Raw genomic sequence first — 55561 nt, forward strand, 5'->3', positions numbered from 1 at the left:
ATAGGCTGTCACTTCTCGACTGGTATAGGCGTTGATGTAGCCCCCAACATCCTCGATCGACTCGGCGATTTGCAAGGCCGACCGCGTGGTTGTTCCTTTGAACGCCATATGCTCCAGGAAATGGGCAATACCATTTTGCTCAAGCCGCTCATGACGACCGCCTGCCGTTACCCAGATGCCTATGGACGCAGATTGCAGCCCCGGCATATTTTCAGAAACGATACGAAAGCCGTTAGCCAGCTGGTCTTGTTGAACAGTCAATTCGGTATGTTCTTTCTGATGTGCTCTTCGAGAGTCGTTAGGTCGTTGGCGATCCGGGTCACCCGTTCTGATCTGTCATACAGATCCGCCATGTGTGTGGGAAGAGGTGGATGTATACCACAGGCATCTTTCACCGCAGCCGGGAACTTGGCCGGGTGCGCTGTCGCCAGAGTAATCATAGGAACCTCTGAAACGCGATGTTCTTCGGCCACCTTGACCCCAACAGCACCATGCGGACACAGCAGATCGCCACTGGCCGACAACTGGCTCTTGATAGTGGCCAGAGTTTCATCTTCGGAACACCGGCCTGACTTGTAAGTATCGGCCAGTGCCTGCATCGCGCCCTGCGACACGTCAAAACCACCGGTCTTCAGCTCGTCCATCAACTGCGACACAGCCCCGGCATCGCGCCCATAGGCAAAATACAGCGCGCGCTCAAAGTTGGACGAGACCTGAATATCCATAGAAGGAGAAATCGACGGGATGGTTTCGCCTTTGTAGTAGCCCTTCCCGTCCAGACAGCGGTGCAGAATGTCGTTCTGGTTTGTCGCCACAACAAGGTCCTCGATCGGCAGACCCATCTGCTGGGCGATGTAGCCTGCAAAGATGTCCCCAAAGTTGCCGGTTGGCACGGTAAAGCTCACTTTGCGGTGCGGCGCGCCCAGCGACACAGCGGACGAGAAGTAATAGACCACCTGCGCCAACACACGTGCGATATTGATCGAGTTGACCCCGGCCAGCTTTACGCCATCACGGAACTCAAAGTCGTTGAACATGTCTTTGACACGAGCCTGACAGTCGTCAAAATCCCCGTCCAGCGCCAGCGCATGCACATTGGCATCCTGCGGGGTGCTCATCTGGCGACGCTGCACTTCGGACACCCGGCCATGTGGATACAGGATGAACACATCCACATTGCTCAGACCCTTGAAAGCTTCGATCGCGGCGGATCCGGTATCGCCGGACGTGGCACCAACAATCGTTACCCGTTCATCCCGCTTGGCCAGCGCTGCCTGGAACAGTTGACCGATCAGCTGCATGGCAAAGTCTTTGAACGCCAGTGTGGGGCCGTGGAACAGCTCCAGCAGGAAATGGTTCGGTGCCAGTTGTTTCAGTGGAGCCTGCGCAGCGTGGTCGAAATTGGCATAAGCCTTGGCGATGATGTCGCGAAATTCCTCGTCGGTGAAGCTGTCACCCAAGAACGGCCGCATCACCCGAAACGTGGTTTCTTCATAGCTCAGGCCAGACAGCGCCGCGATGTCGTCCTGGCTCATCTGCGGGATCTCAGCCGGGACATACAGCCCGCCATCGCGTGCCAGGCCGCTTAGCATGGCGTCTTCAAAACTCAGCTCAGGCGCTTGGCCACGGGTAGAGATGTATTTCATCACGTTAGCTCTCGGTTTTGGCGCGAACGCCACAGGAAGTAAGCAGTCATCGCAGCCCAGAGGAAGGCCAGCGAAAACCAGGTGATCGCATATTGCAAGTGGTTGTTGGGAATTGATGCGGTGTCGATCGGCATCGGTATGACGGAGCTCCCATTGATCGGGTGGTCACTCAGCACCACCATGATCGGCAAGGTTTTCAGAGCTGCGGCCATGGCTTCCACATCGCGGGCATACCAGATGTTTTTGACGGTATCAGCAGGGGGCGTGTAACCGTCGGTTTCATCCGGCCAATGCAAATTCCCCAGAAACTCAACCTGGCCAGCGTAGCGTGCAGATTCTTTATCAACGGTTCGGATAAAGCCCCGGTCCACCAGAATCCGACGACCATCGTCAGTCACAAATGGGACAATCATCCTGTAGCCAGGCCCCAGCATGGGCATTGAAACCAGCACGTGTAACTCGCCACTCGCCATTTCGCCGATCAAACGAACCGGCCTGTATTTATCGGCGACAGGATCAGGATGAATGGGCAAGGCCACCGGTTCGGCTGCGACACGCGATTCAATGGTATCCAAAATATTCTGTTTCCAAGCCATCCGTTGCATCTGCCACGCGCCAAGGCTCAGCAGAACTGCCAACCCAGCAACGCCAACGATCAGAACGAATATCAGACGCCGCATAACAGCCCCTCACCAACAGAAAAGCGCGCGGAGCATCCCCCGCGCGCTGTGCTTGATACGCTGTGCTCGCAGTTTTTCAACTGCAAACATGTATCCCTTACATTCCGGCGGTACCCCAGAGGTACACTGCGAAGAACAGGAACAGCCACACTACATCAACAAAGTGCCAGTACCATGCTGCTGTTTCAAACCCAACGTGCTGTTCCGGAGTGAAGGCCCCCTTCATCGCACGGATCAAACAAACGATCAGGAAGATGGTCCCCAACAGCACGTGGAAACCGTGAAAGCCAGTGGCCATGAAGAAGTTGGAGTAGAAGATATCGCCACCGAATTCCCAGCCTTCATGGGCCAGAACTTCATAGTATTCAAACGCTTGCAGGCCGGTAAAGGCAACACCGAAGGCGATACCGATGGCCAAACCCTGCACCAGTGCTTTGCGGTCATTGCTGTGCACCAGCGCGTGGTGCGCCCAGGTCACGGCACAGCCGGACAGCAGCAGAATCAAGGTGTTGATCAGCGGCAGATGGAACGGATCCACGATATGGATCGCAGGCTGCACATACTCGGTGCCGATATAGTCCTGCATCGGGTAGATCGCATGTTTGAAGAACGACCAGAACCAGGCAAAGAAGAACATGACTTCGGACATCACAAACAGGATAAACCCGTAGCGCAGACCGATCCGTACCACGTTGGTGTGATCGCCTGTGTTGCCTTCGTGGGCGACTTCGGACCACCAGGCAAAGCTGGTGTATAGAACAGCCAGCAAGCCGCCCCAGAACAGCCAAGCCGTGATACCGTGCATCCACAGCACAGCGCCAAACAGCATGGCAAAGCCACCCAACGCGCCCAGCAGCGGCCAGATCGATGGTGGTAGAATATGATAGTCGTGATTTTTAGCGTGCGCCATTTAAGTGTCCCTCACCTGCCGGCCTAGTTCATATTTGATACTGCCCCGGTGTTTTCACCGGTTTCAAGGGTGGCATAACCCTCGGGCAGATCGATTTCGTAAAAAGTGTACGACAGCGTGATCGTATGTACGTACTTGCCGTCCCGGTCATCAACGATTTCCGGATCGACAAAGAAGGTTACGGGCATCTGAACCCGCTCCCCTGGTTGCAAAACTTGCTCCTCAAAGCAGAAACAAGCGATTTTCTCAAAGAAAGCGCCCGCAGCATAAGGTGTCACGTTATAGGACGCCTGCCCTGCGATCGGCCTGTCTGTTGGATTATAGGCTTCATAGAACGCAAGACCGGTCTCGCCAATCCTGATTTCCATCTCACGAACCATGGGCTTGAACTCCCACGGCATCCCCCGGTCCTTAGAGCCATCAAAGCGCACTTTGATCGTCTTCTCCAGGATTTCGTCCGAGCCCGCTGTAGCGACCCCTGTGGTGCCGCCAAACCCGGTGACACGACAGAACCAATCGTAGAAAGGAACTGAAGCCCAGGCGAGAGCGCCCATGACAACGACAACCCCAACCAGTTGGGCCGCAGTTTTCTGTGGAGCATTCAGCGCCATCAGTTTTGGTCTGCCGCTTGGTTTTGTGGGAACTTAAAGTCAGTAGATGTGACTTTGACCAAGGTCAGGGCCAGCACCAGAACCACAAAAGCTCCCAGTGAAAGGCCCACGCCCAGATTGCGACCAAAGCGGCGCTGGTGAATTTCGTGCTGCGGTTTGAAGCTCATCTTACCAGCCTCCCAATCCAAATGGTTTCAGCATGGCTTCGACCAGGATCGCGCCAAAATGCAGGAACAGATACAACAGAGACAGCTTGAAGAAGCTGCGCTCGGCTTTGAAGTTATCTTTTTCGGAGTCGTCCTCATCACGGCGCCAGATTTTCCAGGCCCCATGCAGGAACAGCGCGTTCAACACCAACGACACCGCTAGATAGACTGGCCCACCGACACCCGAAAACGCGGTTCCAACTGCCAGTACCGCCAACAGGATAGTATAGACCAGAATATGTACACGTGTTGCGCGACGACCATGGGTCACGGTCAGCATCGGTACGCCTGCATCGTCGTAATCTGAGCGCATAAATAGGGCCAGGGCCCAGAAATGCGGTGGCGTCCACATGAACGTCAGGGCGAACATCAACCAGGGCTCAACAGACATCGAGCCGGTGGCAGCAATCCAGCCGATCACCGGCGGAAAGGCTCCAGCGGCACCGCCGATGACGATGTTCTGCGGCGTCGCCCGCTTCAGCCACATGGTGTAGACGACAACATAAAAGAAGATGGTGAACGCCAAGAACGCACCGGCCAGCAGATTGGTTGCCAAGGCCAGCATGATCACCGACATACCTGACAACGCCAAGCCCAGGCTCAGCGCTTCGCCTTCCTCAACTTTACCAGCAGGGATGGGGCGGCCCTTGGTCCGCTTCATCACCTTATCAATATCTGCATCCCACCACATATTCAGCGCGCCAGAAGCACCGCCACCGATGGCAATAAACAGAATGGCACAAAAGCCTATGACCGGATGCACCGACACCGGCGCAGCAAGCAGGCCAACAAAAGCGGTGAAAACCACTAGTGACATCACCCGTGGCTTTAGCAGGGCAAAATAATCGCCAAAGCTTGCCTCATCCTCGCGGAGTATGCTTGCGTTGATGCTTGCGTCGCTCATCTTTGGTCCATTGGTTTTCTGGCTGCGTATCATACACGTAGCGTAGGGCAGTTTAGAAATCAGGCAAGGTGCGTATTACTGCGCACCCTGCCGTGACTAAGGAGTGTGGGCAAAGTGCCCTTCAGATCAGATCAGTTTGAAGCAACCTGAAAATTCTGGGGCAGACCGGCGTATTCCTCGATCGCGCCTTTCAGCCATGCATCATAGACCTCTTGGCTGACCACTTTGACGGTGATCGGCATATAGGTATGGTCCTTACCGCAGAGCTCGGAACACTGACCAAAGTAAACGCCTTCTTTGTCGGCTTTGAACCACAGTTCCGCCAGACGACCCGGTACGCCATCCTGCTTAACAGCAAAGGCAGGCATCGCCCAGGAGTGGATCACGTCAGCCGCAGTCACCTGCATCACAACGGTTTTGCCAACGGGCACCACAACTGCAGTGTCAGTGGCCAGCAGGTACTCGTCTTCAGCATAGCCATTTTCAGCCAGCTCATCTTTGGCCAGCATGAAGCTTTCAAAGCCGAATTCGTGATCGACATACTCATAACCCCAGTACCACTGGTAGCCTGTAACCTTAATGGTAAGGTCAGCTTCCGGAATTTCCTGCTGATTAAACAGAGCTGGTAACGAGAATGAGCCGATGAACACCAGGATCACAATCGGGATCAGCGTCCAGGCAATTTCAATTGGTGTGTGGTGGGTAAAGCTTGACGGATTCGGGTTCGCCTTACGGTTAAAACGCAGGATTGCGTACAGCAACAAGCCAGCAACAAACAAACTAACAGCAGTAATGATCACTAGGATCATAAAGTCCAGATCTTGCGTTTGTTGGGCCAGCTCGCTTGCTGCGGGCTGGAAATTAAGTCCACCTGGAATAGGCTTACCAATGGACTCAAGTCCATCCTGAGCCATGGCAGGCAGGCTCGACAGGCCCGCAAAAAGGCCCGAAAGCTTCAAAGCATTCTTCATTTTATATCCTGATCGTTTGATCGCGTTGTTCCTCGCGTCGCTGTATCCTGCGGGGAATCACTGATTCCACAAAACACATCGACCCCGTTGTCTTTGCTGACGGTAGAAATCATATTCCAAGGATCAGATAAAGAGCTATGCTTGCGTCAAATGGGCGCTTTCTTGATTTAGATCAAAAAAAATGAGGTCCACACGATGGAAGACGCAGCCTTTCGCCCCTTTGAAACCAACCTGCCCGCGGATGATGCGTTGCAGGTCCTGAAATCGGCTCTCTCAGGAGCCGACGATGGCGAGATATTTGCCGAACGCCGAAAATCCGAGTCACTGGTTTTTGATGACGGCCGATTGCGCAGTGCCAGTTACGATGCCTCCGAAGGCTTCGGATTGCGCGCCGTCAACGGTGAGGTGGCCGGATATGCCCACTCGACCGACGTTTCGATGGCTGCGCTCAATCGCGCATCTGAAACCGCGCGGCTGGCAGTTGGCGATGGTGGCGGCACTCTGGCGGATGCCCCATCCGCGACGAATCGCAAACTGTACACAGACGCCGACCCAATTGGCGCCATGCCGTTTGCGGTGAAAATAGAAACACTGCGCGAGATTGATGCCTTTGCGCGTGATCTGGATCAACGTGTGGTGCAGGTTTCGGCAGTTCTGGCCGCATCTTTGCAAGAAGTCGAAATTCTGCGCGCTGACGGTGTTCTGGTGCGCGATGTGCGCCCTATGACACGCCTGAATGTATCGGTAATTGTCGAAAAGGATGGCCGCCGTGAAAGTGGGTCTGCAGGTGGCGGAGGTCGCATCGGTCTGGACGGGCTTGTTGATCCCCGTGACTGGCAGGCCAAAGCCCGCGAAGCCCTGCGTATTGCAGTGGTCAATCTTGACGCCGTCCCTGCCCCCGCAGGTGTGATGGAGGTGGCATTGGGGCCAGGCTGGCCCGGGATTTTACTGCATGAAGCCATCGGCCACGGGTTAGAGGGCGACTTTAATCGCAAAGGCAGCTCAGCCTTTGCAGGGCTGATGGGCCAACGTGTTGCTGCCAAAGGTGTGACGGTACTGGATGATGGCACTTTGCCAGACCGCCGAGGCTCAATCACGATTGACGACGAAGGCACCCCTTCGCAGGCGACGACCCTGATCGAAGACGGAATTCTGGTTGGCTATATGCAAGACCGGCAAAACGCCCGCCTGATGGGGGTCACCCCCACAGGTAACGGTCGCCGACAAAGCTATGCCCACGCACCGATGCCACGCATGACTAATACTTATATGCTGGGCGGAGAGGCCAACCCGTCGGATCTGATCGCCGATATCAAAGATGGCATTTGGGCGGTTGGGTTTGGTGGCGGTCAAGTCGACATTACCAATGGCAAGTTTGTGTTCTCCTGTACCGAGGCCTACCGGGTCATCAATGGCAAGGTTGGGGCTCCAGTTAAAGGCGCCACTCTGATTGGCGACGGCGCCACTGCGCTGCACCGTATTCGCGCCCTGGGAAATGACATGGCACTGGACCCAGGTATGGGGAACTGCGGCAAAGCCGGACAGTGGGTACCAGTGGGCGTTGGCCAGCCAACTGTCCTGATGGATGGGCTGACAGTGGGCGGCGCCGCGGCCTAGTTACCAGTGTTAACTTAAAACCAGAAAACCCGCGTAAAAACCGCATTGCGACGCCGATCTTTCGCAATGCGGTTTCAAAATTTCCCTTACGTCACCTGCATTTGGTAAGTTTTCGGAAAATCTTCTGAAAATCCTTACTTGTTCACTCCCTGTTAACCGTCTTAGCGTTAAACCTGTACATGCAAACAGGCGGAGCAACGGATGACCGAAGAATTCACTTCTTCCACTCACCCCCCACTCCCACCCACCACGGAAGATATTCGTTATTCCTGGCTCCGTCTGTTGCGTTCTCGCAGGGTTGGTCCGGTGACATTTCACCGCCTGATCGCCGAGTATAATTCAGCGCAGAACGCGCTGGATGCGTTGCCCGAAGTGGCGCGCGAAGCAGGCGTAAAGGGGTATAAAATATGCCCTTCACCTGTGATTGACGCCGAAATCAAGGCCGCAAAAGCCGCCAAAGCGCGGCTTTTGTGCCTTGGCGACGTCCACTACCCTTCACAGCTTGCCCAGCTCAAAGATGCGCCGCCCCTCCTCTGGGTAAAAGGGGACACCGCACGACTGCAATCTCCAATTATTGCTCTGGTAGGGGCGCGCAATGCCTCGTCACTGGGCACCCGTATGGCCCGCGCACTGGCCCACGACCTTGGCTCGCAGGGGTACATAATAGTGTCAGGTTTGGCCCGCGGCATCGATACCGCCGCCCATCTGGCATCTCTGGACAGCGGCACAATCGCTGTCATGGCTGGCGGTGTTGACGTCATCTACCCCACACAGAACACCGGTTTGGCCCAGGATATAGCGCAAAGGGGCCTGCTGTTGTCGGAACAGCCTATGGGGCTCACCCCACAGGCGCGCCATTTCCCCAGCCGCAATCGCATCATTTCCGGCCTGGCCCGCGCCGTGGTTGTCGTCGAAGCCGCTGCCAAATCCGGTAGCCTTATCACCGCCCGGGATGCACTAGATCAGGGCCGCGAGGTGCTGGCGGTGCCTGGACATCCCTTCGATGCCCGCGCCAGCGGCTGCAATATGCTGATCCGCGACGGTGCCCAACTGGTTCGCAACAGTGACGATGTCATCGCTGCGCTCCCACCTGTTCAGGCTCCGGCGCAAGCGCCCACTCCACAACAAAAGCTCCCCCTTGATAGGCCACCACCACGACGAAGCTTGCAGGAAACAGCAGCGCTGCACCAACAGATCCTGTCACGCCTAGGGCCCTCTCCCACGGCTGAGGATCAACTGATCCGAGACATGGCAGCGCCAGCGCGTGACGTCTCACCTGCGCTGACCGATCTTGAACTGGACGGTAAGATCACCCGGCTCGCAGGTGGATTGGTGTCGCGTAAACTCCGTTAGTAGCAGAACTCGGCAATCACCGGTCCCCAGCTGCTACAAAACGGCTCACCAGCGAACCACACGTCAGTGGCCCCAATCGCATGTTCCACCGCAACCCAGGTGTTGCCCTTTTTGATATACAGCGCCTGCATATGGGTTCCGTCCATAAAATCTGGGCTAAACTCACCCCGGGCAAACCCCGGTGTTGAGGTGATATCTATGGGCCTGCCGCCGGGCCGTTGCGGTTGCACTGACGCAAAGGCCCGGCGGCCAGAGACCCGCAAATCATGGACAACAAATTCAACGGGCGTCCCCAGGTCGACCTCGGCCAATGGCCGCAACGCATTCATCAGCGCCTTCCGCTCAGCAGTGCCGCGTTTTGGCTCGTACCAGTCCTGTGCCGCCAATGGGCTGGCAATCAATACAGCCACCACTAGCCATCCAAGCTTCATGCCACTCTCCAATTTGCCGCCAAATTCACCATCAAATTTGCCTGTAAAACTCTACGATTGACAATACCCTCTTGCGCCCCACATCTTGCCCGGCCATAGAACGTGCCGTATCCGCCCCAAGAGGTTTAACCTAAATGCCCGTAGTTGTTGTAGAATCGCCAGCCAAAGCCAAGACGATCAATAAGTATCTCGGCTCTGACTATACAGTTCTGGCATCTTACGGCCACGTGCGCGATCTTCCGCCGAAGAATGGTTCGGTTGATCCGGACAGCGATTTTGACATGACCTGGGAGATCGGAAACGACAGCCGGAAACATGTCAAAGCCATCGCAGACGCCCTGAAAGAAGACAACGCACTGATCCTCGCGACCGACCCCGACCGCGAGGGAGAGGCAATCAGCTGGCACTTACAACAGGCGCTGACCAAACGCCGGTCCATTAAGAAGGACACACCGGTCAGCCGCGTCACCTTTAACGCCATCACCAAAGTTGCGGTGCTCGAAGCCATGGCAAACCCGCGTCAGGTCGACATGCCGCTGGTCGAGGCCTATCTGGCCCGCCGTGCGCTGGACTACCTTGTGGGCTTTAACCTGTCGCCCGTTCTGTGGCGTAAATTGCCCGGTGCCAGATCCGCCGGTAGGGTCCAATCGGTCTGCCTGCGTCTGATCGTCGAGCGCGAAACCGAAATCGAAGCGTTCAATCCGCAAGAATACTGGTCCGTACGCGCCCTTCTGACCACGCCGCGTGGCCAGGAATTTGAAACTCGTCTGACCGTTTTGGGCGGCGACAAGCTGGACAAATTCAGCCTCGCCAATTCGACCGCTGCCGAAATGGCGGTACAGGCCGTCGCCAGTCGCGATTTGTCGGTGCAATCGGTTGAGGCAAAACCAGCCTCCCGCAATCCCTCTGCTCCCTTCATGACCTCGACCCTGCAGCAAGAGGCCAGCCGCAAATTTGGCATGGGCGCCAAACAAACCATGAGCACCGCCCAGCGTTTGTACGAGGCAGGCTACATTACTTATATGCGAACCGATGGTATCGACATGGCCCCCGAGGCCGTGACCGAGGCCCGGGCCGAAATCGACAAGCGGTATGGCGGCACCTACGTCCCAGAAAAACCGCGGGTCTACAAAAACAAAGCCAAGAACGCACAAGAAGCGCACGAATGTATTCGCCCCACCGATATGAGCCGCGATGCCGCCAGCCTCAAGGTCACCGAAGCAGATCAGCGCAAGCTCTATGACCTGATCTGGAAACGCACACTGGCCTGCCAGATGGCCAGCTCCAAGATGGAACGCACCACCGTTGACGTTGGCTCCGCTGACAAACAGGTGATGTTACGTGCGACCGGTCAGGTGATGCTGTTTGACGGGTTCATGCGGGTCTACGAAGAAGGCCGCGATGACGTTGTGCAGGACGACGACGACAAGCGCCTGCCGCAGATCATGATGGGTGAGACCGCGAAATTCGCAGACAGCTCGCTTGTCGGCCAGTTCACCAAGGCTGGCAAAGACACTGCCAAAACGGAACAAAGCGGTGATCTGCGCAGCAATGGCTCGGCTTTGTTGTCCAAAAATGAATCAGTACTGGCGCTGCAGCACCACACCATGCCGCCGCCCCGCTACACAGAGGCCACGCTGGTCAAACGGATGGAAGAGCTCGGCATTGGCCGTCCGTCGACCTACGCCAGCGTCATCACCACGATTCAAGACCGCGAATATGTCCGCAAGGAACAAAACCGTCTGTTCCCCGAAGACAAAGGCCGCATCGTTACCATCTTCCTGCTGAACTTCTTCCGTCAATACGTCGGGTATGAATTCACCGCCAATCTGGAAGGGCAGCTGGATGATGTCAGCGCCGGCAATGGCGATTATAAGGACCTGCTGGCCAAGTTCTGGCGTGATTTCTCGGCGGCGATTTCCGAAACCTCTGACCTGCGTATTTCCGAAGTTCTGGACGTTCTCGACGATGCTCTGGCTCCACAGCTCTATCCACCTCGCGAAGATGGCACAGACGCACGGGCCTGCCCGAAATGTGGCCTGGGCCAATTGCACCTGAAGTCTTCGCGCACCGGTGGCTTTGTCGGCTGCGGCAATTACCCGGAATGTAATTATACCCGGCCAATTTCTGGCGAAGGCGCCGAAGGCTATGAAAAGGTTTTGGGCGAAGACGCAGGCGACGAGATCCACCTGAAGTCTGGTCGCTTTGGCCCCTACGTTCAGCGCGGCGAGCCAACCCCGGAAAACAAAAAACCTCCACGTTCTTCGCTGCCAAAACAGAACAAAGACTATCTGCCCGGCTGGGGACCAAACGAGGTCACATTGGAACAGGCGGTTACTCTGCTGACCCTGCCCCGTGAAATCGGCCAGCACCCCGAAGGTGGCACCGTGGCCGCTAACTTGGGTCGATTTGGCCCTTACGTCATGCACCAGATGCCGGACGAGGAAAAACCAGTCTACGTAAACCTCAAGAATACTCTGGACGTGTTTGAAATTGGCATGAACCACGCGATGGAAATGCTAGCCGAAAAACGCGCCAACCCGGGCCGCGGTGGTCGTGCTGCCGCCAAAGCGCTCAAAGAACTGGGTGAACATCCAGATGGTGGTGGTGCTGTCAAAATCATGGACGGTAAATATGGCGCCTACATCAAATGGGAGAAGGTGAACGCCACCCTACCCAAAGATGTCGAAGTCAAAGACGTCACCATGGACATGGCTGTGCAGCTGATCACCGAAAAAGCCGGCAAAAAGCCAAAGAAGAAAGCGGCGGCGAAGAAAAAGCCCGCAGCCAAAAAGAAAACAGCTGCCAAAAAGGCGCCAGCCAAGAAAAAGGCCGCGCCTAAGAAATCAACAGAGGACAGCGCCTCTTAAGAGATCGTTGCCCGAACAAGGGCGGCCATTGCCTGTTCGTATGGTTTGGCCGCCTCACCCTGTGCAATCGCCAGGGCTGCCCGGTCATAACCGGCAGACAGGACTTTGGTCACAGCTTCCAGTCCTTCATCTGACAAATCCGGGTTTGCAGTGATCAGCCCCGTACGAAGAGCTGCCCGCCCTCCTCCTGCATCAATCTGATCCATCTCTTGAACCCCCAACACAGCCGGCCCATCAATCAGCAGCAACTGCGCCCGGCCCTGTATAGACATGGCTTCGAAATAGCCCTTGCTCCCAGTCCCGAGTGGATCATCAATCGTGCCCTTGGTCGCGACCTCAATTGCCTGCCTCAGCTCCTTCGCTTCGGCGACAACAACCGCCCTAAACAGGTCCTCTTTGTCTTCAAAGTGATGGTACAGCGCGCCGCGGGTCACCTGTGCCGACTTTACGATTTCGGGTGTCGACGTTGCGGCAAACCCCTTCTCCACAAACAGTGAACGTGCGGCGTCCATGAGTTTCTTCCGCATCATCGCGCGTCTGTCCGCGTTTGGTGTCCGCGTGGATTTCTCTTGCATGCATACAGCCTGTATGTTTATGGATTATCTACATACAGATTGTATGTTTATTTCAGGAGATGCAAGATGAAACCCACTCAGTTCTATCCCGTCATACAAACCGAAAACGTGGAAACGACCGCAACATTCTACATCGAGCACTTTGGCTTCAGGGCTGTGTTCACCTCCGATTGGTATATCCACCTCCAATCTGAAAGCGACCCTGCCGTGAACATTGCTGTACTGGATGGGCATCACGAGACCATTCCACCAGAAGGTCGCGGGCTATCAAAGGGGGTTATCCTCAACTTTGAAGTGGCCGATGCAAAAGCAGACTATCAGCGCCTTACCTCCAAAGGGCTGCCGGTTCTGAAAGATCTCTGCGACGAAGACTTTGGCCAGCGTCATTTCATCACCGCCGATCCAAACGGGGTTTTGATTGATGTCATCACTCCCATCGCCCCCTCTGGCAGCTATATCGAGCAATATACAGAAGACGCTCTGCCGACCTGATCGTCTGCGCGTGAAAACGCTCGGTAGAAATACGCAATCTTCTACGTATTCTTGACTCACACCTACCGCCACGTCAGAACCACTCCCAACAGGTTGTTGTTGGGAGACTTCCATGAAAAAAGTTTATTCAAACGCCGCAGAAGCGCTCGACGGGCTGCTTCACGACGGCATGTTCATTGCGGCGGGCGGCTTTGGCCTCTGTGGCATTCCAGAATTGCTTCTGGACGCCATCAAGGATGCAGGCACCAAGAATCTGACCTTTGCGTCGAACAACGCAGGCGTTGATGATTTTGGTATCGGTATCTTGCTGCAAACCAAGCAGGTCAAAAAGATGATCTCGTCCTACGTGGGCGAAAACGCAGAATTCATGCGTCAGTATCTAAGCAAAGAGCTAGAGCTGGAATTCAACCCACAGGGCACCTTGGCCGAGCGTATGCGCGCTGGCGGCGCTGGCATCCCCGGTTTCTTTACGAAAACCGGTGTGGGCACCGTGATTGCCGAAGGCAAGTTTGAAAAGCAGTTCCCAACTGGCCCGGATGGCGCCATGGAAGATTACATCATGGAAGAAGGCATGTTTGCCGATCTCGCCATTGTCAAAGCCTGGAAGGCCGACGAGACCGGCAATCTGGTATTCCGCAAAACCGCCCGTAACTTCAACGCGCCTGCTGCGACCTGCGGCAAGGTCTGTGTGGTCGAGGTCGAAGAGATCGTGCCAACTGGCTCTCTGGACCCTGACGCGATCCACCTGCCCGGCATCTATGTGCACCGTATCATTCAGGGCACCCACGAAAAGCGCATCGAACAGCGCACCACCCGGCCAGCGGCGTAAAGGAGAGCGAACATGTGGGATCGTAATCAAATGGCCGCACGCGCGGCACAAGAACTGCAAGACGGTTGGTATGTGAACCTCGGCATCGGCATCCCGACGCTGGTGTCCAACTATATCCCTGAAGGTGTCGAAGTGACCCTGCAGTCGGAAAACGGCATGTTGGGCATGGGCCCCTTCCCGGTTGAGGGCACCGAAGACGCCGACCTGATCAACGCAGGCAAGCAGACCATCACCGAACTGCCCCAGACCGCCTATTTCGACTCAGCGCAGAGCTTTGCGATGATCCGCGGCGGCAAAATCGCCATGGCCATCCTCGGCGCGATGGAAGTGGCTGAAAACGGTGATCTGGCCAACTGGATGATTCCGAACAAGTTGGTCAAAGGTATGGGCGGCGCAATGGATCTGGTCGCCGGTGTGGGCCGTGTTGTTGTGGTCATGGACCATGCCAACAAACACGGTGTGTCCAAGGTGCTAAAGGAATGCACCCTGCCGCTGACCGGTAAAGCTGTTGTAGACCGTATCATCACCAACCTCGGCGTTCTGGACGTTGTCGAAGGCGGTTTGAAGATTGTCGAAACTGCTGACGGCGTCACCGAAGACGAGCTGCGCGCAGCAACCGAGGCGACAATTGTCGGCTAAACTGCGACTGCATCGTTCAACAAAAGGCCTGCTTTATCAGCGGGCCTTTTTTCATTCCAGCACGCCAAACCGATCACGCTACCGACAGACCTAATGCCTCAACGGCAAGTTTGGCTACACGGTGCAGATCCTCGTTACCTGCGCCATCGCGTGCCTGTGTTGAAAACCCTTGCATCACCGTCGCCACCAGTTTGGCAGCCATTGGCGCAGAAACATCCTTTGGGACATCTCCCTCTTCCTGACCGCGCACAATTCGCGTTGTAATGGCAGCCTCAGTGGCTTTGCGGTATTGCTCCAGCACCAGTCTTGGCCCCTCATCCATATCCGGGCAGTGAATGGCGCCACTCACAACCAAACACCCGCGCGGTTGGGTGTCGTGGACATAGGCATCAACCGTGTCTGAAAGCAGTCGCATCACGGCCTCTGCCGCAGTTGGCTCTTTGGTCAACGCCTCCACAACATAGCCGCTATAGCGCTCCACATACCGATCAGCGCAGGTCTTGAACAAGGTCTCCTTGTTGCCAAAGGCAGCATAGATGCTGGGCGGACGCAGCCCCATCACCCGTTCAAGGTCCGAGATCGACGTGGCTTCATAGCCCCGCTCCCAGAACAGCCGCAGGGCTTTTTCCAGCACATCATCAACATCAAAGGATTTAGGGCGTCCCATCGGCTCTCCTTTTTTATCGATCACTAAAGAAAAAGCGTTGACGCTGCAATTCAAGTTTGTTTTGTAGTGATCACTAATAAACCCCTTCCTCCGGGACTACCCAAAACCAAGCAAGGAACAGACTATGAAAGCCGCAGTGATCGAAACTTTTGGTGATGCCGATACCTTCCAGCTGAAGGATATTGCCCGCCCTGCCATCGAGGCAGGGCAAGTGCTGGTTCGCATTCTTGCCTCTAGCGTCAATCCGGTAGATCTGGGCGTACGTTCGGGTGCGATTGTCCCCCCAGATGCCGCCCAGTTCCCGATGGTTCTGGGTTGGGACGCAGCAGGTGTGATCGAAGAAGTCGGTGCAGAGGTCACCCGCTTTCAGCCCGGCGACCGGGTCATGGCCATCACCCAGCAGCCAGCTTCAGGTGTCGGAACCCACGCCGAATTCGCCGCCTTTCCTGCCGACCATGTCACTCACATCGCCGACAACGTGCCTTTTGACATCGCCGCAGCAACACCATTGGCCGCGACAACCGCTCTGACCGCGCTCAAGGCGCTGAATTTGCCTAAGGGGGCGTCGGTCCTGATCAACAACACCGAAGGCGCCGTTGGGCAGATTGCTGCTGCGATGGCAAAAGCCTTGCAATTGACCGTCGTGTCGTCACCCGACCACACCGTAGACGGCGCGCTGGATGTACGCGGCCGCGACCATGCCATCCGGGCATTTAACCGGGTCAAGGATGGGGGAACCTATGTCACAACGGTTCCGGAATGGTGGAAACCTGGCGGACAGTTTAGCCCTGACCGCGGCATTACCCCCGTGGTCTTGGAACATCAGATAAATCAGCCTGATCTACAACAGATCGCCGCATGGCTGGCTGAGGGCGTGGTGGCCCCGCGAATCGAGACAACATTCCCCTTGGAAGATATTGCTAAAGCACACCGCCTGATGGAACGGCCCGGCCTGACCCAGAAAATCGTATTGTCCCACGGCTAACAACTGTCGCGGTGATCCGGCCGTCAAATGTCGGATCACCAGGTCTCTAGTCATCGCGGCTTGGCCCTGCTTTATTGCATCGTCCGAAATACGCAGCCATCGGAAATCAGTTCGGGCGGTGTCAGGCACAGCCCCTTTGCCACCTGAAACGCAGCCAGGACCTTGGGCACATAATCACGGGTTTCCGGATACGGTGGCACCCCCTGATGATCTCGAATGGACCCTTCGCCGGCGTTGTATCCCGCCAGGACCAAAACCGGGTCGCCGCTAAACTTCTCCATCAACCAATCCAGATACTTGATGCCACCCTGAATATTCTGCTGCGCCACCAATGCGTCGTCCACTCCAAACCGCGCAGCCGTGTCGGGCATCAATTGCATCAACCCCTGTGCGCCGGCCGAACTGACCGCATCAGTTTGCCCTGCGGATTCCACAGCAATGACCGCCAGGATCAACGCTGGTGATACCTCCGTGCCAATGCTGGCAGTCAGGATCGGGATCCCCTGAGCCGCGGCGATGTCCTGCATCAATTGCAATCGCGGTGCCGACACGCCCTCGCCGCCTGCCAGCACCATCAGCGCACTGTCCAACCGGCCAGGCCCCGTCGCCGTCAACTCGGGCGAGATTTGCTCCCAGAACCATCCATACCGGCCAACTGATGGATCCAGCGTTCCGTCAGTTGGATTTGACGCATCATCTGTTGCTACCGTTGATGGGGTCTGCTCCGGGTCAATCTGAATAGTAATCCGCTGACGCGTGCCAGCCTGTGGAGGGCGCACCCTCTTTGACTCAAAGCTGGGAAAAGGCGCTGGTGTGTCCCCCTGTACCCACAATGGAACAACAGAAGTTAACACTGCCAGTGTCACAACACGGAGAAACATAGGTCTGCCCTGATTTTTACTTAACGATTTCCCAACATATGGGGCAGAAACACCCGCAAAGGGGTCTGAAATTTGACGATTTCGCCACATTTCCGCTCTCTGCCGCTCTTTGGCCACGGGTATTTACAAAAATACAAAATGTATTTCTGTTTACTTTCAACCCCCTAACCTAGTTCTTTCCAAAAAGTTAAACTAAGGCGCCAATTTCCGGATTTTGGCCCAAATCCTGCCACGCTCCAAAGGCTATATATGTTCATACCAGGTCGGACATGAGCTTCGCAGGAGAGAGCAGGCTCAAACTGGACGGCAAGGTCGAAACACTTTTAGATCCTTTGGAGGGACAAACTATGATCAAATTCTTCAAAAACTTCCGCAAAGACGAAGCTGGCGCCGTGACTGTTGACTGGGTTGTTCTGACCGCTGCTGTTGCTGCTCTGGCTGGTGTTGTTTACACCTCCATCGCCGATGGCGCTGCCGATCTGACTGCAAGCACCGCAACCTACATGGGCGGCCAAGACTCTGCAACAATCGCAGCTGCTGGCGCTGGCACACCTTAAGCCGGTCGCACTATAGCGATTTGAACTCGGGGCCGCGTCTTTCATTTAAAAGGCGCGGCCTCTTGCCTAGGAACCCTCTCCTAACGAGGTTCGTAATGAAGAAACTAAAATCATTTATTGTCAGTGATGAAGGTGCAGTAACAGTAGATTGGGTGGTCCTGACCGCTGCGATCGTTGGTCTATGCGTAATCATCGCAGGAGCCATGCAAGATGGCGCACTCGGACTCGCAGATATGGTAGCGTCTTACATGTCAAACTGGACATTCAGCTAACCGGCTTGCACCCAAAGGTGCAACCGCAGGGATGCGACTACCGGGCTTTGGCATGATTCCATTTTTTGCACAGGATTTCACAGATCAGAAACCTGGTTGCGCCATTTACGTAGCGCGTAGCCAAAGCGAGGTAACACAATGCGTGCAGTTTTCGGATTGGTATTGATTGTCGGGATCGCCTTGGCAGGCGGTGCTGTAATGATGGCCAAAAACTACATTTCCACCTATCAAAACGCGCTGGCTCAGGCCAATGCAAACCAGGTTGAAACGATCCCTACGGCAAACGTCTATGTGGCCAACCAAACCCTGAAGTACGGTGAGCGGCTGACCGAAGACGCTGTGCGTTTAGTCCGCTGGCCGTTAGAAAGCCTCCCAGAAGGGGCATTTTCCACCCTGGAAGAACTCTTCCCGCCAGAGTTTAACGGTGAGCAGCGCGTTGTCCTGCGTACTGTCGAGAAAAACGAAGCTATTCTGCCCGGAAAAGTCACCAAGCCCGGCGAAGACGCTGGTATCACGTCTCGGCTGCAACGAGGGATGCGGGCTTTTGCCATCAAGGTTGATGTGGCCTCTGGCGTTTCGGGCTTCCTACGCCCCGGCGACAATGTAGATATCTACTGGACTGGCAGCCTACGTGATGCGGACGACGGTCGCCGTGGCGAAATCACCCGGTTAATACAAGCAAACATCGAACTGATCGCGATCGACCAGAGTGCAGGTGGCGACATCAATGGCGCTATCATTGCGCGCACCGTCACGGTTACAGCGTTGCCCAAACAGGTTGCCGCACTGGCTCAGGCACAAACCACCGGGCGATTGTCGCTGTCATTGGTTGGCGCTGGTGATGATACTGTTGCCTCTTTTGTCGAGGTAGACCAGCGTTCCCTGCTTGGACTAGGAGAGCGTGTTTCCGCACCAGAACGAGAAGCCGAAAAAATATGCACGATCCGTACGCGTCGCGGTGCCGAAGTGGTAGAAATCCCGATCCCCTGTACCAACTAAGGTCATGGGTCCGCCAAGCTGCACCCCTTCAGATCACAAGAACGTCCTCTGGAAAGCCGCCCAATTCGGGCGGCTCTCTGGCCTTTCTGTTGCCCGGGCCACACAGCATCAGAGGCACCAGACCCATTGAATCTTGCAAAAAGTCGTAAACTATCCCAAGGTAGCGCAAAAGACGGGCAACAGACCCGACAACGAGGCGTGATCCGAGAGGCAGGTCACATGGCATTTAGAACTATGATAGCAGCAGCCCTAACCGGCTTTGCTTTAACGTGCACTCCTGTGGCGGACCCCGCTTGGGCCGAAGGATTGCGCGTTGTCAAAAAGGGAACTGAGAAACAGCTGAGTGTTCCAATGAACCGGGCTGTGGTGGTCGAAAGCGATGTTCCGTTCTCTGAACTCAGTATCGCCAACCCCGGCATCGCAGATATTTCATCACTGTCTGACCGCACCATATACGTACTGGGTAAATCACCTGGGCTGACAACGCTGACGCTGCTGGATGCGACCGGCAGGCTGATCACCAATGTCGACGTACGCGTCGCCGCTGACGTGAGCGAGTTCAAGCAACGGCTGCGGCAGATCCTGCCCAACGAAAAAATTGAAGTCCGCACAGCAAATGACGGCATCGTCCTGTCCGGCACCGTATCCAGCGCAGCCCGATTGCAACGCGCCATGGATCTGGCTGAGCGCTACGCGCCTGAACGGGTATCAAACCTGATGTCAGTCGGTGGCGTACAGCAGGTCATGCTCAAAGTACGGTTCGCCGAAATGCAGCGCTCGGTGTCGAAATCACTTAGCTCTTCTGTTGCACTGGGCGGCTCTAATCTTGCCGCTGAAACAGGGACATGGCTGCTGGGTGACAATGGTCTGGCCAATTCAACCATAACGCCAAAATCTGGCTCTCTAGGCGCCGTGTTTTTTGGATTTGACATCGGATCAACTCAGGTTGGTCTGCTGATCGAAGCGCTGGAACAAAAAGGAATGGTTCGTACACTTGCCGAACCAAATCTGTCAGCCCTATCTGGTCAGGAGGCGAAATTCTTAGCCGGTGGTGAATACCCCGTTCCTGTTCCGCAAGACGACGGCATCGTTACGGTCGAGTTTAAACCCTTTGGCATCGAAATGAGTTTCATTCCTCGGGTTATCGATGGCGACTTGATCAATCTAGAGCTCAATACAGCAGTCTCTGCAATCGACCCGACCAATTCTATCACTTTGAATGGCGCTGAAGTGGCCGCCTTTTCACGTCGAGAAGCGTCAACCACGGTTGAAATGCGAGACGGTGAAAGCTTTGCTATTGCCGGCCTGATCCAGGATGATTTCCTCGACAACAACGCTCAACTGCCTTGGTTGGGTGATGTCCCTATCTTGGGTGCCCTGTTCCGTAGTGCGGATTATCAGCGCAGCCAAACGGAGCTGGTGATCATCATCAGCGCCCATCTGGTCAGCCCAACCCGAGGTGAGGCATTGAGCCTGCCAACAGACCGTGTCAAACCGCCCAGTGAAAATGATCTGTTTCTGTTTGGTCGGGTCGCGAGAACCCAGAAAGGCCCCGCCGCAGAAGTTGCCAGACAAGACTTCAGTGGCTCCTACGGCTATGTGATGGACTAATAAGGATGGCGCAGATGATCAAACATGCAGCGTTTTTGGGGCTCAGCCTGACCGTCGCAGCCTGCAGCATTGAAGCGGGGCATGAACTGGACCGAGGCACCTTCGGCAATGCCACGTTGAACAATTCTCAGGTGATGAGTGGTGAGCAAAACTATGCAATCCAGCTCGCCAAACGGTTTGCAGAAGAAGTTCCGTCGACCATCAACTTTGAATTTGACAGCGCCCGTCTCGACGCCAATGCCCGCGCAGTCCTGGACCAGCAGGCCGCTTGGATTAAACAGTTCCCTGAAGTCCGTTTCCGGGTCTTTGGTCACACCGATGCTGTTGGATCGGCACATTACAATAAGTCACTTGGTCTGCGCCGCGCGCGCGCTGCCGTCTCATATTTGTCGACCCGCGGCATCAGTCGTTCTCGCCTGGAAGCCGTTGTTTCTTATGGGGAAACACAACCCCTTATTGCAACTCAGGGCCGCGAACGCCAAAACCGGCGGACACTGACCGAAGTTTCAGGGTTCCTCAAGAGGCACCCGTCACTGTTGGATGGAAAATACGCACAGGTGGTCTATCGCGAGTATATCGCCAGCGCAGTTCCAGCCACAACCATGACCACAGAACAGTCACTCCCCGCTTCGTCTCAATAGGTCGAATAGGCCGACAATCGGCTGTTGTTTAGACTTTCCCAACTATTGGGGCTTTTTGGCCCCAATATCGCCAGAATTGCCCCCGACATTACTTACAAGAGGTGACGTGCGCCGACCGAGTCGCACGCAGGGACGAACAGGTTAAACCTGTCGTCGCCCGTAATGAGGATAATGGCAATGAGCAGCGAAACGCCGCACACAGATACCAACGCAATTGTTGCCTGCACCGTCAGCCGCGATGTGCAGAACTTTGATCTGTTGATCGAAGATATGGAATCCGCGATGGGTGAAAACTGGGGCGATCTAGGCTTTGCCGAAGCTCTGGCCTTTTTCAACCAACCCGAAGCCGAATCTCTGAGTTTCATAGCGCTGGCCATAGATGGGAATGACGAGGACAACTTGGTTCTGATGGGTGAAATCATCACTCAGGCAAAGACCCGTGACATCAAGGTGATCCTGATTGCGGAAGATGTCACCCCTGCGTCCCTGCATCAGCTCTTGCGCCAGGGTGCCGATGAATTTGTCCCCTACCCGCTTCCCGAACAAGAACTTCAAGCGGCGATAGAACGGGTGACCACTCCGGAACCCGAACCGGAAGAGGCCATCGCCAACCCGCACCAGTTGCAGTCAGGCAGTGCCCGAGAAGGCGCAGTCATTGTGTGTCAGGGGCTGGCCGGCGGGTCAGGGTCTACCACTCTTGCGGTCAACTTGGCTTGGGAACTGGCGCTGTTGAGCGATCACGAGCAACCCAGCGTTTGTTTACTGGATCTCGACATGCAGCACGGCTCTGTTGCAACCTATCTCGACCTTCCTCGCCGCGAGATCGTCATGGAGATGTTGGGACAAATTGATGAAATGGACGCCGAGATGTTCGGTCAGGCACTGCTTTCCTTTCAGGACAAGTTGCAAGTCCTAACCGCTCCGTCGGAAATGGTGCCGCTTGAGTTCTTTTCCTCCGACGACATCGAGCGGTTGATCGCCATGGCGCGCAGCCACTTTGATTTTGTAGTCATCGATCTGCCGCGCACCCTCGTGCAATGGTCAGAATGCGTGCTCAATAGGGCACATGTCTATTTCTCCCTTATCGAACTCGATATGCGGTCGGCCCAAAACGCCCTGCGCATGAAGCGGGCGTTGCAATCCGAAGACCTGCCTTTCGAAAAGCTGCGTTTCACATTGAACCGTGCACCCAAGTTCACCGATCTAAGCGGAAAAAGCCGGGTAAAGCGGATGGCTGAATCCCTGGGCATCTCAATCGATTTGCAGTTGCCAGACGGTGGCAAACCCGTTGTCCAAAGTTGTGACCACGGCCTACCGCTTGCGGTTTCAGCGGCCAAAAACCCGCTACGCAAAGAAATCGCCAAGCTGGCGCTGTCGCTCCACGAACTCGGACAGCAAGACGTCGCTGCCTAACATAAAGTCATCCCTTGGGGGGGGTATAAGATGTTTTCCAAGTACAAAAAGCAAGCCGCAGCTGGGTCTCCTGCCAAAGCATCCAAGCTGAAGGCCGTCACACCAGACGCCCCCATTGCCCCCAAACCCGCCGCCAACCAAAGCGCGTCGCTGCGTCGGCCCATGCCAAAAACGTCAGCCGAAGCCGCTCCTCAGGACAAAGAGCGCAAGCGCAAGGAACGATTGAGCGACATCAAGATCCAACTTCACAAAGAACTGTTGGAACAGCTGAACCTTGCCGCCCTGGAAACCGCCAACGAGGCAGAACTGCGCGCGGAAATCACCACGATCACCACCGAAATTTTGGAAGAGAAAGGTATCGTTCTCAACCGCGATGACCGCCAGACCCTGACCAAAGAACTGTACGACGAGGTCACCGGCCTCGGTCCTTTGGAAACGCTGCTACAGGACGAAACCGTCAACGATATTCTGGTCAATGGTCCGCAACAGGTTTTTGTCGAACGCGAAGGCAAGCTCATGTTGAGCGATGTGACCTTCAAAGATGAAAAGCACCTTCTCAGGATCATCGACAAAATTGTTTCGGCAGTTGGACGTCGTGTTGATGAATCCAACCCCTATGTGGATGCGCGTCTCGCAGATGGCTCGCGCTTCAACGCAATGGTGCCGCCCATTGCGGTGGATGGATCTTTGGTATCGATCCGGAAGTTTAAAAAGGACAAGCTGGGTATTGATGATCTGGTGAATTTCGGCGCCTTCAACGAGGAAATGGCAGCCTACCTACAAGCCGCTGTTGCCACTCGACTGAATATTATCGTGTCGGGCGGTACTGGTTCCGGTAAAACGACCACACTGAACGCCCTGTCCAGTTTCATCGACAATGCCGAACGCATCCTGACGATCGAAGACACCGCAGAACTTCAGTTGCAGCAGACCCACGTCGGCCGGATGGAAAGCCGCCCGCCCAACGTCGAAGGCAAAGGTGAGGTTTCCCCGCGCGATTGTCTGAAGAACGCCCTGCGTATGCGCCCCGACCGTATCATTGTCGGCGAAACGCGCGGCGAAGAAGTTATCGACATGTTGCAGGCGATGAACACTGGCCACGACGGGTCAATGACCACCATCCACGCCAACTCGGCCCGTGATGGGGTCAGCCGTCTGGAAAACATGATCGCCATGGCTGGCATCGAAATGCCGCTCAAGGCGGTTCGCAGTCAGATCTCGTCTGCGGTGAACTTGATCGTACAGGCCTCGCGTCTGCAGGATGGTTCGCGCCGCATGACATCAATCACCGAAATCACTGGCATGGAGGGCGACGTGATCTCGATGCAGGAAATTTTCCGGTACCAGCGGGTCGGCTTGACCCCTGAGAACAAAATCATCGGTCACTTCACAGCCACAGGGGTGCGCAGTCACTTCTCCGAACGGTTCCGTATGTGGGGGTATGACCTGCCCGCTTCGGTCTATGAACCCACTAAGATGGAGTCACACTGATGCAACTGAGCGCAGAACCAATCATCTACGGCCTTATTTTCATTGGTGTTCTGGTGCTGGTCGAAGGCCTGTATCTGGTGGCCTTTGGTAAATCCATCAGCCTGAACAGCCGGGTTAATCGCCGTCTGGAGATGCTGGACAAAAGCGGAAATCGCGAACAGGTGCTGGATCAGCTGCGTAAGGAAATGCAGCAACACATGCAGTCCCAGTCGATCCCGCTGTATTCCTTGCTGGCGGAAAAGGCTCAAAAGGCCGCAATTGCCTTCACTCCGCGACAGTTGATCATGATCATGGGCGGGCTGGCAGCTTTGGCTTTTGTCGGGCTCAGCATAGGCACCGAAACTGAATTGCCAATACGTATCATGGCCTCGGTTATCATTGGTGTTGGGGCCGTGTTCATGTGGGTCAACAAGAAAGCAAAGACACGTATGGGCATGATCGAGGAACAACTCCCCGATGCGGTTGAACTGATTGTGCGAAGCCTGCGGGTGGGCCACCCATTTTCCTCTGCTATCCAGATTGTCGCAAAAGAAGTCGACGATCCGCTCGCCACCGAATTTGGCATGATCGCAGACGAGAGCGCCTATGGCCGCGACGTTGGCGAGGCCCTGAAAGAAATGGCTGAACGGCTGGATATGCAGGATATGCGTTTCCTTGCGGTAGCCGTGACCATTCAGCAGCAATCCGGGGGTAACCTGGCCGAGGTTCTGGCTGGTTTGGCCAAGGTCATCCGCGCCCGATTCCGCCTGTTTCGCCGCGTCAAAGCGATCACAGCTGAAGCACAATGGTCGGGCAAATTCCTATCCGCTTTTCCTCTGCTGGCGCTGGGGGGCATTCTGGCCAAGGACCCGAACTACTACGACACAGTGTTGGATCACCCCTATTTTATTCCCTGCTGTTTCATCGTGGGCGTGTTGTTGACCGTCAATCTGTTTGTCATGCGCGCGCTGACCAATATTAAGGTATAAGGGGCAAACACTGTGGAATTTCTCACAAGTATCAACGCGCTGATTACCAATCAGCTGGGTGACTTTGGACCTCTTCTAGTGGTGGGACTGCTGGGTCTGTTCATGATCCTGCTGACTATCCCACTGTTGTTGAACCAGCGCGAAGATCCGCTGAAAAAACTGAAAAAGCGCAACAATCCGGACGCTGGCACAAAACCCAAGAAAGAACGGCTCCGTCAGGGCAACCGCAACGAGCAATTGCAGAAATTTGCGAACTTTCTGGAACCGCAAGACGCCGAAGAGCTATCCGCGATGGAGCTCAAACTCCGTCAGGCGGGCTATCAATCCAAGGATTCAGTTCGCTTTTTCCACTTTGCCCAGTTTGCATTGGGCATTATCGGACTAATTGCGGGCCTGTTTTTTGTTTATGTTCTGAACGCCGATATCGAATTTGACGGGCAACAGATGATGATCCGTATCATCGGTCCCGGTGGTGCTGGCTATATGTTGCCAAAGTACTGGGTCACCCGCCGGATCGCCGAGCGCAAAGAAAAGATCACAGCCGGTTTCCCTGACGCACTTGACCTGATGCTGGTCTGCGTCGAGGCCGGGCAGTCTCTGGATCAGGCCATTGTGCGCGTTGCCAAAGAACTGCACGCCTCTTACCCGGATCTGGCCGACGAATTTGATGTCGTCGCCTATGAGATGAAAGCGGGCAAAGATAAGGATAAGGTGTTGCGCGATATGGCGACCCGCTGTGGGGTGCAGGATCTGTCCTCTTTTGTTACCGTGATGATCCAATCGGCGACCTTCGGGACCTCGATCGCTGACGCGCTGCGGGTCTATGCAGCGGAAATGCGTGACAAACGCGTTATGCGGGCAGAAGAGGCCGCAAATAAGTTGCCAACAAAAATGACCCTTGCCACAATGGGCCTGACATTGCCGCCGCTGCTGATCATTCTGGTTGGCCCATCGATTAAGGCGATCGGCAACCTGGGCAATATGAGCAACTAATACATGACTTCAAAAGATGGGGCTTGGCCCGCATCGCTTCGCAAGACCTTGATTGCCATCACCGCCTGTGCGGTGGTGGCCTCTTGCGGTTCAACCACTTCGGATCCCGCTACGCCCTGGGCGCCGGGCGTGGACCACAGCAAGCAAGCCGAGGATGGGCTGGAAGTCGGTCACAGGATGATGGCGGCTGGCCAGTATGAGCTTGCCCTAGATGCCTTCATCCGCGCGGCATTGGATCATGGGATGACTGGCGAAGTTCTCTCCAGCATGGGGACTGCAAATCTTGGGCTCGGTCGCCTTGGTCAGGCCGAAACCCTGTTGCGCCGCGCAGTCAAGGAAGAACCGGATTGGCCCGAAGCGATGAACAATCTGGGTGTAGTTCTGATGGAACAGGGCAAATACGCCGAAGCAGAACAGGTTCTACGCCGCGCTTATGCCCTGGATAATGGCGAAAGTGACCCAATCCGTGAGAATCTGCGCTTGGCCCTCGCAAATTTGGAAAATTCTGCTAATACTGCTGGACAAAACCAAGACTATGAATTGGTGCAACGTGGTGGGGGCAATTTCCTGATCCGTACGACGCCATGAACAAGGCAGAGCAGTAAAGGACGCAAAAATGCGCCAAGTATTTCTTGTATCAGCATGTCTGGCTGGTGGACTATTCCTGTCTGCCTGCGGCAAAGATGATCCCGCAAGTGTCGAGCGGGCGTTTCAGGACGTCAATGTGGTTGATGAAACCGACCTGAATGACGTCATGTTGACCGCCGCTGACCCTAACGAGGCAGTCAGTTATTTCACCAGATCATTGCAGGGCAATACCAACCGTATCGACCTGCAACGAGGCCTCGCTATTTCTCTGGTCCGCGCCAAGCGGAACACCGAGGCAGTCTCAGCCTGGAAAAAGGTCAATTCTCTGGACGGCGCGACCAACGACGACAAGGTAGATCTGGCTGATGCGTTGATCCGCAACGGCGATTGGAAAGCCGCCAAAGCCGCATTGGACGATGTACCCCCAACCCACGAGACCTTCAAACGCTATCGGCTAGAGGCGATGGTTGCGGATGCCAACAAGGAATGGAAAAGGGCCGACAGTTTCTATGAAATCGCGGTTTCGCTAACCACCCGCCCCGCAGGCGTCATGAACAACTGGGGCTATTCCAAGCTGACCCGCGGCGACTATACCGACGCAGAACGTCTGTTTGGCGAAGCCATCCGTCAGGATCAGGCGCTGTTCACTGCCAAAAACAATCTGGTTCTGGCCCGTGGCGCACAACGCAATTACACGCTGCCGGTGATCCCGATGGGACAGATCGAACGGGCACAGCTCTTGCATACCTTGGCGCTGACTGCGATCAAACAGGGCGATGTTTCAACCGGCGAAGGTCTGCTGCGTGAAGCCATCAACACCCACCCGCAGCATTTTGAAGAAGCTGTGCGCAGTCTGCGTGCGCTGGAAAGCGCTTAATACATGCTGGCAATTCCGGCCCATGTCGCTCTGTGGTTCCTGCCATTTGTGCTGCCCATTTGTTATACAATTATGCTCACCGATCTACGTGGCATGCGGATACCAAATTGGGCAGTAGATCTTACTGCGGTGATTTTTATCGTGGTGGGACCATTTTTGATGTCCTGGACCGACTATGGCTGGCAGCTTCTGCATCTTCCTATTGGTGTTGGTCTCGGGTTCTTGTTCTACAGTGCAGGAATGATTGGCGCCGGAGATGGAAAATTTGCAGGCGCAGCTGCGCCTCTTGTGGCCTTTGCTGATCTCAGGATCATCCTGCTGATCTTTACCGCAAATTTGCTGGCTAGTTTCGTCACCCACAGGATTGCCAAGCACACACCACTGCGCCGCTTGGCCCCGGATTGGAAAAGCTGGGACGTCGGCCAGAGCAAATTCCCCATGGGCCTGTGCCTGGGCGGAACACTGGCAATCTATCTGATCCTTGGCGCGCTCTACGGCAGCTGAAACAATCCAGTTGTCTAAAGCCTGAGAGATTGAACGCAGCTTGCGCATCGCACAATCGCTGAATTGCTACAGGTCTGCCCCGCTCGTGCCACAGTGCTGAATAAACTGTTCCCAAACGACACCTCTCAATTTTGTTGAGCGTGCCGCGAGACAGTGACCAGATACAGGCCTTGACCAATGAACATGCAGACTTCTCACGTGACGGCCCCGCCTGCCCCAAAGGGCATGGAACAAATGCAGCTACCGTCGGTGATGATGCGTGACATCCTGCTGAAAACCATCTTCCGCAAAAATGTCGATATGGTCAGCGAAATTGCGGAAGCCATTTGTCTGCCAATGTCGGTCACCCAAGAGCTGGTAGACATCGCCCGCGAGCAAAAGCTGTTGGAAGCAACCGGCACCCTGAACGCCAACAGTGGCAATGAAATGGGCTATCAGCTGACTGACGCCGGTAAGGCCCGCGCGCTGGATGCCCTCACCCAGTCCGAGTACTTTGGCGCCATGCCGGTGCCGCTGGATGTCTACCGTGAACAGGTCAAACGTCAGTCGATACGCAACATTCAGGTCAATCGCAAACAGCTGACCAATGCCATGGGCCATCTGGTTCTTCCGGATAGCCTGCTGGACCACCTCGGCCCCGCCGTCAGCGCGGGTCGTTCGATCCTGATGTATGGCCCACCCGGCAATGGTAAGTCCTCTATCTCAAACGGTATCCGCGATGCCTTGGGCGATCAGGTCTATGTGCCACGCGCCATCGAGTATGCCGGTCAGGTGATCACTGTCTATGACCCGATTGTCCATACCGCAGTGGAACAGGTACAGGACGATCCTAATGCCCTGCGCCGCACCCGCCGCTTTGACAGTCGCTACGTCTGCTGCGAACGCCCAACAGTGGTCACGGGCGGTGAACTGACCCTTTCGATGCTGGATCTGGTCTATAACCCAACCGCGCGCACCTATCAGGCCCCCCTGCAGCTAAAGGCAACCGGCGGCATTTTCATCGTTGATGACTTGGGACGGCAGGCCGAGCCTCCACAGGCCCTGATCAACCGCTGGATTGTTCCGCTGGAAGAAAGCAAAGATATCCTGGCCCTCCAGTCGGGTGAAAAATTTGAAGTGCCCTTTGACACGCTGGTGATCTTCTCCACCAACTACCATCCCAATGAAATATTCGACCAAGCCGCCCTACGCCGGATCTTCTTCAAGATCAAAATCGACGGGCCAAGTCAGGAAAACTTCCTGAAAATATTCGCCCTCGTCGCCCGGAAGAAGGGAATGGCGCTGGATGAGGCTACATTGGTGCATCTTCTTAAAAACAAATACCCAACGATCGAAAACACCTATGCAAACTATCAGCCAGTGTTCCTGATCGACCAGATGATCGCCATCTGCGAATTTGAGGGCATCCCCAACCAAATGTCCCCCGATCTGATTGACCGCGCCTGGGCCAATATGTTCGTAGACGACGAAGTGATCGTGAGGTAGCGACCCGAGACCTTAGGACATTCCTCTCAGGCCTCGTTCATCTTACTTGCATCGGTAAAGCCCCAGCCATCGGGGCGATATCCTGACGACAATCCGATTTTAGTGATGCGCTCTTCATGGTCCCATATGGCGTCAATTGCCACGGTCAATGCATAGATCGGAATCCAGATATCCTTGGTTTCCTCATCAAATGCTGCGGCATAGCCCTCCGCCTTCAATTCTAAAACCGCCCTAACTGGATCACTCATGCTTGATGCGGGCACCAGATAGAAATCAAAATCCGCGATTGCGGGAAGGCTTTGCTTAGATCCCAAATCCTCCAAGACCCAAATAGTTTCTGATCTTTGCTTTTCAAAATCATGTTCCATGTTGAATATCTCGACTTAAATGTTTGAAATTGCGCCATGTTGCATCTACCCGAGCAGATACTCAACTGGTTTTACATCCGCATCAACAGGCGATGCTGGACCGCTCCGATGATCCGGCAACCCCGTTGATCGCCCCCACCGGCAGCGGCAAAACCAAGGTCGGTTTCTTGCTGACGCTGGCGGAACCCGCCAACGGCATTCCTTTCCCCCGATAGCGATAATCTCCGCCACGTCATTCACCATTATGGGATCATCCGGCTTATGCTGCCCTCAACAAGACAGGAGCTGCTAAATGACCGATATCGAAACCCGCATCCGCGACAGCTTTGCCCGGCAAAGCATGATGCAAACCCTCGGTGCAGAAATAGACGAGGTCAGTGAAGGTAAGGTCGTCATAACCGCCCCTATCTTGCCCTCCAGCCGCCAGCAACATGATGTTGCTCATGCAGCTCTCAGTTTTGCCATCGGTGACACTGCCGCTGGCTATGCCGCTTTGACCAAGATGCCTGATGACCAAGAGGTGATGACCGCCGAAATCAAGATCAACTTGCTGGCGCCGGGGGCTGGCGACTATCTGCGTGCAACCGGGCGCGTCATCAAACCCGGCCGCCGTCTGGTTGTCGTTACAGCCGAGGTCCACGCCATCACAGGAGACTCTGAAAAGCTGATCGCAATTCTTCAGGGCACCATGGTTCCGGTTGCAAAGCAGGGTTAAGGCCTAGATCAAGCCTGCCTGCTTTGCCGCTGCGCGAAAACTACGGCTTACCGGGACTTCACTTTCGTCCGCCATCAGCAAAGTGTCTCGCCCGTTCTGGTTTCGGGCGTGGCGCACCGCACCCTTTGCCACCCAATGCGACCGGTGCACACGTTGGCCCGCACCGGAGCCCAAACGCTCGACCACATCGCCAAACCTGAGCAACAAAAGATCTTGCCCGGCCTCTGTCACAACCAGAGTGTAGTGATCCTGTGCCTCAAGCCGAACAAGGGCCCCACGTTTCTCGACAGCAAGTTTACCCATCAACCAGTCGTCAGTTGGCGGTTCTGGTTGAGGCGAGTTTTGAACCTCTGTTGGCCCGGACGACAAGAGCAGCAAAACGCCCTCAACCCCCAGGGCAACGATCAATATTACACTGAAAAGAAACCCAAACGCCGCCCAACTGGCTGCAACACCAAAGCAGATCCAATTGATCCAGACAATCATCACCCCAAGAACCGTAGCATAGGGCAGATGCGACGCCAGTCGCCATTGCCAGGTCCAATCCCATCCCCCCAACAGGCGGCGCAGCGCCTCCAGTCCCATGGACAGGCCCAGCACCAGTGCCCAATAGCCCAAACGCGGGCCAAGGGGCAGCAGCTCAAACGTACCAAATGGCCCAAGGGTACTGGCCAAAAGTACAAACAGCAGCCAGGCCGCTCCCCAGCGCAGCCAAGCATATTGCCAAATTTCACGAAGCGTCAGTGACATGTGCGGTTTTACCCTGTTATTCGCGCAGAGTTTCCTGCCATTCACGTATCCCGCTTTGCCATGTCTGAGGTCAAGCCTGCATAGCTTTTGAAGTTATTCACCAGGACACATCCCATGCATCTCACCCCACTGCTGTCGGCTTCTGCTGTTATCCAGATACACACCCTCGCCGCCCTGACACTTCTTCCTCTAACCGTAACGATTTTCTCTCTGCAGCGTGGCGACAGGCGTCATCGTTGGCTGGGTTGGTGCTGGGTCATACTGATGACGACCGTGGCTGTGTCCAGCCTTGCCATTCACCAGGTCAAGCTGATCGGTCGTTTCAGCCCCATTCACATCTTATCGGCTCTTGCACTTGTTGGCTTGGTTCAGGCCGTAACGGCCGCGCGACGCAAAGACATCGTGAGCCACAGGCGCACCATGGTGAGCATGACATGGGGCGCCTTGGTCGTCGCAGGGCTGTTCACACTGCTCCCCGGTCGCATTCTGTTCCAGGTAATCACTGGTGGCTAACAACAAAGGCGGCCCTCACGAGCCGCCCTTGTTTCTTTTTGCCTTAAATACTCAAATCCGGCGTCACCATTGGCGCAGGATCAGGCGGTCAGCCCCTCTGGCTCAGCTAAGCCATTGGCCCGACAACATGCCGTAACGGTATTGGCCAGCAGGCAGGCAATGGTCATTGGACCAACACCGCCCGGCACCGGCGTGATGGCGCTGGCGACCTCAGCTGCCTCGGCGAAGTCGACGTCGCCCAGTAGCTTGGTCTTACCGGGCTTTTCTGGATGTGGGATGCGGGTGATGCCGACGTCGATCACCGTGGCACCGGGTTTCACCCAGTCACCTTTGACCATCTCGGCCCGGCCAACAGCCGCAACCAGAATATCGGCGCGACGACAGACTTCGGCCAAATCCTGCGTACGAGAGTGGGCGATGGTGACGGTGCAGCTTTCCTTCAGCAGTAGCTGCGCCATCGGCTTACCAAAGAGGTTCGAACGACCGATCACCACTGCATTCTTGCCCGACATGTTACCCACCTGATCGCGCAGCAGCATCAGGCAACCCAGCGGTGTGCAGGACACAAGGCCCTTTTCTCCACTTGCCAGCAGGCCCGCGTTTACCACGCTCAGACCATCCACGTCCTTAGACGGATCGATGCGGGCCACCACGCGGCGTTCGTTCAGGTGGTCCGGGACCGGGAATTGGCAAAGGATGCCATGCACCTTCGGGTCCGCGTTCAGCTCGTCGATCAGCGCAAACAGGTCTTCTTCGGAGGTATCCGCAGGCAGCTTGTGCTCAAACGAAGCCATACCAGCCTCGACCGTGCTCTTGTGTTTGGCCGCGACATAAACCTCAGATGCAGGATCCATGCCCACCAGAACCACAGCCAAACCTGGCGTGATGTCATTCTCTTCTTTCAGGCGGGCAACATGTCCTGCCACTTTTTCACGCACGGTGGCGGCAAAGGCCTTACCGTCAATAATACTTGCTGCCATTGTTCTTTCCCTTTCCCCCGAGCTTTGAAAGAAGCCCGTTCAAATTTCCCGTATGACCCGCGCTTCTCGCGCAATTGACCAGTCAATCAGGTGCCGCCACAGCGTGTCCACCAGCTCCGGGTCCAGCCCTTCATCACCAGCAGCGTCGCGTACCTTGCTGACCACATCTTCTACCCGCTGTGGTATACGTGCTGGCCAACCGTTAATTTGCTTTAGCGCAATTGCCCGGTCGATATAAGCCGCCCGTTCACGCAAAAGCGAAACCAATGTGGCATCCAGTTTGTCGATTTCAGCCCGCACGGCGCTCATGTCCGTGCATGCGTGAGGTGAAGTCAATTGGGTCATGTCTCAAACTCCTGCGGCCCGGGGATCCCCCGGGCCGCAGAAAGCGTATTTTGCAACTTAGAACAAGCCTTCGATCTCACCTGTGTCATTCAGGCAGATGCTTTTGGCTGCTGGATTACGTGGCAGGCCGGGCATGGTCATGATGTCACCACAGACTACAACGATGAACCCAGCGCCGGCCGACAGCCGCACTTCACGAACCGGCACCGAATGGCCAACCGGCGCGCCACGCAGTGTCGGATCAGTCGAGAACGAGTACTGCGTTTTGGCCATACAAACCGGCAGATTGCCGTAGCCCTGCTCTTCCCATTCGTGCAACTGCTTGCGGATCTTGGCGTCAGCCAGAACTTCGTCAGCGCGATAGATACGCTTGGCGACGGTTTCGATCTTTTCAAACAGTGGCATGTCATCCGGATAGATCGGCGCAAAGTTAGCCATATCCGCATCGGCAATTTCAGCCACACGGGTTGCCAGATCAGCCGACCCTTCGGAGCCCAGCTCCCAGTGACGCGACAGGATCGCCTCGGAGCCCTGCGCGACCACAAAATCCTTGATGGCCTGCACTTCGGCATCGGTATCCGTGACAAAGTGGTTGATCGCGACAACAACCGGAACACCAAAGCTCTTGAGGTTCTCGATGTGACGACCAAGGTTTGCACAACCCGACTGCACTGCCTCAACGTTTTCAGTGCCCAGATCGGCCTTAGCGACGCCACCGTTCATCTTCATCGCACGCACAGTCGCAACCAGAACCACCACTGATGGCGCCAGTCCGGCCTTGCGGCACTTGATGTTCATGAACTTCTCGGCACCCAGATCAGCACCAAAGCCAGCTTCGGTGACAACATAATCCGCCACCTTCAGCGCAGTCTTGGTTGCGATAACCGAGTTACAACCGTGCGCGATGTTGGCAAATGGACCACCGTGGACAAACGCTGGGTTGTTTTCCAGTGTCTGCACCAGGTTTGGCTGCATCGCATCTTTCAGCAGCACGGTCATGGCGCCATCTGCTTCGATGTCGCGGCAATAAACCGGGGTGCGATCACGGCGATAGGCAACGATGATGTCGCCCAGACGTTTCTGCAGGTCTTCCAGGTTGTTGGCCAGACACAGGATCGCCATCACTTCGGAGGCCACAGTGATGTCAAAACCGGTTTCGCGTGGGAAACCGTTGGACACACCGCCCAAAGACGCAGTGATCTGGCGCAATGCACGGTCGTTCATGTCGACCACACGACGCCAAGCCACACGACGGGTATCGATTTCCAGCGCATTGCCCCAATAGATGTGGTTGTCGATCATCGCCGACAGCAGCGAGTGGGCCGAGGTGATCGCGTGGAAGTCACCGGTGAAGTGCAGGTTCATGTCCTCCATCGGAACAACCTGCGCGTAGCCGCCACCAGCAGCGCCACCCTTCATGCCAAAGTTTGGACCCAAGGATGCCTCGCGGATACAAACCATGGCGTTTTTGCCAATGCGGTTCAAACCGTCACCCAGACCAACGGTTGTAGTGGTCTTGCCTTCACCAGCTGGGGTTGGGTTGATCGCAGTCACCAGGATCAGTTTGCCGTCCGTACGGTCCTGAACCGAATTGATGAACGACTGGCCGACTTTGGCTTTGTCGTGGCCATAAGGAACCAGGTCGGCGCTGGCGATGCCCAGCTTTTCACCAATTTCCTGGATGGGACGCTTTTGCGCTTCACGCGCAATTTCGATATCGCTTTTGTAGCTCATGACCCTGACCCTTGATCTCAAGTGTTGAAACTTTTTGCGGCAGTTTTGCCGACGCTAATCAAGCCATAGCTGGCCCAGCGTCATTTCAGCATGTGATTTCCGACATTTTCAGGACGCGAAGCGGCGTCAGCTCTGCGACAGGTTTCGAATTAGATACCCAGCAAAAACACCTATTCCATTTATGGCGTCCAAGCGCGCTGATCTGGAATAAAAAGTCGCAGCGGCTGGCCAACGACCAATTTTCCGGGCCGTTCAACCCAAGCCGTGATTCCCCTGCGGTTCTTTGCAGCGGGCTTAAATTTTGGACCAAATCCCGCGTGATCTTTTTCAATTTCCTTGGCTGGAAAGATGCAGGGCCGGTTTTCTGTATCTGTAACCACAGTCACCCCATCTGGGCCCTGCAGTCGCGATGCCGGTGGCACAAAGGTAAAATCCGGAATACCGCGCACCACAATCGACACGCCCAGATGCGCCGGGTCCACCTTCTCCATCCCCATGTCAGCGGCGATCAATGCCAACTCTTCCTCGGACAGGATGCTCAGTTGCCGTACGTTGCGAATTTCAGTTCCCTGAGGATAAAGGTTCTTCACCCGCACACAGGACTCGCGATTTGCGCCGGCATGCCGCGCCCCTGCATCGCCCTCAAACCCTAGATCCATAGTTGAAACTGGTTTGGCTCTTAATCCGTCATTTGCAGCGACGTGCCCGAGCCATGTAATCACACCCTGAAATTCAGTTTCGATCAACGTTGGCATGTCTTTTCCCCTAGCGCGGTCTGGTTATCAGTTTTGCCAACACGGCCCGTTCTAGGTCGGAATGTCCAGCTTGAAAAAGAGCCGTCGGAAAGAAAACAAGACCGATCCATCTGCCTTACGCGGGTAAACCGTTTCGATTTCAGCATCGTAAAGCTCAATCAGATGTTTTTGCTCAGCCTGCTGCAAGGTGGCTAGCACGGGCCTCGCAAACGTTGACTCGGTGAACCTGCGAACGGGATGCCCTTCGTCAGCAGGCGGCAGGTGTTGCAGATAGTCCGTTTCCCAAACATCAACACTGCCAAATTGTGAAAGTAACGCATGGTACTCTGTCGCTTTCAGGATCCCCGGCCCCGACTGTGAATCGAAACGCCCGGGGTAATGGCGATCAACCAGATCATGCCACAACTGGTGTGATGGCGCTTGGTTCTGATTGGGCAGTTGAACCGCAAGAATTCCGCCTGCTGGCAGCATTGCCACCAACCTTGGCAGCAACGCATCATGATCGGGTAGCCAGTGAAGAACTGCGTTGCAAAAAATAAGAGCCGGTGAGGTCTCTGATTCCCAGTGTGCAACATCTGCTTCGACCAGATCATCATAGATATCAAGCGCAGCTGCTTTTGCCAGCATAGCCGGGGAACTGTCTACCCCAACTAACTGTCTACCCCGAAACCGGGTTGCCAAGATCGGCCCGACGGTCCCTGCCCCACAACCCAGATCGCATATACCGCCGTCAGGCAATGATCCGATGCGCATTAGCAGATCAAGCGCAGGTCGCAATCGAAGCCCTGCAAACTGCCCGTACAGGTCCGGCTTCCAGTCAAGCTCGCTCATTATATCTCTCTAATCAGCCACATCAGTCATTGTATACCATAGTACACAATTGATGGTGTAGCTGCAAACAAAAAGGCCGCGCAAAGCGCGGCCTTTTGTGAACTTTGCCTAATTTAGGCCGAAGGTTCTGGTTCCATGTCACCCTCGGGTGGTGACTTCTTCGGCTTGGCCTTGGGAACGGCCGTAACCGAGGCATTGCCCTGATCAGCGTCGTCATCTTCGTCATCGTTTGCACTGGGCAACTCGCCATTCATGACGCGTTTGATCTCTTCGCCGGTCAGCGTTTCATATTCCAACAAACCCTGCGCCAGACGTTCAAAACCTTCGTTGTTGTCAGTCAAGATCTTGCGCGCCCGCGCATAACCTTCGTCGATCAGACGTTTGACTTCTTCTTCGATCAGTTCTTTGGTCGCAGCAGAGACAGAGAACCCGCCAGCGCCACCGTTGTTTTGATAGCCGGCAGCGGCCTCTTGGTAGTCAATGTTGCCAACTTTGTCGGACATGCCCCACTGCATTACCATGGCGCGCGCCAGTCCGGAGGCTTGCTGGATATCACCGGCAGGACCGTTGGACACTTCGCTCTCACCGTATTTGATGATTTCAGCAGCCTTACCCGCCATCGTCATCGCCAAGCGCTGGTGACATTCTTCCTTGAACATATTCAGGCGGTCAAACTCAGGCAGGCTCATCACCATGCCCAATGCACCACCACGCGGAATGATCGTCGCCTTATAAACCGGGTCACACTTGGGTAGGGAAATCCCCACAACCGCGTGGCCAGCCTCGTGGTAGGCAGTCATTTCCTTCTGTTCCTGCGTCATCACCATCGATCGACGCTCGGCGCCCATCATGACCTTGTCCTTGGCGCTTTCAAAATCGTCCATGGTGACAAAGCGACGGCCAATGCGGGCCGCCATCAGGGCAGCCTCATTCACCAGATTGGCCAGATCCGCACCCGAGAAACCCGGAGTACCACGTGCAATGATGCGCAGGTCCACGTCAGGGCCCAGCGGAGTCTTGCGTGCGTGCACGCCCAAAATCTTCTCACGGCCTTTGATGTCAGGGTTACCAACAGTCACGTTCCGGTCAAAACGACCCGGACGCAGCAGGGCTGGGTCAAGAACGTCTTTACGGTTGGTCGCGGCCAGAATGATTACACCTTCGTTGGCCTCGAAACCGTCCATCTCAACCAGCAATTGGTTCAATGTCTGCTCACGTTCGTCGTTACCTCCGCCATAACCTGCACCACGGTGGCGACCTACAGCGTCAATTTCATCGATGAACACGATACAAGGCGCATTCTTTTTCGCCTGCTCGAACATGTCGCGCACACGGGATGCACCCACACCAACGAACATTTCAACAAAATCAGAACCTGAAATGGTGAAGAACGGCACACCTGCTTCACCGGCGATGGCACGGGCCAGTAGCGTTTTACCAGTACCCGGAGGGCCCACCAGCAGCGCACCTTTGGGGATCTTGCCGCCCAAACGCGAGAATTTCTGCGGATTACGCAGGAATTCTACGATCTCTTCCAGCTCTTCCTTGGCTTCGTCGATACCGGCAACGTCATCAAATGTTACGCGGCCATGCTTTTCGGTCAGCATCTTGGCCTTGGACTTACCAAAGCCCATGGCGCCACCTTTGCCGCCACCCTGCATCCGGTTCATAAAGTAGACCCAAACACCGATCAGCAGCAGGAAGGGCAACAATGTCAGAAGGAAGGCCTGAAACCCGGATTGGGCCTGCTTTTCAGCACGGACAGGGATGTTGTTCTCGATCAGCAACTTTGTCACTTCGGCATCTGATGGCTTGATGGTGACATAGGTATTGCCGTCGGAGCCGGAGAACCGAATCTGTTCGCCGTCCAGGATGACATTGCTCACGCCACCTCCTTCAACGGCGGTGACGAAGTCGGAAAAGGTTCTTTCCTGGCTCTGCATCGTGCTGCTCGAGCCGCTGAACATATTGAACAGGGCCAAGACCAGCAGAAACAGAATAACCCAGAAGGCGATATTACGTGCGTTGCCCAAGGCAGCTCTCCTAGTTTTCGAAGCGTGCCATTCGGCGCGCCTGCTTTGACACTAAAATAAGGATCATTCGGGCAGGTTCAATGCGATAAAAGGCTTGCATAGAACTCTTCGCCAGATTTTGCCGTTTTAGCCGTCCATTTGTTGCCCATTGCCGCCAGTGGAGCAGCCACCAATTCCTGCGCGGTCCACAGGGCTGGCGTCGCTTCAAGCACCACTCCGGGACATCCCAGTTGGCGCCAGTTCGGGCAAAGCAACAGGCCCGCCTTGCCCAGCGACCGCACCTCAATACCTGAGGGGTCACCACCAGACAAGAGCCAGCGATTGTCCCACAGTTGACCGGGCTGGACAGCCTCTTCACGTACCGCGTTAAGCTCGCGGCAAATCCAGACTCGTCCCGCACGGCCCAAGATGCGGCAACCCCCAAGCGTCAGTGAACCGCCTGAACGAACCGCTTCAAGTGCCTCACCCATAACCCGGCGACGCAGGGGGTAAGTCGCCCCCGAAACCCATTGCAAGGCTCGCGTTAGCACCCGGTGCAAAATTTCATCTGGCAGACCGCCCAGCTTGGACTGATCCAGAACCACCGCCCCCGAAACAATCTGCGCGACGTCTCGTGCTGCGATAAAGCTATAGTGTTCAAGTGCTTCCCGTGCCGTGGCCATATTCTCTGCAACCGTCGACAAGGCAGCCGTGGACAGGCCTAATGGCTCTAGCAGGTCCATTGCCTGACGGATCCGAACCCGTTCGAACCTCTGATCATGATTTGAAGGATCCTCGATCCAGGTCTGATCAAGCGCGGTGAGATAGTCGCGCAACTGTGCCCGTGTCACCGCCAGTAAGGGGCGAAGCAGGGTTACCTTCTCCAATTGGCGACGGACAGGAATTGCCGACAACCCATCGACCCCAGCAGATCGCGCCAGCCGCATCAACACGGTTTCCGCCTGATCATCTGCGGTATGCCCCAGCGCCAGAACCGGGATGTCATTGCGGCTGGCCCATGCCTCCAACAGTTGGTATCGCGCTTGTCGTGCCTGGTCTTGCAGGTTGCCATCGCCTTGCCAGCCCTGCCATTGCAAAACTTCGTGATCAACGCCCAGTTTGGTGGCCATCTCGGAGACCTGCTGAGCTTCCTGCGCTGAATCCGCGCGCAGCCCATGATCGACGGTTGCGGCCAGTATTTCGACATCTTGCCCCTGAAAGCACTGCATCAGGATATGCAGCAGAGCCATCGAATCGCCCCCGCCTGACAAGGCGACCCCCAAACGGCGAGGCAGCGGCGTCATAAAATGACCCCGCACCTCCGATAGTAAATTCATATTCTGCATCTCTTAGGTCAAGAACAGCCTAGGCTCGCCCTCTCCTGCTCGGCTGCTGGAACAATCTCCGATTCGGGAAACCGGGCCTTGATCTCGGATAGTGTGATACAAGCTTGGCTGGTTTGACCCAAATTCCGAAGTGTGTAGCCAAGCTCAAGCAGCGCTTGTGGCGCCATCGGCCCAGTGGGACTGGCACTAAAGGCAGCCAGGAATGCATGTCCTGCCTCTTTAGTGACGCCCAATCCGTTTAGTGACTTACCGCGGTTAAAGTGGGCCTCGACGGCCAGCGGGCTGCCGGGATAGGTCACATTGAAGCTGGCAAACCGCGCTGCCGCATCCTGATAGTTTTCTTCAGTCAGTGCTGCCATGGCAGCGTCAAAGTCAGCCCGCTCACCCAGTGCCAGCTCGCCCGAGGTATCAATGGTGCTCTCTCCAGTGGTTGGAAGCGTTTCGATGCCGCCGCCCAGTGTCGAAGTTTCACCAAGCTGACTGATATCGCCGCCTTCCAGTTCGACCAGTCTGAATTCCAGATCCCCAATACGGTTGGTGCCATCCGTCACCACGCTGTTGATCCGATGTTCCAGCTGCTCCGTCTGAGAGGTCAGCCCCTGCAATGCATTTTCAATGGCGCCAACCCGGTCCAACACCGTATTGCCACCCAGATTGGTGGCAGGCGCCCCCGTGGTCGACAACTCGCGTTTCAAGCGCTGGATTTCGACATGTAGAACCGTGAGTTCCTGGCGGATATCTGCCAGAGTTTGCTGATCCTGTGCCCGCAGGCCGACAGGAAAGAGGCTAACAGCCGCAACAGCAGCAAGAACATAAAGACGCATCATTTACCCCGTCAGCCCACCAGCCAGAATAGTCACAGCCCGGCGGTTTTTCGAATAGCAGCTTTCATCCGAGCAGATTTCAAGCGGGCGCTCTTTGCCATAGGTCAGAACCTTGATGCGGCTCCCGGCGACACCGCGCGACACCAGATACTCGCGCGCGGAATTGGCGCGGCGTGCTCCGAGGGCAAGGTTATACTCGCGGGTCCCCTGCTCGTCTGCATGGCCTTCGATGGTGGCATTGTAATCGGTATTGGCCAGCAACCAATTTGCCTGCGCCAGCAGAATGCCCTGAGCCTCGGTTGTCAGCCCGGACTCATTCACCACAAACAGCACCCGGTCGCCAATTTCCTGCTGGAAATAGGCCGGGCTGGTCTGGTCCGCGACACCTGCCGCGCCACCTGAATTCAGGTCTGTTGTATTGCTGTTATCCCAGGCCGCGTTGGTACAGGCCGAAAGACCCAGTGCCGAAATAACCAGAATTGCTTTTGTTAAACCACTCATGATGTCAGCCTCATGCTGTTACTCTATATTTCGTTGACCCTATCACAGGCTATTTTGCCTTGCCATGGGGCTGATCTGCTTCTTACTTTTGCAATGGCGACCAGGCCGGGTCCGAGGCCCCATCTGGGGTTCGCACCGGTTTTAGGTTCCGCCCCGAGATATCCACCGAATAGAGCAAGGCCCGCCCATTGGCGCCCTGAGTTTCACGGGTGAACATGATCACACGCCCATTTGGAGACCAGGTCGGCCCTTCATCCAGGAACGAGGCCGTCAACAGCCGTTCTTCTCCGCCATCCGTGCGCATCACGCCGATGTGGAACCGTCCTTTGTTCTGTTTGGTAAAGGCGAGCAGATCGCCGCGCGGTGACCAAACCGGGGTGCCATAGCGTCCTTTACCGTGACTGATCCGGCGTGCATCCCCGCCGGTTGCGGCCATAACATATAGTTGCTGGCTGCCCGAGCGATCGCTTTCAAAGACGATCTGACTGCCATCTGGTGAAAAGGACGGCGCTGTTTCGATGGACGGCGCACTGGTCAACCGTGTGCGCTTGCCGCTGGCGATGTCCATTGTGAAAAGATCAGTATTGCCGCCCTGCGACTGCGAGTACACAACGGTGCGACCATCTGGGGAAAACCGCGGCGCAAAACTCATGATCCCATCATCCGTGGACAGAACCCGACGTTTCACCTGCCCTACATCCATCACATGGATCTGTGGAAAACCGCTCTCATAGCTGGTATAGAGCACCCGGTCACCGGTTGGTGAGAACCGCGGTGCCAGCACGATAGAGGCGCTGTTAGTCAGGTATTGAACATTGGCCCCATCGTAATCCATGATCGCCAACCGCTTGCGCCGGTCGTTCTTGGGCCCATTTTCCGAGACATAGACAACCCGGCTGTCGAAGTAACCGCCCTCACCGGTAATCCTGGTATAGATCGAATCCGCAACTTTATGGGCCATTCTGCGCCAGCCTTCGGTGGTGCCGGTGAATTGCAATCCGCCGCCATCCAACTCTTTGTCAGCAAACACATCATAGCCGCGAAACCGCACTGTCAGCCGATTGCCATTGACGCTGACCGCCCCGGTGATCAGAGCCTGAGCATTCACGGCCTTCCAATCGGCATATTGCACCGGCGCGTTAAAATCTGTGACTTTGGAGATATGCGCCGAGGCCGGGATTTCGCGAAACAACCCGGTGCCGCTCAGATCGGAGGCAATCACCTGTGCAATCTGCGTCGATAACTCCGCTGCAGCGGCGGTTTCGGGGACAAAGCTGGGCACCGCATAGGGCAGCGGTTCAATCACCCCGTCGGTGATTTCAATTCGCAAAGGCCCGTTTTGCGCTACAACGGCTCCAGCTGGAGCCATAAGCGTTGCCGCCAGCAGAACACCCGTCAGAAAAGTCCTCATTTGATCCGCATCCTTTCCGGATTGAACGTCATTTCAATATCGCGCCATTGACCATATTTTTCAGGGGGAAGTTGGAACCCCTTTGCCCCGCAGCGAATAATCGCCCGTCGTGCGGCCTCGTATGCTTGTTTAGCGGCGGTCCCAGACCCACCCGTGCTCGACAACATCCGGATCGTGCCAATGTCCGGCTTGCTTTCCTGGCTGAGGGAGAAACCAACCACAACAGTGGTCCGCAACGCTTCGCTCGACAAAGAGCCAACATTCCAGCAATTTGAAACTGCAATCCGAAACCCTGCCAGCTCGACATCCGTCAAAGGTGGCCCTGAGGGCTCGGGTGCAATTACATCCGCGCCACCAGACAGGGCCTCGGCCACTGCATCAGCAACCGCGTCATTGGTTTCTTCTTGTGGCTGTTCAGGTGGTGTTTCCTGGGTCGCTGTTTCAACCGGCGGCTCGGGCGGTGTTGGCCGTCTGGGCCGCGTTTTAGGGCGCAGCGATTGGCTCGGCGCAGCGCTAACCGCCTCATCCTGCACTTCGGCTTCGGTCACAATACGATCATTTGCAGCTTCTGGCGCAGTTGCTTCTTGCACGTCTTGTTGGGCCTCAGAGCCTTCGTCTGGCACAATTTCCGGCTGCACAACATCATCCACAGCCGTATCCGGCGCAGGGGGCGCAATTGGAACAGGGGCAACGCGGTCGGCAGGTTGTGCTGGCTGAGCCTCAGCTGTTTCAGGCAGTAGCGCAGGAATATCCGGCAACGCAGGCGGCTCCGGGGCTTGCGGCACTGGGTCCGGGGCTGGTTCGGGCTCCGGCCGATCCACAACCTCGGGATCTGGCGCTGGAGGGGCGATGGGTTCCGGGGGCAAAGCCTCTGGTTCGACATCGCTCTGCGGTGTTAGCTCGGGTGCTGGCGCATCCTGCTGCGGGACAGTCAGGGCAGCCAGGTCCTCTGCAATTTCAGGTGCGGTGTGTTGCTGGCTTAGCAATGCAAATTCTGCCGTGCTGATCACCGAGACTTCCTGCACCTGAAACGGCAATGGCTCAGACGGAAACCAGGCGCCAAACACCACCCATCCCATCAGCCCGACATGGGCCGTCAGAGATATTTTGGTCCCGGTTTGCAAGGTACTGCTCCGCTATTGCCCGGCCGTAGCCGGATCAGCCAATTCAGGCCCGCCAATATCCGTGACCAACCCGACGTTCGAAAAACCACCGGCGTTCAACGCGCCCATGACTTTCATGACCTGCTCATATGGTAGCCCACCATCCGCCCTTAGAAACACCCGGTCCGATGAGCGTTCAGCCGCGATCGCCCGCAGCTTGCCTACCAAATCAGCCCGCGACACCGGTGTTGTCATGATCTGCACTTCACCCGTCAATGTCAGGGTCACCGTCAACGGCTCCTCCTGGTCTCCCGGCAGGGCACTGGCGGCTGTCTTGGGCAATTCCACGGGAACACCAACAGTCATCAACGGTGCGGCAACCATGAAGATGATCAACAGGACCAGCATGACGTCGACAAACGGTGTCACGTTGATTTCAGCCATAGGCTGCGCACGGCCCCGACGACGGCCCCGACGGCGTCCACCGTCCGAGGATTGCTGTACTGCGGCCCCCATAACTCAGGAATCCAGCTGGCGGCTAAGGATGGTTGCAAACTCGTCAGCAAAGGCTTCATAGCCGCCAAGGATACGATCGCAATCCGCGCTCAACTTATTGTAAAAGATCACGGCTGGAATGGCTGCCAGCAGGCCCAGACCCGTGGCCATCAGCGCCTCTGCAATGCCCGGCGCCACAACGGCCAGGTTGGAATTCTGTTGTTCCGCAATCTCGATGAACGCGGTCATGATACCCCAGACAGTCCCAAACAAGCCCACAAAAGGCGCAGTGGACCCGACCGTTGCCAAGATCGGCAGACCTTTTTGCAGCGCTTCGGCTTCTTTGGCGATGGCCACATCCATGGATCTGTCGATCCGGGCCTGTGCACCTGCGATCAAGCCACCATCTGTCCGGTGGCTGCGCCGCCATTCCGTCATACCAGAGGCAAAAATCTTCTTTGAGGCCTCTTCGGGCTGTGCCCCGATCTGCTCAAACAATCCATCAAGTGGCTCACCTGACCAGAACGCCTGATCAAACTGATCAGCGCCGCTTCGGGCCAGACGGTATGAGATGTGTTTTTGGATAATGATGGCCCAGGACCAGATCGAGGCCCCGATCAACATCACCATCACCAGTTTCACGGTAAGTGTGGCCCGCGCGAATAGCCCCCACATAGAGAAATCAATCTCCTGCGCCAACGCCAGAGTGTCTGCTTCCATTAGCCTGCTCGCTCATGTTGTGGCCAGTTTTCTGACCTTATCTTGCCGCAAGCTAGCCTAGATTTGTGGTAAAATCCATTCAAACAGACGTTAACGCCCAAAATCTTACAATAATGCGCGGATCTCTGCCGGAAGCCGCTGAGGCTTTCCCTGGGCTGTGACACAGGCAACGGTGACTTTGGCGTGGAAAATTTCGGTCTCGCCGCGCATCACCCGCTGCCCCATGATCAGCCGCGCCGGGCTGACCTTTAGCACCTCGGTTTCGATCAGCAGCTCGTCGTCAAACCGTGCCGGAACCCGGTAATCCGCCTCAACCCTCTGCACCACCCAGATCAACCCGGCATCGCGCATTGCGTTTTGATCATTACCCAGATTGCGCACCCAGTCACTGCGCGCCCGTTCAATGAAGCGCAAGTAGTTGGCGTAATAGACCACGCCGCCCATATCGGTGTCTTCATAATATACCCGGATTGGAAAACTATGCGTCATCGGTAAATACCTCTCAGGTCTATTCACGCCATGCGTAGCCAGATGACAAGCAGAACGATGCGAAGAATGCAGCTAGGCTCCAAAGGTCGCAAGTTTGTCGTCAATTGCTGCTCCAGCAACATCCCTCAAAAGCTCCACCAGTTCGCCATCCATGAACTGATACTCATCAGGAATATCCAGAACTCTAATATCCTTGTGCCTCGCTTCAGCTCTAAAGTCTGAGCGGATACGTTCTGAATGCTTATCTTCCATAACCAGAACAAGATCCGCCCAGTTCAAGTCGGCCGTGGACAAACGCCGCCGCGCGCTGCTGCTGGTTCCCGCCGAACGGCTATGCACCTCGGCATGTTTGCGCCAGATCCGTTCCCCAGTTGGGCTACGCCATTGGTTTCGACTGCAGACAAAAAGAACGTTCAAAGTTGTTACCTACCCCTGCAACCGCGCAAATAGACGCAAGGCGTGTGACGTATCATCCGCCGAGGGCGGCATCATCCGATCATACGCGGCAGCAATTACCCCGGCAATTTCAGGCCGCAGGATGGTTGCACCGGTTTCTGGCAACACAGCCAGTGGTGAGGTTTCAGAAAAAGCCTGATCTCCCCACATGACAATCACCTGAACAGCCTGACTGAGCGCAAGGGTTTCAGCCGGAATATCCGCCATCTCACCCGTCATCCGCAAGAACACAAACGCCGCCTGAATGGCATGATCATTATCAAATCGAAATGCCCGGTACTGGCTGGCATTCGCCGCCTTCAACCGTCCAACCAGCGACTCAAGATCGGGGATCAACCGGCCCAGATCCGGCACATCCAGCAATTCATCCCAGTCACGAAAGAAAAAGAACATCAGGTTGGCGCCCAGTTCACCGTCCAATTCATCCATCTGGGCCCCGGCCAGTGTCGCCACGGCCTCTACCGCACCTTTGACCACCTTCAGGGTTTCATCCTCGACCCCAAACACCACTGGTACGATCGGCCGCCCCCAACGCGCAAAAGCATACGAACCGTCGGTACGGGTGAATAGCTGTTCAATCTGTTCCGGAGTCATCTAGGGCATCCTCAATTCAGGCTTGGCGTTCTATGCCGCGCGCAGACCTTTCAAACAAGACCCGTCGTTTCTCGTTGCCAAAAATACTCCCGCCGGAGGCTCCCGCATTCTCAACCAAACAAATCATCCGCAGTTCTGGGCGCGTCCAGCCCCAGGTGGGTCCAGGCCTTTTGCGCCAGCATCCGCCCACGTGGGGTGCGTTGGATCAACCCCTGTTGCAGCAAATAGGGTTCGATCACATCCTCCAGTGAATCACGGCTTTCAGACAGGGCCGCCGACAGAGTTTCGATCCCCACCGGACCACCGCCATAATTCTCGGCAATCAGCTTTAGATAACGTCTATCGGCCCCGTCGAGTCCGAGATGGTCCACTCCCAGTCGGGTCAGTGAACTGTCGGCCAACTCACGGGTGATTTTGCCGTCCCCTTCGACCACAGCAAAATCTACAACACGGCGCAACAACCGCCCAGCGATCCGTGGTGTACCACGGGCACGGCGGGCAATTTCCCGCGCGCCTTGATCGTCAGCGGGCACACCCAATTTGCGCGCGTTGCGACTGACGATCTCGTGCAGCTCATCCACCGTGTAAAATTGCAAACGTGTCGGGATGCCAAACCGGTCCCGCAGTGGCGTGGTCAGCAGCCCCATGCGTGTGGTGGCCCCCACCAGCGTAAAGGGCTGCAATTCGATCCGCACCGTGCGCGCGGCAGGTCCTTCGCCGATCACCAGATCCAATTCAAAATCTTCCATCGCCGGATAGAGGATTTCTTCAACCACCGGATTCAACCGATGGATTTCGTCGATGAACAAGACATCGCGTGCCTCAAGATTGGTCAGGATCGCCGCCAGATCGCCGGCCTTGGCCAACACCGGACCAGAGGTCATTCGGAAGTTCACACCCAGCTCACGCGCGATGATCTGCGCCAATGTGGTTTTCCCCAACCCCGGAGGCCCGTGGAACAGCGTGTGATCCATCGCCTCGTCCCGTTGTTTGGCCGACTGGATGAACACCCGCAAATTCGCACGCGCCTCAGCCTGACCGATGAACTCCCCCAACCCCTGCGGCCGCAAGGCCCGGTCGTTGTCATCAGGCTGCGGTTCGGGGCGCAGGTTTGGGTCGGCATCAATCATTGAGGGGATAGCTCCCAAAGGGGATCATTGGATCAAGCAGTTCACTTAGGGCATCGCCTGACCTTGGGGAGGCGAGAAGCGCCTTCCCAAGGTCAGGCGATGCCCAGCGTTGCCGGGCTGAATTTGGGTTTTCACAAAACTCCACAGTTTATCCTTTCGGCGCCAACAGTTTCAGCGCAGCCCTGATCAGGCCCGCCTCACCCAGACCAGCCTCGTTCCCGGCGGCTTCAGCTACCGCCGCTGCCGCGTCACTGGGGCTGTAGCCGAGATTGGACAGGGCCGACAATGCGCCAGCTTGCGCTGCGGCGTCCGTATTGGGTTTACTGGTTTTCTTTTTAGACTTGGGATTTGGTGCGGCTTCTACACTCTCGACCACTTCCAAATCAGGCCCGTCCATGGCTTCGGAAATAGTGCCGCCCATCGCCATTACACCTGGTGCCTTGTCCTTCAGGTCCAGAACAATGCGCTGTGCTATTTTTGGGCCAACCCCTTTGGCTGCCTTAACACTGGCCCAATCGCCCAAAGCAATTGCCCGACCAACTGCATCAGGACCCAATGTCCCCAGTATCGCCAATGACGCCTTAGCCCCAACACCCTGCACCGAGGTCAGCAGGTGGTGCCATTCCTTTTCGACCAGCGTGGTAAAGCCGAACAGCTGCAACAGATCTTCGCGCACCAGCATCGAGGTATAGAGCGAGATCGCCTCGCCCACACCGGGCAGCGCCATCATGGTGCGGCTGGAACAGTAGACGATATAGCCGACGCCGCGCACATCGATCAACACATGGTCCTCGGCCCGGTAGTCCAGCCGCCCGGTCAGCTTGCCAATCATGCCCGCACCTCGCGCAGTTGCCGGTCAGCAGTGCCGCGATAAAACGCATGGCAGATCGCAATCGCCAGCGCATCAGCGGCGTCAGCGTTTTCAGGGTTACAGCCGGGCAATTGCAGTTTGACCATGTGCATGATTTGTTTCTTGTCGGCATGGCCAACGCCCACAACCGTCTTCTTCACCCGGTTCGGCGCATATTCACCCACTGAAAGCCCCGCTTTGGCCAATGTCAAAAGCGCCACACCACGGGCCTGACCCAGCTTTAGCGTGCCAGCCCCATCTTTATTCACAAATGTTTGCTCGATCGCCGCCTGATCCGGCGCAAAGGCTGCGATCACTTCGGTGACCTGATTATGCAGCGACAACAGCCGCTCGCCCAGATCGTCGCCGTCTGAATGGCAAACACCATTGGCAACATGGCTCAACTTGGAGCCCTGTGATTCGATCACGCCCCAGCCAAGGTTCCGCAACCCCGGATCGATCCCCAAAATCCGCATCTTTTGCCCGGTCCCTGCTTGTGCTTTGCATTTATTTTCCGTCGATTAGCACAAAACGCGAACATGTCCAAACCCTTTCCGTGAACAAAAGGTTAGCAGGTTTGTGAAAGCCCGGTCCAAAACCGACCCTTTCCCGCCCCCGTTCGACATTTTGAGACAGCTTGCCGCAGGTCACTCATAGGTCTTGTTTATATGACCAGAAGCTATGTTCTGAGTGCATACGACAGTTGCAATTTCCCATCTTGCTCGATCCAAATCGCATCACTAAATGCCATCCATCAAATCACGGTTTTCAACATCTCCAAACAAAGGACAAGGATATGGCTGCTTTTGACACAACCCGCACCACCTATGGCGCAACTGGCCTGATCGGCCGTATCGGCTCGACGTTTTCCGTCGTTACGGCAGCGTTGGTGCACTGGAATGAGGCGCGCGTGACACGCAACTCTCTGTCAGCCCTGAGCGAACGCGAGTTGACCGACATCGGCCTGTGCCGCGGTGACATCGAAAACATCGCAACCGGCAAATTCTAACACCCCTTTTCTACGTCGCTCCTCCCTCGGGGTAGAAAGAGAACGCCGCGCCCCAAGGGGCCGCGGCGTTTTTCATTTCTAGAGGCGCAAAATTGACCGCACATACAAAAGCCGCAGGGTGAAACACCGCTGCGGCTTTTGTATTGGTCCTGCCTCCTTCAAGGATTAGCGCAGGACCGGGCCTATTTTTTCTGAAATAAGCCGCGACAATGGATCTACCATCATCACATATGAACCACCCTGCTCCAGCACGGATCCCGCCTGCAGCTTCGCGACACGATCCTGATAGCTATCCAGTCCAATGGAGGCGATCAGGAACCCTTTGAACAAGAGGAATGCGCCGAGAAACAGGACCACTGCACGCAGTGGCATTCGTGACTCCAGCTTCTTCTGCGGTGCCACAACAATCAGACCGTCAGACCGGATTCGGGCTGTATAGCCATGCGCCATAGCATTGTGCTTACGCTCAAGACGACGCACACGCGACATAAATAGATGATGTTCTTCGCTCATGTGAGCCCCCCGTACTGGCCCCCACCAGCGGTTGAATCATCATGCGACTACATTGTGGCAAAACTGAGGCAACTACCTCAAATGCGTTATAAACTTAGCTAAATCAGCTCTGCTTCTGCAGCAATAGCGTGGTCCAGTCACCAATCTCATCCCTGCGGACCTGATTGATGCCATTTCGTGCATAAACCTCTACCACATTTTGGGCTTGTTCATTAAGAATCCCTGACAAGATCGCATAGCCACCAGGGCAAAGATGCGCATTCATATCCGGGGCCAGTGCCACCAGCGGGCCTTTCAGGATATTGGCAAAGATCAGGTCATACGGCGCCGCTGCATGGAGATCCGCATGATCAAAGCCAGCCGCTTCGACACAGCCCACCCGACCAGCCATGCCGTTGGCCCGCAGGTTAGCCTCGGCGACATCAACAGCAACCTGATCAATATCACTGGCCAGAATAGTGCCATCCCAAATGCGGGCAGCTGCCATTGCCAGTACCGCGGTGCCACAGCCGATGTCGGCGACTTTATCCGCCTTGAACCCTTCACCGATCAGATGGTCCAACGCCCGCAGGCACCCCAGCGTCGTGCCGTGGTGGCCAGTGCCAAAGGCCATCGCCGCCTCAATCAGAAGTGGGGTTTTACCCGCTGGCAACTTATCAGCGTCGTGGCTGCCGTAGACAAAGAACCGCCCTGCCTCAACCGGGGCCAACTCGCGTCGCACATGGGCCACCCAATCTGTGTCTGGAAGCTCGGAGACAGCAAACGGTTTTGAGCCATGCATTGCCGTCAACAGGGCCAGACCAGCCTCATCCGGGGCCTCGGTGAAATAGCCACCAACTTCCCACAGACCCGAGTCATCTTCGAGATCGAGAATACCAACCCCGGTGGGCTCAGGTACCAGATGCTCCATCGCCTCGCCCAGCGCCTCGGCGGCGGCTTTTCCGGATAGGGTGGTAAGGGCGGTAAAGGTGGGCATCACGATCTCCTGAAACTGATCAGATGCGCCTAGGCTGGCTGGGCCGATAGGTCAAGCGAAAGGGCCACCTGGGCAGCCCTCTCTGGTTTCCTTACTCCGCCGGAGCAGGCATCCGGTACTTGCTGAATATCGTCTCATTGCCCTGCTCAGGGTGGCGCGGGATCAGTAGTGACAACCCCAGCGAGGTCAGCGCCATTAGGGACGCCAGACCAAACACCGCAGCAGGCGACACCAACCACAGCAGACCCAGCAACACCGGCAGGAACACCGCAGCGATGTGATTGATGGTAAAGGCCACCGCCGCTGTGGGCGCGATATCCGCCGGATCTGCGATCTTTTGGAAATAGGTTTTCAGCGCCAGCGCCAGACCAAACAGAATATTGTCGACCACATACAAAACCGAGGCAAACAGCACGCCCCAACCAAACCAATAGATACCGCCATAGGCCATAAACACCAGCGTCAGACCAACATACTCCCAGATCAGGGTGCGGCGTTCACCAAAGTATCCCACGGCTTTGCCCAGGAAGGGCGCGACCAGCATTTTAACCACCAGGTTGACCAGATACAGCCCGGTCAGCTCGTGCACATCAAAGCCAAAACGTTCAACCATCATGAACCCGGCAAAAACCATAAAGATCTGCCGCCGCGCACCGGCCATAAACTGCAGGGCATAATACAACCAATACCGCTTGCGCAGCACCATGGTCTTGTTCTGTGGTGTTGGGGATTCAAACTGCGGATAGGCAAACAGCGCAAACAGAGCCAGCCCAACAGTGGTAAAGCCACCCACCATGAACACAATATTGTAGCTCAGGTTCAGGGTTTCCCACATCAACATGATCAGGACAAAGACCAACAGCGTCGTAGCCGATCCCATGCCCAACAGCCAACCCAGCACCTGCGGCGCCTTATCTTTGGGCAGCCATTGCAACTGCAACGACTGGTTCACCGTCTCGTAGTAGTGGAACCCAAGTGAACTGAGGAACGTCAGCATCAAAATACCATTCAGACTTGGGAACCACGCCGTAAAGGCCGTCGCCACCCCCAGCAGCACCAGTGAAACCATGCCCAGGACTTGTTCGCGGACAAACAGAATAATGGCGATCACGCCGATGGCCATGAACCCTGGAATTTCACGCACGGTATGTAGCAAGCCAATGTCTGATCCATCAAATCCCGCAACCTCGATGACGAAGTTATTCAGCAGCGCATACCAGGAGAAAAACGCAATCGGCATCGCAGCTGACATCAGGAACAGCAGGGTCACAGGACGGCGCCAAAGTGGCAGACCGGAGGAGTCGGAGAGGAGGAATGGTTTGAACATCCTTCGCTCTTACGCCTGATCCGCGCCACTGGGTAGTGCAAAGAAGCTGTTGCACATCTGATCTGCATCAATGCAGAGGTCACCAAAAATCATATATCGCAATGCTTGAATGGATTGGAGAGCCCTATGGACCTGATCAGTCTGGTTGAACGTATTGGCGAAGCCCCAACCGCCGCCCTGTTTGGGTTGCTTACGGGTGTGGTGTTTGGTGTCGCCGCCCAGCGCGCCCGGTTTTGCCTGCGCGCGGCTACAGTCGAATTTGCCCGTGGCAAGATGGGTGGCAGCGTTGCGGTTTGGTTGCTGACCTTTTCAACCGCACTGGTCTGGGTGCAAGGCGCGCGGATGTTAGGGCTGATGGACAGTTCCAGCGCCCGCATGATGGCAGTGCCCGGCAGCTGGTCAGGTGCGGTCATCGGCGGGCTGATATTTGGGGTCGGCATGGTGCTGGCGCGGGGCTGTTCGGGGCGCCTTCTGGTGCTGGCGGCCACCGGCAACCTGCGCTCGGTAGTGTCCGGGATGATCTTTGCCGTCGTTGCACAGATGAGCCTGTCTGGCGTCCTCTCCCCCTTGCGCGACAGACTGGCCAACCTTTGGATTACCGCAGACGGGCGTAACATGGATCTGTTGACCACTTCTGGTCTGCCAGATTTTGCAGGTTTTGTGATCGGTAGCGCGATTGCAGCTCTGGCACTGGTGATTGCCCGGCAAAACCGTATCGGCGCATCCCGTCTGGTCTTTGCCTCGGGCGTTGGCTTTGCTGTCGCCTTGGGTTGGGTGCTGACCTATGCCCTGAGCCAGGTCGCCTTTGATCCGGTGCAGGTTGAGAGCGCCACCTTTACCGGCCCTTCCGCCAATACCCTGATGTTTTTCCTTGAACATGGATCAGTGCTGGAGTTCGACATAGGTCTGGTGCCCGGGGTGTTCATCGGGGCGCTGCTGTCTGCTGCAGTGGCGGGCGAGCTGAAATTTCAGGCGTTTGACGACGCCCCTACCATGCGCAAAGCAATGACCGGGGCCGCCCTGATGGGATTTGGCGGTATGTTGGCCGGCGGCTGCGCGATTGGCGCAGGTGTCACCGGCGGGTCGATCTTCGTCGGCACCGCTTGGCTGGCCCTGTTCTGCATGTGGGTCGGGGCGATAGCTACGGATTGGTTGGTAGATCAACGCGGCAGGGTACAAGCCGCATTGAAGTAACCTGACCTTCTATCTTCCGAGTTAGCCCTCGCCCTGTATCTTTGCGTTCAAATACCGGGCGAAATCAAAGTTCGGTCGCTCCAGATGTGAAAGCAGCCCTGGCTCTGCACTCTTGGCGCAAAGCCCCCGGTACACCTTTTCGGTGCAGCCGCGATCTTCGTTGTTCACCTCGTCCAGCAGGGTTTTCAGGGCTTTGAAATGTGTCGCAGACTCTGGGTCATCCCTGAACTCGGGTGCAAGACCACCACCAAAGAGGATGTTTACATGGTCCGGTCCGTCGGGCTGCAACGACAGGTACCAGAAATATCCGGGTGTCAGAGTGATCAACAAGGCCGGATAGATCGACAACAGATAGGTTTTGTTGCGATCTTCCCCGACAAGATGGGTGTTGTTGGGATGTGCCAGTGTCAGTGTCAGTGGCATCGTATTGTCTTTCAGTATCCAATGGTAGTTGAAGGCTGGCCGCCCCTCGGGACATGTCATTTTCTCCAGATCAACCGTTCCACCAATGGTGCCTGCATGGCAGACTGGCAGGTGATAGCTCTCCATGAAGTTCTCAGCCAAGACCTTCCAGTTGGTGTTCCAGCGGTGTGTCTCGCAAAAACTTTCGACGTAGTTTTCCATGCCATAGTGACCAACAAGCGCATCAACCTCTGCCAAACCCTCGCCCACTGGGGTCGCGTCAGGGTTCAGCGTCACCATGATCCAACCTTTCCAGTCTTCACAGCGAAGTGTGGGCAGGGAAATTTCGGACTTACAAAAGGCGGTGTTGTGCATCATCGCCGGAGCACCACGCAGGGATCCGTCCAGATTGTAGGTCCAGGCATGATAGGGACAGACGATGGATTTCACCGTTCCTCGCCCCTCGAGCAGGGTCGACATGCGATGCCTGCAGACATTGGATTGAGCGCGCAGGCTTCCGTCGCGATCCCGCAAAACCATGATCGGCTCTCCGGCGATCTCCATCGTGGTGTAATCGCCGGGGTTGGGTAAAGAACTGGATCGCCCAGCGCACAGCCAGTCTTGACGGAACACCTTGTCCAGCTCCTGCTCCAGAAATTCAGTCGACGTATAAACCGAGGGCGGCATGGCCCGCGCCTGTTCAAACGGAACGGCGACGTTGTCGCTCAACTCTTGCATAGGGTTCATTTTGGCCTCCGACATCCGCGCCCTTTACGACGAAGTTGTCCGATTGGCAATTTCCAGAACTTGGCTGACCTGCACAGGTCAAAGAACTGCCAGGATGAATGCCCCGTCAGTTTCGATTTTCCTGTGAAGCTCTCTCTCGGCTGTGCGATCAAGTAAAGAATAAGAAAGGCGGTACCGCCAAAGCGGATGCGGACGGGAGATCAGTCCCGCTTGCTAAACGTTGTCTCTGCGCGCCCCTGTCTTGGTGGGGCCCTGTTCCAAGTGCCGGGGGTGTCAGGCCCAGCGATAATCGCGATTGATTGGCAATCTGTCAGAAAAACTGAAACCCTGAGTGAACAGGCCGCGCGCTGCCTGTGCAGCGCTTCCACCAAGACACCAACAGACCTGGTCAGGTTGCATTATGAGTATTTACAGCAAAAAGAAACATCGACGCGATCAATCAACTTGGGTTTCTTTTTGCTTAAAATACTCAAATTCCAAGCCCCCCCCAGCACCGTCAAAAGAAGTTCTGCGGATCGATATCAACATTCAACCGCAGCTCACCCTTTAACCGGCAGGGCGCAATCCAGCGCGAGATGGCATCCTGCAGCGGTACACCCTTGTCGGCCTTAACCAGCAGGCGCACCCGATGGCGGCCGCGAATACGGGCGATGGGGGCTGGCGCGGGTCCATAGACCTGCGCGCCGATTGATCGCAGCGGCCCATCATTGCGCGCCAACGCGTTGCCCAGATCAAACACCTGCGCCAGATCTGGCCCGGACAGGATGATCCCGGCCATGCGCCCATAAGGCGGCACCCCAGCGGC

General features: G+C 56.0%; 63 protein-coding genes (2 of these 63 cut by a window edge). 25 read left to right on the top strand and 38 right to left on the bottom strand.

Annotation, left to right across the window (positions count from 1 at the left end):
- The 8 genes from FEE96_RS18125 to coxB all read right to left on the bottom strand — a co-directional run.
- On the bottom strand, positions 1-261 hold the beginning of the coding sequence (locus FEE96_RS18125) for a M16 family metallopeptidase (RefSeq protein ID WP_138164539.1). It extends 1002 nt beyond the left edge of the window; only the first 261 of its 1263 coding nucleotides appear in the window; it begins with the start codon at positions 259-261; its stop codon lies beyond the left edge, outside the window.
- The gene (gene thrC / locus FEE96_RS18130) at positions 258-1646 is read right to left on the bottom strand and encodes a threonine synthase (protein WP_138164540.1); all 1389 of its coding nucleotides are present in this window, start codon (positions 1644-1646) and stop codon (positions 258-260) included. Before thrC ends, FEE96_RS18125 begins: the two co-directional genes overlap by 4 nt.
- Complete coding sequence (locus FEE96_RS18135) at positions 1646-2326, bottom strand: SURF1 family protein (RefSeq protein WP_138164541.1); 681 nt, start codon at positions 2324-2326, stop codon at positions 1646-1648. The genes thrC and FEE96_RS18135 overlap by 1 nt, the downstream gene beginning before the upstream one ends.
- Positions 2327-2423: 97 nt before the next feature.
- Positions 2424-3236 (bottom strand): cytochrome c oxidase subunit 3, encoded by an 813-nt coding sequence (locus FEE96_RS18140; RefSeq protein WP_138164542.1) that lies wholly within the window; start codon positions 3234-3236, stop codon positions 2424-2426.
- 23 nt (positions 3237-3259) lie between these two features.
- On the bottom strand, positions 3260-3847 hold the full coding sequence (locus FEE96_RS18145; RefSeq protein WP_138164543.1) for a cytochrome c oxidase assembly protein: 588 nt from the start codon (positions 3845-3847) through the stop codon (positions 3260-3262).
- Entirely contained in the window at positions 3847-4014 is a 168-nt protein-coding gene (locus FEE96_RS18150; protein ID WP_138164544.1) for a cytochrome C oxidase assembly protein, read from the bottom strand. Before FEE96_RS18150 ends, FEE96_RS18145 begins: the two co-directional genes overlap by 1 nt.
- A 1-nt stretch (position 4015) precedes the next feature.
- Positions 4016-4957 carry a heme o synthase gene (gene cyoE, locus FEE96_RS18155; protein ID WP_138164545.1) on the bottom strand — a complete coding sequence of 314 codons (942 nt, stop codon included), beginning with the start codon at positions 4955-4957 and terminating at the stop codon, positions 4016-4018.
- A gap of 131 nt (positions 4958-5088) precedes the next feature.
- Entirely contained in the window at positions 5089-5928 is an 840-nt protein-coding gene (coxB, locus tag FEE96_RS18160) for a cytochrome c oxidase subunit II (protein WP_138164546.1), read from the bottom strand.
- Between the two features lie 195 nt (positions 5929-6123).
- Between coxB and tldD the strand changes: the two genes are divergently transcribed.
- Together tldD and dprA are read left to right on the top strand one after the other, a co-directional pair.
- On the top strand, positions 6124-7545 hold the full coding sequence (tldD, locus tag FEE96_RS18165; protein ID WP_138164547.1) for a metalloprotease TldD: 1422 nt from the start codon (positions 6124-6126) through the stop codon (positions 7543-7545).
- A 201-nt stretch (positions 7546-7746) separates the two neighbouring features.
- The gene (gene dprA / locus FEE96_RS18170; protein ID WP_138164548.1) at positions 7747-8898 is read left to right on the top strand and encodes a DNA-processing protein DprA; all 1152 of its coding nucleotides are present in this window, start codon (positions 7747-7749) and stop codon (positions 8896-8898) included.
- Here dprA and FEE96_RS18175 read toward each other — a convergent pair.
- Complete coding sequence (locus tag FEE96_RS18175; RefSeq protein WP_138164549.1) at positions 8895-9329, bottom strand: hypothetical protein; 435 nt, start codon at positions 9327-9329, stop codon at positions 8895-8897. The two genes, dprA and FEE96_RS18175, sit on opposite strands and share 4 nt — an antisense overlap.
- A 134-nt stretch (positions 9330-9463) precedes the next feature.
- On the opposite strand from FEE96_RS18175, the gene topA reads away from it, so the two are divergent.
- Positions 9464-12199 carry a type I DNA topoisomerase gene (gene topA, locus FEE96_RS18180; protein ID WP_138164550.1) on the top strand — a complete coding sequence of 912 codons (2736 nt, stop codon included), beginning with the start codon at positions 9464-9466 and terminating at the stop codon, positions 12197-12199.
- On the opposite strand, the gene FEE96_RS18185 is transcribed toward topA, so the two are convergent.
- A complete protein-coding gene (locus tag FEE96_RS18185) occupies positions 12196-12711 on the bottom strand; it encodes a helix-turn-helix domain-containing protein (protein WP_246079511.1) in 516 nt (171 codons plus the stop codon). The two genes, topA and FEE96_RS18185, sit on opposite strands and share 4 nt — an antisense overlap.
- A gap of 129 nt (positions 12712-12840) precedes the next feature.
- Here FEE96_RS18185 and FEE96_RS18190 point away from each other — a divergent pair, with 129 nt between their 5' ends.
- The 3 genes from FEE96_RS18190 (at position 12841) to FEE96_RS18200 (ending at position 14734) form a co-directional block, all read left to right on the top strand.
- Positions 12841-13266, top strand: coding sequence for a VOC family protein (locus FEE96_RS18190; RefSeq protein WP_138164552.1), 426 nt, complete (start codon positions 12841-12843; stop codon positions 13264-13266).
- A 112-nt stretch (positions 13267-13378) separates the two neighbouring features.
- The gene (locus FEE96_RS18195; protein ID WP_138164553.1) at positions 13379-14095 is read left to right on the top strand and encodes a CoA transferase subunit A; all 717 of its coding nucleotides are present in this window, start codon (positions 13379-13381) and stop codon (positions 14093-14095) included.
- Positions 14096-14107: 12 nt separating this feature from the next.
- The gene (locus tag FEE96_RS18200) at positions 14108-14734 is read left to right on the top strand and encodes a 3-oxoacid CoA-transferase subunit B (protein WP_138164554.1); all 627 of its coding nucleotides are present in this window, start codon (positions 14108-14110) and stop codon (positions 14732-14734) included.
- A 73-nt stretch (positions 14735-14807) separates the two neighbouring features.
- On the opposite strand, the gene FEE96_RS18205 is transcribed toward FEE96_RS18200, so the two are convergent.
- Positions 14808-15401, bottom strand: coding sequence for a TetR/AcrR family transcriptional regulator (locus FEE96_RS18205; protein WP_138164555.1), 594 nt, complete (start codon positions 15399-15401; stop codon positions 14808-14810).
- 124 nt (positions 15402-15525) lie between these two features.
- Here FEE96_RS18205 and FEE96_RS18210 point away from each other — a divergent pair, with 124 nt between their 5' ends.
- Positions 15526-16386: a quinone oxidoreductase family protein gene (locus FEE96_RS18210; protein WP_138164556.1), complete on the top strand. Its 861-nt coding sequence runs from the start codon at positions 15526-15528 to the stop codon at positions 16384-16386.
- A gap of 71 nt (positions 16387-16457) precedes the next feature.
- Here the strand turns inward: FEE96_RS18210 and FEE96_RS18215 are convergent, their stop codons facing one another.
- A complete protein-coding gene (locus FEE96_RS18215; protein WP_138164557.1) occupies positions 16458-17267 on the bottom strand; it encodes a lytic transglycosylase domain-containing protein in 810 nt (269 codons plus the stop codon).
- Positions 17268-17614: 347 nt separating this feature from the next.
- On the opposite strand from FEE96_RS18215, the gene FEE96_RS18220 reads away from it, so the two are divergent.
- From FEE96_RS18220 to FEE96_RS18275, 13 genes are all read left to right on the top strand, one after another.
- Complete coding sequence (locus FEE96_RS18220; protein ID WP_138164558.1) at positions 17615-17824, top strand: hypothetical protein; 210 nt, start codon at positions 17615-17617, stop codon at positions 17822-17824.
- Between the two features lie 95 nt (positions 17825-17919).
- Positions 17920-18096 (top strand): hypothetical protein, encoded by a 177-nt coding sequence (locus FEE96_RS23565; RefSeq protein WP_167741307.1) that lies wholly within the window; start codon positions 17920-17922, stop codon positions 18094-18096.
- A gap of 138 nt (positions 18097-18234) precedes the next feature.
- Positions 18235-19095, top strand: a complete 861-nt coding sequence (cpaB, locus tag FEE96_RS18225; protein ID WP_138164559.1) for a Flp pilus assembly protein CpaB — start codon at positions 18235-18237, stop codon at positions 19093-19095.
- A gap of 219 nt (positions 19096-19314) precedes the next feature.
- Positions 19315-20706 (top strand): type II and III secretion system protein family protein, encoded by a 1392-nt coding sequence (locus tag FEE96_RS18230; RefSeq protein WP_138164560.1) that lies wholly within the window; start codon positions 19315-19317, stop codon positions 20704-20706.
- A 14-nt stretch (positions 20707-20720) separates the two neighbouring features.
- Positions 20721-21347, top strand: coding sequence for an OmpA family protein (locus tag FEE96_RS18235; protein WP_138164561.1), 627 nt, complete (start codon positions 20721-20723; stop codon positions 21345-21347).
- 177 nt (positions 21348-21524) lie between these two features.
- Positions 21525-22760: a CpaE/TadZ family protein gene (locus tag FEE96_RS18240; RefSeq protein WP_138164562.1), complete on the top strand. Its 1236-nt coding sequence runs from the start codon at positions 21525-21527 to the stop codon at positions 22758-22760.
- Positions 22761-22790: 30 nt separating this feature from the next.
- On the top strand, positions 22791-24251 hold the full coding sequence (locus FEE96_RS18245; protein ID WP_138164563.1) for a TadA family conjugal transfer-associated ATPase: 1461 nt from the start codon (positions 22791-22793) through the stop codon (positions 24249-24251).
- Complete coding sequence (locus tag FEE96_RS18250; protein ID WP_138164564.1) at positions 24251-25219, top strand: type II secretion system F family protein; 969 nt, start codon at positions 24251-24253, stop codon at positions 25217-25219. Before FEE96_RS18245 ends, FEE96_RS18250 begins: the two co-directional genes overlap by 1 nt.
- Before the next feature lie 12 nt (positions 25220-25231).
- The gene (locus tag FEE96_RS18255; RefSeq protein WP_138164565.1) at positions 25232-26212 is read left to right on the top strand and encodes a type II secretion system F family protein; all 981 of its coding nucleotides are present in this window, start codon (positions 25232-25234) and stop codon (positions 26210-26212) included.
- 3 nt (positions 26213-26215) lie between these two features.
- Positions 26216-26800: a tetratricopeptide repeat protein gene (locus FEE96_RS18260; protein WP_138164566.1), complete on the top strand. Its 585-nt coding sequence runs from the start codon at positions 26216-26218 to the stop codon at positions 26798-26800.
- A 28-nt stretch (positions 26801-26828) separates the two neighbouring features.
- On the top strand, positions 26829-27677 hold the full coding sequence (locus FEE96_RS18265; protein WP_138164567.1) for a tetratricopeptide repeat protein: 849 nt from the start codon (positions 26829-26831) through the stop codon (positions 27675-27677).
- A 6-nt stretch (positions 27678-27683) separates the two neighbouring features.
- The gene (locus FEE96_RS18270; protein WP_138164708.1) at positions 27684-28181 is read left to right on the top strand and encodes a prepilin peptidase; all 498 of its coding nucleotides are present in this window, start codon (positions 27684-27686) and stop codon (positions 28179-28181) included.
- Positions 28182-28358: 177 nt separating this feature from the next.
- Positions 28359-29666, top strand: a complete 1308-nt coding sequence (locus tag FEE96_RS18275; protein ID WP_138164568.1) for a P-loop NTPase family protein — start codon at positions 28359-28361, stop codon at positions 29664-29666.
- A gap of 26 nt (positions 29667-29692) precedes the next feature.
- On the opposite strand, the gene FEE96_RS18280 is transcribed toward FEE96_RS18275, so the two are convergent.
- On the bottom strand, positions 29693-30034 hold the full coding sequence (locus FEE96_RS18280; protein ID WP_138164569.1) for a hypothetical protein: 342 nt from the start codon (positions 30032-30034) through the stop codon (positions 29693-29695).
- A 23-nt stretch (positions 30035-30057) separates the two neighbouring features.
- Between FEE96_RS18280 and FEE96_RS18285 the strand changes: the two genes are divergently transcribed.
- Both FEE96_RS18285 and FEE96_RS18290 read left to right on the top strand, forming a co-directional pair.
- Entirely contained in the window at positions 30058-30249 is a 192-nt protein-coding gene (locus FEE96_RS18285) for a hypothetical protein (protein WP_138164570.1), read from the top strand.
- Positions 30250-30326: 77 nt separating this feature from the next.
- On the top strand, positions 30327-30749 hold the full coding sequence (locus FEE96_RS18290) for a PaaI family thioesterase (RefSeq protein WP_138164571.1): 423 nt from the start codon (positions 30327-30329) through the stop codon (positions 30747-30749).
- A gap of 3 nt (positions 30750-30752) precedes the next feature.
- Here the strand turns inward: FEE96_RS18290 and FEE96_RS18295 are convergent, their stop codons facing one another.
- Positions 30753-31499, bottom strand: a complete 747-nt coding sequence (locus FEE96_RS18295; RefSeq protein ID WP_138164572.1) for a LytTR family DNA-binding domain-containing protein — start codon at positions 31497-31499, stop codon at positions 30753-30755.
- A gap of 114 nt (positions 31500-31613) precedes the next feature.
- Here FEE96_RS18295 and FEE96_RS18300 point away from each other — a divergent pair, with 114 nt between their 5' ends.
- Complete coding sequence (locus tag FEE96_RS18300; RefSeq protein ID WP_138164573.1) at positions 31614-32012, top strand: DUF2306 domain-containing protein; 399 nt, start codon at positions 31614-31616, stop codon at positions 32010-32012.
- A gap of 80 nt (positions 32013-32092) precedes the next feature.
- On the opposite strand, the gene folD is transcribed toward FEE96_RS18300, so the two are convergent.
- The 19 genes from folD to ruvC form a co-directional block, all read right to left on the bottom strand.
- Positions 32093-32992 (bottom strand): bifunctional methylenetetrahydrofolate dehydrogenase/methenyltetrahydrofolate cyclohydrolase FolD, encoded by a 900-nt coding sequence (folD, locus tag FEE96_RS18305; RefSeq protein ID WP_138164574.1) that lies wholly within the window; start codon positions 32990-32992, stop codon positions 32093-32095.
- A 39-nt stretch (positions 32993-33031) separates the two neighbouring features.
- Entirely contained in the window at positions 33032-33337 is a 306-nt protein-coding gene (locus FEE96_RS18310; RefSeq protein ID WP_138164575.1) for a chorismate mutase, read from the bottom strand.
- A gap of 57 nt (positions 33338-33394) precedes the next feature.
- Positions 33395-35071 carry a formate--tetrahydrofolate ligase gene (locus FEE96_RS18315; RefSeq protein ID WP_138164576.1) on the bottom strand — a complete coding sequence of 559 codons (1677 nt, stop codon included), beginning with the start codon at positions 35069-35071 and terminating at the stop codon, positions 33395-33397.
- 179 nt (positions 35072-35250) lie between these two features.
- The gene (locus FEE96_RS18320; RefSeq protein ID WP_138164577.1) at positions 35251-35826 is read right to left on the bottom strand and encodes an MOSC domain-containing protein; all 576 of its coding nucleotides are present in this window, start codon (positions 35824-35826) and stop codon (positions 35251-35253) included.
- A gap of 51 nt (positions 35827-35877) precedes the next feature.
- Positions 35878-36657 carry a methyltransferase domain-containing protein gene (locus FEE96_RS18325; protein ID WP_138164578.1) on the bottom strand — a complete coding sequence of 260 codons (780 nt, stop codon included), beginning with the start codon at positions 36655-36657 and terminating at the stop codon, positions 35878-35880.
- Positions 36658-36770: 113 nt separating this feature from the next.
- Complete coding sequence (gene ftsH / locus FEE96_RS18330; protein WP_138164579.1) at positions 36771-38690, bottom strand: ATP-dependent zinc metalloprotease FtsH; 1920 nt, start codon at positions 38688-38690, stop codon at positions 36771-36773.
- A gap of 77 nt (positions 38691-38767) precedes the next feature.
- Complete coding sequence (gene tilS, locus FEE96_RS18335; protein WP_246079513.1) at positions 38768-39973, bottom strand: tRNA lysidine(34) synthetase TilS; 1206 nt, start codon at positions 39971-39973, stop codon at positions 38768-38770.
- 50 nt (positions 39974-40023) lie between these two features.
- Complete coding sequence (ybgF, locus tag FEE96_RS18340; protein ID WP_138164709.1) at positions 40024-40839, bottom strand: tol-pal system protein YbgF; 816 nt, start codon at positions 40837-40839, stop codon at positions 40024-40026.
- Positions 40840-40842: 3 nt separating this feature from the next.
- Complete coding sequence (gene pal / locus FEE96_RS18345; protein ID WP_138164581.1) at positions 40843-41340, bottom strand: peptidoglycan-associated lipoprotein Pal; 498 nt, start codon at positions 41338-41340, stop codon at positions 40843-40845.
- Between the two features lie 82 nt (positions 41341-41422).
- Positions 41423-42751 (bottom strand): Tol-Pal system beta propeller repeat protein TolB, encoded by a 1329-nt coding sequence (gene tolB / locus FEE96_RS18350; protein WP_138164582.1) that lies wholly within the window; start codon positions 42749-42751, stop codon positions 41423-41425.
- Complete coding sequence (locus FEE96_RS18355; protein WP_138164583.1) at positions 42748-43875, bottom strand: energy transducer TonB; 1128 nt, start codon at positions 43873-43875, stop codon at positions 42748-42750. The genes tolB and FEE96_RS18355 overlap by 4 nt, the downstream gene beginning before the upstream one ends.
- A 12-nt stretch (positions 43876-43887) precedes the next feature.
- Positions 43888-44370 carry a protein TolR gene (gene tolR, locus FEE96_RS18360; RefSeq protein ID WP_138164584.1) on the bottom strand — a complete coding sequence of 161 codons (483 nt, stop codon included), beginning with the start codon at positions 44368-44370 and terminating at the stop codon, positions 43888-43890.
- Between the two features lie 3 nt (positions 44371-44373).
- Positions 44374-45069: a protein TolQ gene (gene tolQ, locus FEE96_RS18365; RefSeq protein ID WP_138164585.1), complete on the bottom strand. Its 696-nt coding sequence runs from the start codon at positions 45067-45069 to the stop codon at positions 44374-44376.
- A gap of 105 nt (positions 45070-45174) precedes the next feature.
- Complete coding sequence (gene ybgC / locus FEE96_RS18370) at positions 45175-45558, bottom strand: tol-pal system-associated acyl-CoA thioesterase (protein ID WP_138164586.1); 384 nt, start codon at positions 45556-45558, stop codon at positions 45175-45177.
- Positions 45559-45630: 72 nt separating this feature from the next.
- Positions 45631-45975, bottom strand: a complete 345-nt coding sequence (locus FEE96_RS18375) for a low molecular weight protein tyrosine phosphatase family protein (RefSeq protein WP_138164587.1) — start codon at positions 45973-45975, stop codon at positions 45631-45633.
- 9 nt (positions 45976-45984) lie between these two features.
- A complete protein-coding gene (locus FEE96_RS18380; RefSeq protein ID WP_138164588.1) occupies positions 45985-46608 on the bottom strand; it encodes a hypothetical protein in 624 nt (207 codons plus the stop codon).
- Between the two features lie 110 nt (positions 46609-46718).
- Positions 46719-47738, bottom strand: a complete 1020-nt coding sequence (gene ruvB / locus FEE96_RS18385) for a Holliday junction branch migration DNA helicase RuvB (protein ID WP_138164589.1) — start codon at positions 47736-47738, stop codon at positions 46719-46721.
- Between the two features lie 148 nt (positions 47739-47886).
- Positions 47887-48570, bottom strand: a complete 684-nt coding sequence (ruvA, locus tag FEE96_RS18390) for a Holliday junction branch migration protein RuvA (RefSeq protein ID WP_138164590.1) — start codon at positions 48568-48570, stop codon at positions 47887-47889.
- Positions 48567-49064, bottom strand: a complete 498-nt coding sequence (gene ruvC / locus FEE96_RS18395) for a crossover junction endodeoxyribonuclease RuvC (protein WP_138164591.1) — start codon at positions 49062-49064, stop codon at positions 48567-48569. Before ruvC ends, ruvA begins: the two co-directional genes overlap by 4 nt.
- A gap of 320 nt (positions 49065-49384) precedes the next feature.
- Between ruvC and FEE96_RS18400 the strand changes: the two genes are divergently transcribed.
- Entirely contained in the window at positions 49385-49597 is a 213-nt protein-coding gene (locus FEE96_RS18400) for a DUF1127 domain-containing protein (protein WP_138164592.1), read from the top strand.
- Between the two features lie 165 nt (positions 49598-49762).
- Here the strand turns inward: FEE96_RS18400 and FEE96_RS18405 are convergent, their stop codons facing one another.
- The 3 genes from FEE96_RS18405 to FEE96_RS18415 form a co-directional block, all read right to left on the bottom strand.
- Entirely contained in the window at positions 49763-50110 is a 348-nt protein-coding gene (locus FEE96_RS18405) for a hypothetical protein (RefSeq protein WP_138164593.1), read from the bottom strand.
- A gap of 103 nt (positions 50111-50213) precedes the next feature.
- Entirely contained in the window at positions 50214-51086 is an 873-nt protein-coding gene (locus FEE96_RS18410; protein ID WP_138164594.1) for a 50S ribosomal protein L11 methyltransferase, read from the bottom strand.
- Positions 51087-51177: 91 nt separating this feature from the next.
- Positions 51178-52413, bottom strand: coding sequence for an MFS transporter (locus FEE96_RS18415; RefSeq protein ID WP_138164595.1), 1236 nt, complete (start codon positions 52411-52413; stop codon positions 51178-51180).
- A 126-nt stretch (positions 52414-52539) separates the two neighbouring features.
- Here FEE96_RS18415 and FEE96_RS18420 point away from each other — a divergent pair, with 126 nt between their 5' ends.
- Positions 52540-53607, top strand: a complete 1068-nt coding sequence (locus FEE96_RS18420) for a YeeE/YedE family protein (RefSeq protein ID WP_138164596.1) — start codon at positions 52540-52542, stop codon at positions 53605-53607.
- A gap of 21 nt (positions 53608-53628) precedes the next feature.
- Here FEE96_RS18420 and FEE96_RS18425 read toward each other — a convergent pair whose 3' ends face one another.
- Together FEE96_RS18425 and FEE96_RS18430 are read right to left on the bottom strand one after the other, a co-directional pair.
- Positions 53629-54756: an aromatic ring-hydroxylating oxygenase subunit alpha gene (locus FEE96_RS18425; protein ID WP_171021757.1), complete on the bottom strand. Its 1128-nt coding sequence runs from the start codon at positions 54754-54756 to the stop codon at positions 53629-53631.
- Positions 54757-55252: 496 nt separating this feature from the next.
- Positions 55253-55561: the end of a primosomal protein N' gene (locus FEE96_RS18430; RefSeq protein WP_138164598.1), read on the bottom strand. 1887 nt of this gene lie beyond the right edge of the window; 309 of the gene's 2196 nt are visible here — the last part of the coding sequence; its start codon lies beyond the right edge, outside the window — the gene reads right to left on this strand; it ends in the stop codon at positions 55253-55255.

The sequence above is a fragment of the Parasedimentitalea maritima genome (genome assembly GCF_005771405.1).
GTDB lineage: Bacteria > Pseudomonadota > Alphaproteobacteria > Rhodobacterales > Rhodobacteraceae > Parasedimentitalea > Parasedimentitalea maritima.

Bases quoted from the DNA above. Each gene is read 5' to 3' on its own strand.
- FEE96_RS18150 (WP_138164544.1), bottom strand. From the start codon at position 4,014: ATGAGCTTCAAACCGCAGCACGAAATTCACCAGCGCCGCTTTGGTCGC.
- FEE96_RS18420 (WP_138164596.1), top strand. From the start codon at position 52,540: ATGGACCTGATCAGTCTGGTTGAACGTATTGGCGAAGCCCCAACCGCC.
- dprA (WP_138164548.1), top strand. From the start codon at position 7,747: ATGACCGAAGAATTCACTTCTTCCACTCACCCCCCACTCCCACCCACC.
- FEE96_RS18245 (WP_138164563.1), top strand. From the start codon at position 22,791: ATGTTTTCCAAGTACAAAAAGCAAGCCGCAGCTGGGTCTCCTGCCAAA.
- FEE96_RS18220 (WP_138164558.1), top strand. From the start codon at position 17,615: ATGATCAAATTCTTCAAAAACTTCCGCAAAGACGAAGCTGGCGCCGTG.
- FEE96_RS18315 (WP_138164576.1), bottom strand. From the start codon at position 35,071: ATGAGCTACAAAAGCGATATCGAAATTGCGCGTGAAGCGCAAAAGCGT.
- ybgC (WP_138164586.1), bottom strand. From the start codon at position 45,558: ATGACGCATAGTTTTCCAATCCGGGTATATTATGAAGACACCGATATG.
- FEE96_RS18320 (WP_138164577.1), bottom strand. From the start codon at position 35,826: ATGCCAACGTTGATCGAAACTGAATTTCAGGGTGTGATTACATGGCTC.
- FEE96_RS18215 (WP_138164557.1), bottom strand. From the start codon at position 17,267: ATGTTTCTCCGTGTTGTGACACTGGCAGTGTTAACTTCTGTTGTTCCA.
- FEE96_RS18135 (WP_138164541.1), bottom strand. From the start codon at position 2,326: ATGCGGCGTCTGATATTCGTTCTGATCGTTGGCGTTGCTGGGTTGGCA.
- FEE96_RS18290 (WP_138164571.1), top strand. From the start codon at position 30,327: ATGACCGATATCGAAACCCGCATCCGCGACAGCTTTGCCCGGCAAAGC.
- FEE96_RS18210 (WP_138164556.1), top strand. From the start codon at position 15,526: ATGAAAGCCGCAGTGATCGAAACTTTTGGTGATGCCGATACCTTCCAG.
- FEE96_RS18260 (WP_138164566.1), top strand. From the start codon at position 26,216: ATGACTTCAAAAGATGGGGCTTGGCCCGCATCGCTTCGCAAGACCTTG.
- FEE96_RS18400 (WP_138164592.1), top strand. From the start codon at position 49,385: ATGGCTGCTTTTGACACAACCCGCACCACCTATGGCGCAACTGGCCTG.
- FEE96_RS18295 (WP_138164572.1), bottom strand. From the start codon at position 31,499: ATGTCACTGACGCTTCGTGAAATTTGGCAATATGCTTGGCTGCGCTGG.
- ruvA (WP_138164590.1), bottom strand. From the start codon at position 48,570: ATGATTGGCAAGCTGACCGGGCGGCTGGACTACCGGGCCGAGGACCAT.
- tolQ (WP_138164585.1), bottom strand. From the start codon at position 45,069: ATGGAAGCAGACACTCTGGCGTTGGCGCAGGAGATTGATTTCTCTATG.
- topA (WP_138164550.1), top strand. From the start codon at position 9,464: ATGCCCGTAGTTGTTGTAGAATCGCCAGCCAAAGCCAAGACGATCAAT.
- FEE96_RS23565 (WP_167741307.1), top strand. From the start codon at position 17,920: ATGAAGAAACTAAAATCATTTATTGTCAGTGATGAAGGTGCAGTAACA.
- FEE96_RS18280 (WP_138164569.1), bottom strand. From the start codon at position 30,034: ATGGAACATGATTTTGAAAAGCAAAGATCAGAAACTATTTGGGTCTTG.
- ruvC (WP_138164591.1), bottom strand. From the start codon at position 49,064: ATGCGGATTTTGGGGATCGATCCGGGGTTGCGGAACCTTGGCTGGGGC.
- ybgF (WP_138164709.1), bottom strand. From the start codon at position 40,839: ATGCGTCTTTATGTTCTTGCTGCTGTTGCGGCTGTTAGCCTCTTTCCT.
- ruvB (WP_138164589.1), bottom strand. From the start codon at position 47,738: ATGATTGATGCCGACCCAAACCTGCGCCCCGAACCGCAGCCTGATGAC.
- FEE96_RS18175 (WP_138164549.1), bottom strand. From the start codon at position 9,329: ATGAAGCTTGGATGGCTAGTGGTGGCTGTATTGATTGCCAGCCCATTG.
- FEE96_RS18325 (WP_138164578.1), bottom strand. From the start codon at position 36,657: ATGAGCGAGCTTGACTGGAAGCCGGACCTGTACGGGCAGTTTGCAGGG.
- FEE96_RS18190 (WP_138164552.1), top strand. From the start codon at position 12,841: ATGAAACCCACTCAGTTCTATCCCGTCATACAAACCGAAAACGTGGAA.
- FEE96_RS18230 (WP_138164560.1), top strand. From the start codon at position 19,315: ATGGCATTTAGAACTATGATAGCAGCAGCCCTAACCGGCTTTGCTTTA.
- FEE96_RS18185 (WP_246079511.1), bottom strand. From the start codon at position 12,711: ATGGACGCCGCACGTTCACTGTTTGTGGAGAAGGGGTTTGCCGCAACG.
- tldD (WP_138164547.1), top strand. From the start codon at position 6,124: ATGGAAGACGCAGCCTTTCGCCCCTTTGAAACCAACCTGCCCGCGGAT.
- FEE96_RS18265 (WP_138164567.1), top strand. From the start codon at position 26,829: ATGCGCCAAGTATTTCTTGTATCAGCATGTCTGGCTGGTGGACTATTC.
- FEE96_RS18300 (WP_138164573.1), top strand. From the start codon at position 31,614: ATGCATCTCACCCCACTGCTGTCGGCTTCTGCTGTTATCCAGATACAC.
- FEE96_RS18250 (WP_138164564.1), top strand. From the start codon at position 24,251: ATGCAACTGAGCGCAGAACCAATCATCTACGGCCTTATTTTCATTGGT.
- FEE96_RS18410 (WP_138164594.1), bottom strand. From the start codon at position 51,086: ATGCCCACCTTTACCGCCCTTACCACCCTATCCGGAAAAGCCGCCGCC.
- FEE96_RS18145 (WP_138164543.1), bottom strand. From the start codon at position 3,847: ATGGCGCTGAATGCTCCACAGAAAACTGCGGCCCAACTGGTTGGGGTT.
- FEE96_RS18205 (WP_138164555.1), bottom strand. From the start codon at position 15,401: ATGGGACGCCCTAAATCCTTTGATGTTGATGATGTGCTGGAAAAAGCC.
- thrC (WP_138164540.1), bottom strand. From the start codon at position 1,646: ATGAAATACATCTCTACCCGTGGCCAAGCGCCTGAGCTGAGTTTTGAA.
- cpaB (WP_138164559.1), top strand. From the start codon at position 18,235: ATGCGTGCAGTTTTCGGATTGGTATTGATTGTCGGGATCGCCTTGGCA.
- FEE96_RS18415 (WP_138164595.1), bottom strand. From the start codon at position 52,413: ATGTTCAAACCATTCCTCCTCTCCGACTCCTCCGGTCTGCCACTTTGG.
- FEE96_RS18425 (WP_171021757.1), bottom strand. From the start codon at position 54,756: ATGAACCCTATGCAAGAGTTGAGCGACAACGTCGCCGTTCCGTTTGAA.
- coxB (WP_138164546.1), bottom strand. From the start codon at position 5,928: ATGAAGAATGCTTTGAAGCTTTCGGGCCTTTTTGCGGGCCTGTCGAGC.
- FEE96_RS18405 (WP_138164593.1), bottom strand. From the start codon at position 50,110: ATGAGCGAAGAACATCATCTATTTATGTCGCGTGTGCGTCGTCTTGAG.
- tolR (WP_138164584.1), bottom strand. From the start codon at position 44,370: ATGGGGGCCGCAGTACAGCAATCCTCGGACGGTGGACGCCGTCGGGGC.
- FEE96_RS18200 (WP_138164554.1), top strand. From the start codon at position 14,108: ATGTGGGATCGTAATCAAATGGCCGCACGCGCGGCACAAGAACTGCAA.
- pal (WP_138164581.1), bottom strand. From the start codon at position 41,340: ATGAGTGGTTTAACAAAAGCAATTCTGGTTATTTCGGCACTGGGTCTT.
- FEE96_RS18235 (WP_138164561.1), top strand. From the start codon at position 20,721: ATGATCAAACATGCAGCGTTTTTGGGGCTCAGCCTGACCGTCGCAGCC.
- tolB (WP_138164582.1), bottom strand. From the start codon at position 42,751: ATGAGGACTTTTCTGACGGGTGTTCTGCTGGCGGCAACGCTTATGGCT.
- folD (WP_138164574.1), bottom strand. From the start codon at position 32,992: ATGGCAGCAAGTATTATTGACGGTAAGGCCTTTGCCGCCACCGTGCGT.
- FEE96_RS18195 (WP_138164553.1), top strand. From the start codon at position 13,379: ATGAAAAAAGTTTATTCAAACGCCGCAGAAGCGCTCGACGGGCTGCTT.
- FEE96_RS18380 (WP_138164588.1), bottom strand. From the start codon at position 46,608: ATGACTCCGGAACAGATTGAACAGCTATTCACCCGTACCGACGGTTCG.
- FEE96_RS18310 (WP_138164575.1), bottom strand. From the start codon at position 33,337: ATGACCCAATTGACTTCACCTCACGCATGCACGGACATGAGCGCCGTG.
- FEE96_RS18140 (WP_138164542.1), bottom strand. From the start codon at position 3,236: ATGGCGCACGCTAAAAATCACGACTATCATATTCTACCACCATCGATC.
- FEE96_RS18275 (WP_138164568.1), top strand. From the start codon at position 28,359: ATGAACATGCAGACTTCTCACGTGACGGCCCCGCCTGCCCCAAAGGGC.
- tilS (WP_246079513.1), bottom strand. From the start codon at position 39,973: ATGACGCCGCTGCCTCGCCGTTTGGGGGTCGCCTTGTCAGGCGGGGGC.
- cyoE (WP_138164545.1), bottom strand. From the start codon at position 4,957: ATGAGCGACGCAAGCATCAACGCAAGCATACTCCGCGAGGATGAGGCA.
- FEE96_RS18240 (WP_138164562.1), top strand. From the start codon at position 21,525: ATGAGCAGCGAAACGCCGCACACAGATACCAACGCAATTGTTGCCTGC.